Origin of the sequence: Lachnoclostridium sp. An169, from assembly GCF_002160525.1 — a bacterium.
GTDB classification, from domain to species: Bacteria; Bacillota; Clostridia; order Lachnospirales; family Lachnospiraceae; genus Mediterraneibacter; species Mediterraneibacter cottocaccae.
In genome coordinates, this window is sequence record NZ_NFKT01000009.1 from 57,672 (window position 1) to 115,342 (window position 57,671).

General features: G+C 47.1%; 48 protein-coding genes (2 of these 48 cut by a window edge). 41 read left to right on the plus strand and 7 right to left on the minus strand.

The features are described 5' to 3' along the window. The 4 genes in view from B5F07_RS08460 to B5F07_RS08475 are tightly spaced (at most 18 nt apart) and all read left to right on the plus strand, a layout consistent with a single transcriptional unit that may run on beyond the window. Nucleotides 1-501 carry the 3' portion of a response regulator transcription factor gene (locus tag B5F07_RS08460; RefSeq protein ID WP_087160840.1) on the plus strand. It extends 189 nt beyond the left edge of the window, so only the last 501 of its 690 coding nucleotides appear in the window; the start codon falls outside the window, past its left edge; it ends in the stop codon at nt 499-501. Further along, nucleotides 498-1,520 (plus strand): sensor histidine kinase, encoded by a 1,023-nt coding sequence (locus tag B5F07_RS08465; protein ID WP_087160841.1) that lies wholly within the window; start codon nt 498-500, stop codon nt 1,518-1,520. Before B5F07_RS08460 ends, B5F07_RS08465 begins: the two co-directional genes overlap by 4 nt. A gap of 18 nt (nt 1,521-1,538) precedes the next feature. Next, nucleotides 1,539-2,204 (plus strand): ABC transporter ATP-binding protein, encoded by a 666-nt coding sequence (locus B5F07_RS08470; RefSeq protein WP_087160842.1) that lies wholly within the window; start codon nt 1,539-1,541, stop codon nt 2,202-2,204. After that, a complete protein-coding gene (locus B5F07_RS08475) occupies nt 2,201-4,789 on the plus strand; it encodes an ABC transporter permease (protein ID WP_087160843.1) in 2,589 nt (862 codons plus the stop codon). Before B5F07_RS08470 ends, B5F07_RS08475 begins: the two co-directional genes overlap by 4 nt. A gap of 50 nt (nt 4,790-4,839) precedes the next feature. On the opposite strand, the gene hypB is transcribed toward B5F07_RS08475, so the two are convergent. Both hypB and B5F07_RS23555 read right to left on the minus strand, forming a co-directional pair. After that, a complete protein-coding gene (gene hypB / locus B5F07_RS08480) occupies nt 4,840-5,526 on the minus strand; it encodes a hydrogenase nickel incorporation protein HypB (protein WP_087160844.1) in 687 nt (228 codons plus the stop codon). A gap of 32 nt (nt 5,527-5,558) precedes the next feature. Continuing rightward, nucleotides 5,559-5,906: a hydrogenase maturation nickel metallochaperone HypA gene (locus tag B5F07_RS23555; RefSeq protein WP_087160845.1), complete on the minus strand. Its 348-nt coding sequence runs from the start codon at nt 5,904-5,906 to the stop codon at nt 5,559-5,561. A gap of 101 nt (nt 5,907-6,007) precedes the next feature. On the opposite strand from B5F07_RS23555, the gene B5F07_RS08490 reads away from it, so the two are divergent. The 3 genes from B5F07_RS08490 to B5F07_RS08500 all read left to right on the plus strand — a co-directional run bounded on the left by B5F07_RS08490 (nt 6,008) and on the right by B5F07_RS08500 (nt 10,884). Beyond that, nucleotides 6,008-6,547, plus strand: a complete 540-nt coding sequence (locus B5F07_RS08490) for a TetR/AcrR family transcriptional regulator (RefSeq protein ID WP_087160846.1) — start codon at nt 6,008-6,010, stop codon at nt 6,545-6,547. Nucleotides 6,548-6,713: 166 nt separating this feature from the next. Then, nucleotides 6,714-9,485: an FAD-dependent oxidoreductase gene (locus B5F07_RS08495; protein WP_087160847.1), complete on the plus strand. Its 2,772-nt coding sequence runs from the start codon at nt 6,714-6,716 to the stop codon at nt 9,483-9,485. A gap of 112 nt (nt 9,486-9,597) precedes the next feature. Continuing rightward, on the plus strand, nt 9,598-10,884 hold the full coding sequence (locus B5F07_RS08500) for a rhamnogalacturonidase (protein ID WP_087160848.1): 1,287 nt from the start codon (nt 9,598-9,600) through the stop codon (nt 10,882-10,884). Here B5F07_RS08500 and B5F07_RS08505 read toward each other — a convergent pair. Continuing rightward, entirely contained in the window at nt 10,870-12,060 is a 1,191-nt protein-coding gene (locus B5F07_RS08505) for a helix-turn-helix domain-containing protein (protein WP_087160849.1), read from the minus strand. The two genes, B5F07_RS08500 and B5F07_RS08505, sit on opposite strands and share 15 nt — an antisense overlap. Before the next feature lie 201 nt (nt 12,061-12,261). Between B5F07_RS08505 and B5F07_RS08510 the strand changes: the two genes are divergently transcribed. From B5F07_RS08510 to B5F07_RS08560, 12 genes are all read left to right on the plus strand, one after another. Then, nucleotides 12,262-14,703: a hypothetical protein gene (locus tag B5F07_RS08510; protein WP_087160850.1), complete on the plus strand. Its 2,442-nt coding sequence runs from the start codon at nt 12,262-12,264 to the stop codon at nt 14,701-14,703. A gap of 14 nt (nt 14,704-14,717) precedes the next feature. After that, nucleotides 14,718-16,442 carry an MFS transporter gene (locus tag B5F07_RS08515; RefSeq protein ID WP_140397994.1) on the plus strand — a complete coding sequence of 575 codons (1,725 nt, stop codon included), beginning with the start codon at nt 14,718-14,720 and terminating at the stop codon, nt 16,440-16,442. A 21-nt stretch (nt 16,443-16,463) separates the two neighbouring features. Continuing rightward, nucleotides 16,464-18,176: a sensor histidine kinase gene (locus B5F07_RS08520; protein ID WP_087160852.1), complete on the plus strand. Its 1,713-nt coding sequence runs from the start codon at nt 16,464-16,466 to the stop codon at nt 18,174-18,176. After that, nucleotides 18,173-19,744, plus strand: a complete 1,572-nt coding sequence (locus B5F07_RS08525) for a response regulator (RefSeq protein WP_162613079.1) — start codon at nt 18,173-18,175, stop codon at nt 19,742-19,744. Before B5F07_RS08520 ends, B5F07_RS08525 begins: the two co-directional genes overlap by 4 nt. Beyond that, entirely contained in the window at nt 19,744-19,905 is a 162-nt protein-coding gene (locus B5F07_RS22610) for a hypothetical protein (RefSeq protein ID WP_162613080.1), read from the plus strand. Before B5F07_RS08525 ends, B5F07_RS22610 begins: the two co-directional genes overlap by 1 nt. A 27-nt stretch (nt 19,906-19,932) precedes the next feature. Beyond that, on the plus strand, nt 19,933-21,459 hold the full coding sequence (locus B5F07_RS08530) for an ABC transporter substrate-binding protein (RefSeq protein WP_087160854.1): 1,527 nt from the start codon (nt 19,933-19,935) through the stop codon (nt 21,457-21,459). A gap of 75 nt (nt 21,460-21,534) precedes the next feature. After that, nucleotides 21,535-22,458, plus strand: coding sequence for an ABC transporter permease (locus B5F07_RS08535; RefSeq protein ID WP_087160855.1), 924 nt, complete (start codon nt 21,535-21,537; stop codon nt 22,456-22,458). Between the two features lie 12 nt (nt 22,459-22,470). Next, complete coding sequence (locus tag B5F07_RS08540) at nt 22,471-23,370, plus strand: carbohydrate ABC transporter permease (protein WP_087160856.1); 900 nt, start codon at nt 22,471-22,473, stop codon at nt 23,368-23,370. Nucleotides 23,371-23,525: 155 nt separating this feature from the next. Further along, nucleotides 23,526-25,889 (plus strand): GH36-type glycosyl hydrolase domain-containing protein, encoded by a 2,364-nt coding sequence (locus B5F07_RS08545; RefSeq protein ID WP_087160857.1) that lies wholly within the window; start codon nt 23,526-23,528, stop codon nt 25,887-25,889. 128 nt (nt 25,890-26,017) lie between these two features. Further along, nucleotides 26,018-27,439, plus strand: coding sequence for an MFS transporter (locus tag B5F07_RS08550; protein WP_087160858.1), 1,422 nt, complete (start codon nt 26,018-26,020; stop codon nt 27,437-27,439). Nucleotides 27,440-27,460: 21 nt separating this feature from the next. After that, the gene (locus B5F07_RS08555; RefSeq protein ID WP_087160859.1) at nt 27,461-29,905 is read left to right on the plus strand and encodes a glycoside hydrolase family 3 N-terminal domain-containing protein; all 2,445 of its coding nucleotides are present in this window, start codon (nt 27,461-27,463) and stop codon (nt 29,903-29,905) included. 22 nt (nt 29,906-29,927) lie between these two features. Next, on the plus strand, nt 29,928-32,387 hold the full coding sequence (locus tag B5F07_RS08560) for a glycoside hydrolase family 3 protein (RefSeq protein WP_242972472.1): 2,460 nt from the start codon (nt 29,928-29,930) through the stop codon (nt 32,385-32,387). A 257-nt stretch (nt 32,388-32,644) separates the two neighbouring features. Here B5F07_RS08560 and B5F07_RS08565 read toward each other — a convergent pair whose 3' ends face one another. Next, nucleotides 32,645-32,896: a HipA N-terminal domain-containing protein gene (locus B5F07_RS08565; RefSeq protein WP_087160860.1), complete on the minus strand. Its 252-nt coding sequence runs from the start codon at nt 32,894-32,896 to the stop codon at nt 32,645-32,647. Continuing rightward, on the minus strand, nt 32,889-33,110 hold the full coding sequence (locus B5F07_RS23560) for a helix-turn-helix domain-containing protein (RefSeq protein ID WP_087160861.1): 222 nt from the start codon (nt 33,108-33,110) through the stop codon (nt 32,889-32,891). Before B5F07_RS23560 ends, B5F07_RS08565 begins: the two co-directional genes overlap by 8 nt. Before the next feature lie 450 nt (nt 33,111-33,560). Between B5F07_RS23560 and B5F07_RS08575 the strand changes: the two genes are divergently transcribed. From B5F07_RS08575 to ytvI, 6 genes are all read left to right on the plus strand, one after another. Then, the gene (locus B5F07_RS08575; protein WP_087160862.1) at nt 33,561-34,232 is read left to right on the plus strand and encodes a response regulator transcription factor; all 672 of its coding nucleotides are present in this window, start codon (nt 33,561-33,563) and stop codon (nt 34,230-34,232) included. Further along, entirely contained in the window at nt 34,229-35,344 is a 1,116-nt protein-coding gene (locus B5F07_RS08580) for a HAMP domain-containing sensor histidine kinase (protein WP_087160863.1), read from the plus strand. The genes B5F07_RS08575 and B5F07_RS08580 overlap by 4 nt, the downstream gene beginning before the upstream one ends. A gap of 12 nt (nt 35,345-35,356) precedes the next feature. Beyond that, entirely contained in the window at nt 35,357-35,920 is a 564-nt protein-coding gene (locus B5F07_RS08585) for a hypothetical protein (RefSeq protein WP_087160864.1), read from the plus strand. Nucleotides 35,921-35,958: 38 nt separating this feature from the next. Beyond that, complete coding sequence (locus B5F07_RS08590) at nt 35,959-36,858, plus strand: hypothetical protein (RefSeq protein ID WP_087160865.1); 900 nt, start codon at nt 35,959-35,961, stop codon at nt 36,856-36,858. An 82-nt stretch (nt 36,859-36,940) separates the two neighbouring features. Further along, nucleotides 36,941-38,356 carry an MATE family efflux transporter gene (locus tag B5F07_RS08595; protein ID WP_087160907.1) on the plus strand — a complete coding sequence of 472 codons (1,416 nt, stop codon included), beginning with the start codon at nt 36,941-36,943 and terminating at the stop codon, nt 38,354-38,356. Nucleotides 38,357-38,530: 174 nt separating this feature from the next. Next, nucleotides 38,531-39,610: a sporulation integral membrane protein YtvI gene (gene ytvI, locus B5F07_RS08600; RefSeq protein ID WP_087160866.1), complete on the plus strand. Its 1,080-nt coding sequence runs from the start codon at nt 38,531-38,533 to the stop codon at nt 39,608-39,610. 24 nt (nt 39,611-39,634) lie between these two features. Here the strand turns inward: ytvI and B5F07_RS08605 are convergent, their stop codons facing one another. Both B5F07_RS08605 and B5F07_RS08610 read right to left on the minus strand, forming a co-directional pair. Continuing rightward, nucleotides 39,635-40,483: an alpha/beta hydrolase gene (locus B5F07_RS08605; protein WP_087160867.1), complete on the minus strand. Its 849-nt coding sequence runs from the start codon at nt 40,481-40,483 to the stop codon at nt 39,635-39,637. Nucleotides 40,484-40,593: 110 nt separating this feature from the next. After that, nucleotides 40,594-41,016: a hypothetical protein gene (locus B5F07_RS08610; RefSeq protein ID WP_140397995.1), complete on the minus strand. Its 423-nt coding sequence runs from the start codon at nt 41,014-41,016 to the stop codon at nt 40,594-40,596. A gap of 134 nt (nt 41,017-41,150) precedes the next feature. Here B5F07_RS08610 and B5F07_RS08615 point away from each other — a divergent pair, with 134 nt between their 5' ends. From B5F07_RS08615 to B5F07_RS08690, 16 genes are all read left to right on the plus strand, one after another. Further along, nucleotides 41,151-41,537: a hypothetical protein gene (locus tag B5F07_RS08615; RefSeq protein ID WP_087160869.1), complete on the plus strand. Its 387-nt coding sequence runs from the start codon at nt 41,151-41,153 to the stop codon at nt 41,535-41,537. A gap of 301 nt (nt 41,538-41,838) precedes the next feature. Beyond that, nucleotides 41,839-42,441 carry a zinc ribbon domain-containing protein gene (locus tag B5F07_RS08620; protein WP_087160870.1) on the plus strand — a complete coding sequence of 201 codons (603 nt, stop codon included), beginning with the start codon at nt 41,839-41,841 and terminating at the stop codon, nt 42,439-42,441. Nucleotides 42,442-42,589: 148 nt separating this feature from the next. After that, a complete protein-coding gene (locus B5F07_RS08625; RefSeq protein WP_087160871.1) occupies nt 42,590-42,838 on the plus strand; it encodes a hypothetical protein in 249 nt (82 codons plus the stop codon). Between the two features lie 74 nt (nt 42,839-42,912). Then, nucleotides 42,913-43,719, plus strand: a complete 807-nt coding sequence (locus B5F07_RS08630) for a prolipoprotein diacylglyceryl transferase (protein ID WP_087160872.1) — start codon at nt 42,913-42,915, stop codon at nt 43,717-43,719. After that, entirely contained in the window at nt 43,706-44,305 is a 600-nt protein-coding gene (locus B5F07_RS08635) for a zinc ribbon domain-containing protein (RefSeq protein ID WP_087160873.1), read from the plus strand. The genes B5F07_RS08630 and B5F07_RS08635 overlap by 14 nt, the downstream gene beginning before the upstream one ends. Nucleotides 44,306-44,311: 6 nt before the next feature. Further along, a complete protein-coding gene (locus B5F07_RS08640) occupies nt 44,312-45,073 on the plus strand; it encodes a zinc ribbon domain-containing protein (protein WP_087160874.1) in 762 nt (253 codons plus the stop codon). A gap of 19 nt (nt 45,074-45,092) precedes the next feature. Further along, nucleotides 45,093-45,812 carry a YARHG domain-containing protein gene (locus tag B5F07_RS08645; RefSeq protein ID WP_087160875.1) on the plus strand — a complete coding sequence of 240 codons (720 nt, stop codon included), beginning with the start codon at nt 45,093-45,095 and terminating at the stop codon, nt 45,810-45,812. 59 nt (nt 45,813-45,871) lie between these two features. Beyond that, the gene (locus B5F07_RS08650) at nt 45,872-46,684 is read left to right on the plus strand and encodes an N-acetylmuramoyl-L-alanine amidase family protein (RefSeq protein WP_242972474.1); all 813 of its coding nucleotides are present in this window, start codon (nt 45,872-45,874) and stop codon (nt 46,682-46,684) included. Between the two features lie 21 nt (nt 46,685-46,705). Further along, nucleotides 46,706-48,829, plus strand: a complete 2,124-nt coding sequence (locus B5F07_RS08655) for an NADase-type glycan-binding domain-containing protein (protein ID WP_087160877.1) — start codon at nt 46,706-46,708, stop codon at nt 48,827-48,829. 36 nt (nt 48,830-48,865) lie between these two features. Further along, a complete protein-coding gene (locus tag B5F07_RS08660) occupies nt 48,866-49,519 on the plus strand; it encodes a zinc-ribbon domain-containing protein (protein ID WP_162613081.1) in 654 nt (217 codons plus the stop codon). Nucleotides 49,520-49,615: 96 nt separating this feature from the next. Continuing rightward, nucleotides 49,616-49,840, plus strand: a complete 225-nt coding sequence (locus tag B5F07_RS08665; protein WP_087160879.1) for a zinc-ribbon domain-containing protein — start codon at nt 49,616-49,618, stop codon at nt 49,838-49,840. 52 nt (nt 49,841-49,892) lie between these two features. Further along, entirely contained in the window at nt 49,893-50,279 is a 387-nt protein-coding gene (locus B5F07_RS08670) for a hypothetical protein (protein WP_140397996.1), read from the plus strand. A 119-nt stretch (nt 50,280-50,398) separates the two neighbouring features. Then, nucleotides 50,399-50,989, plus strand: coding sequence for a zinc-ribbon domain-containing protein (locus B5F07_RS08675; protein WP_087160881.1), 591 nt, complete (start codon nt 50,399-50,401; stop codon nt 50,987-50,989). Further along, nucleotides 50,986-53,361, plus strand: coding sequence for a hypothetical protein (locus tag B5F07_RS08680; protein ID WP_087160882.1), 2,376 nt, complete (start codon nt 50,986-50,988; stop codon nt 53,359-53,361). Before B5F07_RS08675 ends, B5F07_RS08680 begins: the two co-directional genes overlap by 4 nt. Before the next feature lie 33 nt (nt 53,362-53,394). Continuing rightward, nucleotides 53,395-56,073, plus strand: coding sequence for a hypothetical protein (locus tag B5F07_RS08685; RefSeq protein ID WP_087160883.1), 2,679 nt, complete (start codon nt 53,395-53,397; stop codon nt 56,071-56,073). 10 nt (nt 56,074-56,083) lie between these two features. Continuing rightward, a protein-coding gene (locus B5F07_RS08690) for a zinc ribbon domain-containing protein (RefSeq protein WP_087160884.1) crosses the window boundary here: on the plus strand, nt 56,084-57,671 show its 5' portion. It continues 227 nt past the right edge of the window; the window shows 1,588 of its 1,815 coding nt (coding positions 1-1,588); its start codon is at nt 56,084-56,086; the stop codon falls past the right edge of the window.

Genomic DNA, 57,671 nt, shown 5'->3' on the forward strand with positions numbered 1-57,671 from the left:
TGCCGGGAAATCAAGGAGAAGAAGCCGGAACAGCCTGTCATTTTTCTGACGGCCCGGGACCTGGAGGAGGATGTCTTAAGCGGATTCGATCTGGGGGCAGAGGACTATGTGACGAAACCTTTTAACATGCAGATCCTTCTGCGGCGGGTGGAGGTAGCCCTCCGGCGGAGCGGGAAGAATGCGTCCGCCCGGGAAGAACTTTGGAGCGATGGCTATCTTGTGATCGACTTCGCTGCACTGACGGCAAAGCGCGGCGCGGAGAAGCTTGCCATCACGCCCAATGAATACAAACTGCTCAAGGTTCTGACTGAGAATGCGGGGAATATTCTGACCAGACAGAGCCTGCTGGAGCGGCTGTGGGACAGCGCAGGAAACTATATTGATGACCATACGCTCACGGTGACTATGAACCGCCTCAGGTCAAAGGTGGAAGATGAGGGGCATACTTACATCAAGACTGTGAGAGGGATGGGATATATCTGGACAGGAGGAAAGCGATGAAACATAAAAGTCTGACCGTGATGCGTTCCGGCATGGTACTGGTCTCTATCGGACTCTTTGCCGCTCTTGTACGGCTGATCTGGACCTGTATTCCCTGGGCGGCGGTGCGGGGCGCACTGCTTGCCCTCTGTGTGAGCCTGTATGCGGTGGTTGTTTTCTGGGCGTGGTATCAGAGAAGGCAGGTAATCATCTTTGCGGACGATATCTGCCAGACTCTTGACGCCCTCATGTCAGGCCGGCAGCCGGAAGGATACCGGCCCTATGAGGATTCGGTGACTGCCCGGGTGCAGAGAAAGCTGATCCGGTATTTCGATATTATGAATGAGGGAAAGATCCAGAGCCAGAAGGACAAAGAGACGATCCAGGGACTGGTCAGCGATATTTCCCACCAGGTTAAGACGCCCATCGCCAATCTGCAGCTCTATACATCCATTCTGCAGAATCCCCAGTTCCCCCCGGAAAAGAGGGAGGAATTCATGCGGACTATGGAGGAGCAGATCAATAAGCTGGATTTCCTCCTGCAGTCCCTCATAAAAATGTCCCGCCTGGAGACGGGAACATTTACCATCAACATTGAGGACGCGAGACTGGGGGATACGATCGCCCGGGCGATGAGCACCGTGTGGGCCAGGGCGGAGGAGAAGCAGATCCAGCTCTCGGCGGACTGTGACAGCAGTATTACCGTGCGCCATGATCCCAAGTGGACGGCGGAGGCGCTGGGAAATATTCTGGACAATGCGGTAAAGTACACGCCGGAAGGCGGAAGCGTCACGGTCACGGTGAGACCATGGCAGTTTTATACGAAGATTGATATTACCGATACAGGAATCGGAATTGAGGAAGAGCATTACAACGATATATTTCTCCGTTTCTACCGGGCTCCCGAGGCGGCTGCCTGTGAGGGCGTAGGGCTGGGGCTTTATCTGGCAAACGGCATTATCACCCGGCAGAGGGGATATATCAGTGTGAAGTCGAGACCCGGCGCGGGGACGACGTTTTCCGTGTACCTGTTGAGCTGAAGAAAAGGAGGAGTTCTTATGGATATCGTAACAGTGCATAACCTGAAAAAATATTTCGGAAAGGGTGAAAACCAGGTGAAGGCTCTGGACGGCGTCGATCTCACGGTGGAGAAGGGGAAATTTACCGCGGTCATCGGGGCATCCGGATCCGGGAAGACCACTCTGCTGAATATGATCGGAGGCCTGGATACGCCGGATGAGGGGGAAGTGGTTGTTGACGGGGTGAACCTGTCCGGCCTGAAAGAGAAAGAACTGGCAGTGTTCCGGCGCAGCAAGGTCGGGTTCGTCTACCAGAATTTCAACCTGGTTCCCACGCTGACGGTGAAGGAAAATATTCTTTTCCCCTTAAGTCTTTCCGGGAGCACGCCGGACCCTGTGTTCTGGGAGGAGATCGTGGAACTGCTCCACCTGAAAGAGCGGATGAATGCATTTCCAGGGCAGCTCTCCGGAGGAGGACAGCAGAGAGTAGCCATTGCCCGGGCACTGATCTCAAAACCTGCCATCGTCCTGGCTGACGAGCCCACGGGTAATCTGGACTCCAGGAGCGGGCAGAATGTCCTGGGACTCCTGAAAATGTCTGTGGAGACTTACCACCAGACGCTTGTGATGATCACGCATAATCTGGAACTTGCGCAGATGGCAGACCGGGTAGTGCGCATGGAGGACGGCCGCATCCGCGGATGAAAGGAAGGAATGACGACATGATCTTCAATAACAATCTTAAAATCTGCCACAGACTGGTGCGGCAGGATTTTCATTTTCACCGGGCGAAAAACCTGATCCTGATCCTGGCGGCTGCCCTTGTCACGGGACTGTATACTTTTGTGTTCCTGCTGGGAAATGCTGTGGAGAACGCTTTTCTTCTGAACTATGAATACACGTACGGCTCTACCAGCCATATTCTCTACCATAACCTGAACGAGGCAGAAGCAGATCTGATCCGCCAGAACACGAATATCAGAAGCAGCGTCCGGCTCAGCACTCTGGGGCAGCTTACAGACCCCATGATCGGACAGCGCTCGGTCAAGCTGGCTGTGACGGACCGGGCGTACGCCCAGACGGTGCTGTCTGTGCCGACAACCGGACGTCTGCCGGAGAAGCCGGGAGAGATCGCCATGGATGAATACACCATGGACTCCCTGGGAATTGTCTATGAGGAAGGAACGCCGGTCACGCTGGAGTGGACGGATTTCTCCGGGCAGACGCATACCACGGATTTCACTCTGTGCGGATGGTGGGAAAGTCCCACCAATTTTACCGAGTCATGTGCCTGGGTGACGGCGGAGACCGCGGAGTCTCTGGCGCCCGGGTATAACAGTGAGGATTCCCGCAATATCACGCTGGGGGTGACGCTCTATCAGACAGATGATCTGGAAAATGTGGCGGGACAGATACTGCAGGAGCAGGGCGTTGAGAGTGAGAAAGTGACCTACTCGGTTAGCCTGGCGTGGATGGAGGCCAGGATGGAGAAGGCTTCCAATCAGGCGAAACCCTTCTATTCTCCGGCTGTACTGGTGCTTGTCTGCGGTTTCCTGATGATCTACGGGATCATCCATGTGGCGGCGGAACAGGACGACCGGTTCTTCGCCGGGATCAAGGCACAGGGAATGACGCCCCGGCAGATTCGCCGTTTCCTGTGGGAAAAGGGGCTGGCGGTCACTCTTTTTGGGCTTGTGCCGGGCTGGCTCATCGGTTTTCTGCTCAATCTGGCGATTACCGGGCGGATCGTCACCGGGATGTCGGAGGATCCGGCGATTTATTTCCTTTCCTGGGAGCCCTTTGCCATAGCGGCGGCAGCCACCCTTATCACAGTAGTGCTTGCCTATCTGATTCCCTCTGTACGGCTCTCACGGAAAAATCCGGCGTCCCTTCTGCGCGCTGCCGTGCCCGGCACGCCCTGGAGGTCAAGAGGAACGGATGAAAAACCGGAAGGGGGAAAGATGACGGGCATGCGCCTGGCACTGCGCTCTGTCAGCAGGGGAAAAGCGCGGACGGCCCTTTCCGTAGTGACGATGCTTCTGGCGGTGCTTCTGATTTCCAGTGTGTGGATCCAGTATATCAGCATGAAAGAGGATCTCTACGTGGACGCCATGTCGCCCTGGGACTATACACTGGCGGACGGATCTGCCTATACGACCTATCAGCGTTATAATGAAAACAATAAGGGAATTACCGATGAGACGGTGGAAGAACTGCGTGCCCGTCCGGAGGTGACGGAAGTAAGCGCCCTGAAGAGCCATGAGGTGGAGCTGACAGCGTCGGAGGAACTTCAGCAGCGCCTTGTGGACTACTATAATGACAGCCAGCCGGGAAGCGATATGAGCCGGAGGGAGGAGATGAGCGGACAGCCGGGCTGGACGGCCGGGCTGGAGCGTCTGGAACAGACCGGGACGTATATCGGGCTTATCGTCTCCATTGAGGGGGATTACCTGGATTATCTGACGGAAAATCCGGACAATTTTACGAGCGGAAGCTTTGACGCAGAAAAATTCGCCACGGGAGAATATGTAATCACATACGGGGCGAATGCAGAAGGACTCTCTTCTCTGGCAGCAGGAGAGACGGTCACTCTGGAAGGACAGACTTTTGAAGTGATGGCTTCTGTAAAGGTGGATGGCATGTTCCTGAGCGGAAACAACAGCCCGGATTCCGATTTCTGCCTTTACTATTTCGTAACACCGGAGATCTTTGAAAAAATGTTTCCGGGACAGGGTGTACGGCAGGCAGCGGTAAATATCGACCACAGCCGGCAGGACTCCTTTGAGGAATATCTGGATGGATATGAGCGGAGTTTAAGCCGCGGCGTCGCCATTACGAGAAGGAGCGAATACCAGGAAGTGTTCCGCAACAGCAGACTCAACAGCCTGCTTCCGGATCTGGTCGTCGCCATCGTGCTGATGGGGATCGCCCTGTTAAACTTCCTGAACATGCTGGTGTCAAAGACAATCAGCAGGCGAAAAGAGTTCGCGGTATATGAAAGTCTCGGCATGACCCGGGAACAGCTCCGGCTTCTTCTCCTGAAAGAAGGACTGCTCCACGGGGCAGTGATGGCGGTCTTTGTGGGACCGCTGACTGTTCTGTTCTGCATGTATGTGATGCCCGCTGTCATCAGCAATATGCGATCCTGGGTCTCCGTGTATACATTCAGCCTGGCGCCGCTTGTATTTGTACTTCTGGCGGTGCTGGTGCTCTCCGTCGCAGTGCCGTCAGCGTGCCTGCACTTTGTCACCCGGGGAAGCATCAATGAGCGCATGCATATCATGGAATAAGAGGCGGATATTTACAGGATTGTAAAAGAGGCAGAGTTTAAATATATCTGCTAGGAAGCGCACCATTCTTTTACATTTTTCAGGATCCATTCCGCCAGTTGGGGAATCCCTTCGCCTGTTTTTGCAGAGATAAAGATAACGTCAATGTCGGGATTCCTCATTTTTGCATATTCCACAGCCTTCTCTTTATCAAAGTCAAAATAATCCAGCACATCGATCTTATTTACCACCATCAGATCGCATGTCTCATACATCAGGGGATATTTCAAAGGCTTGTCATGCCCTTCCGGGACAGAAAGGATGGTCATGTTTCTGACTGCTCCTGTGTCAAATTCGGCGGGGCATACAAGATTTCCCACATTTTCCAGAATGACAAGGTCCAGATCTTTTGTGCCGAATTCTGTGAGTCCCTGCCTCGTCATATCCGCATCCAGATGGCACATGCCGCCGGTATGGATCTGAATGGACTTTACCCCTGCTTCGGTCATTGTCTCGGCATCCACTGCCGCATCGATGTCAGCTTCCATCACGCCCATTTTTACTTTCCACGAAAGCTCTTTCGAAAGGGCAAGAAGAGTGGAGGTTTTTTCCGCTCCGGGGGAGGACATGAGATTCAGAAGAAAGGTCTTTTCTTCTTTCAGCTGCTGCCTTAATTTTTCGGCGTCTTTGTTATTATCCTCGAAAATACTTCTTTTTACCTGGATGATTTTGAATTTATCTGTCTGTTCTGTTCCCATTTCTTTTCACTCCTTATATGACCGCTGTACTGTCAGCAGGCTTCAATTTCCCTGATATTGTATTCGTTACCGCTCAGAAGATAAGTATGATCGCTTTTGCAGTAGGGACAAATTTTTGCATACTGCACGGTAGGGTAGGTCTTCCCACAGTTTTCGCAATATGTGACGGCTTCTATCCGCTCGATTCGGAGTTCCGCGTCCTTTAGATAATTCGTTTTTTTCACGGCCCAGTTCCAGCAGTCGGTGATATAGTCCGGCACAATATCACTGACCTCTCCGATTTCCAGTGTGACACTGGCGACAGAGGTAAGATGATTTTCCGCTTCCGAAATGCGGTTTATACAACTCTTTATTGTAATAAGAACGGGATTGCAGGACAATTCACATATTATATCTTTTGTGAATCTGCTTTATATTGTAAACTGTCTGTAAAGATTATATAACACAACTGTGATGTTTTCCGGACAAGAAGGAGGTTCTCATGGTAAAAAGAAAATCAATCAAAGAATATCTTGCGGAATCAGCAATCGAACTGCTTTCCAGACATCCGGTGGAAAAGGTTACGGTGACGCTTATCGCCAGAAACTGCGGCCTGAGCACCCGGACATTTTACAATAATTTTAAGGACAAATATGATCTCTTCCTCTGGATTTATACGCAGAAGCTGGAAGAGTATTACCAGTCTAATCTGGACCATATGAGTTTCCGGACATTTATTTATTATTCCGGGCAGATCCTGGTGGACTATTATGATTTCTTCTTTAACTATCAGCAGTACCGCGGGCAGAACCATTTTCACCAGGCGGTATTCCAGCCTCTTTTTGACTTCTATATCCGGATCATCCGGGAGATATTCCATGATCCGGTTACTCAGGAGATCCGGGAGAGTACTGCCTTTTTTGTCCTCGGTATGCTGGAATATGTGGACCGTTTTTATCACAGGGGACATCTGCCCTCCCTGTCTGACACGGTGGATGTGTTTGCCCGGGCAATTCCGGAAAATCTCAAAAAATATCTGTAAAACAGCATAATATACAGACAATATGAATCTGCTTCACATTTTTGCATATTCATGAATATCAGCCCCCGTAAAGAGTCAGGTATAATAGGAAGAACGGAATAGAAAAATACTGGCCGGCCGGTGTCTGAACACCGTTGCCAGTCTGACAAGGGATGGAGGTATGAGCATGAAATTTGAACAAAAAGATTTTATCCCGACCACGAAAGAGGAAATCGAGGCGTATAAAAATCTGCGCCCGAAGAACATCAAAGTGCCGGAAAAGCCAAGAGAACTGATCATTAAACTGGGAAAACATATCACAGACCGTTCGGTTGATACGATCACTCCTTATGACCCGGAATATTACGGCCTTGATCTTCTCGCCTCGGATGAAATGGCAGAACTTGCGCTGAAGATGAAGGTACATAAATATTATACGGTTGACCAACTGGTGAAAAGGAGCGGAAAATCAAAAGAAAAAGTACAGGAACTGCTTACAGAAGGGTGTATGTCAGGTCTGTTTGAGTATGATACGGTGGATGGCGTGCGGCATTACATGCTGCCCCCGTTCGTGGAGGGCAGCGGAGAGTGGTCCAGTATCCGCATGGATATGCTGCAGAAGGAGCCCGCAAGAGGGTATTTCTTTGAGCGGGAGACTACGCTGGGCTATATGAGTACAGCCGCCATGGTACCACCCGGAGGAGCCGGACTTGGCATGCATGTAATACCTGTAGAAAAGGAAGTAGAGCGAACAGAGGGAGCCATGAGTATTGAGAAAATTTCATACTGGCTCGACAAGTACGACAAATATGCTGTTGCCCCGTGCGTATGCCGTGAGACGGCGACTGTGATGGGGGAAGGCGCGGCGGATGACCCGGAATGGTGTATTTTTGTTGGTCCTATAACGGACTTCATCGTTGAAACAGGCAAGGGAAGATGGAGTACAAGGGAAGAGGTGGATTATATCCTTCAGCGCGCGGAAGAACAGGGATATGTGCATCAGGTGTCCAATCAGGACGGAGACGACAAGGTATTCGTTGTCTGCAACTGCAATGTGAACTCATGCAAGGCCCTGCGCAATGCGGAACTGTTCAACACACCGTATGTTGTGCGTTCGGCATATACGGCGCGGGTGACGCAGGAAAACTGCGTGGCGTGCGGTAAATGTGTGGAGTACTGTCCTGCGGGAGCCGTGAAACTTGGTCAGAAACTCTGTACAAAGAACGGCCCGGTAGTTTATCCGAAACATGACCTCCCGGACGACAACGAATGGGGAGAGGACAGATGGGACGTACATTACCGGGACAATAACAGAATCAACTGTTATGATACCGGTACAGCTCCGTGCAAAACAGCCTGTCCGGCCCATATCGCCGTTCAGGGATATCTGAAAATGGCTGCCCAGGGGAGATACAGGGAAGCGCTGGCGTTAATAAAAAAAGACAATCCTTTCCCTGCGGTCTGCGGCAGAGTGTGCAACAAGCGGTGTGAAGCGGCCTGTACCAGAGGAACCAGGGAGGACGCCGTCTCAATCGATGCTGTAAAACGTTTTATCGCGGAGCAGGATCTCCATGCGGAGACAAGATATATCCCGCCCGTCCATGCCACGAAGATACACGGCACCTTTGACGATAAGATCGCGGTGATAGGCGCCGGACCGGCAGGGCTGTCCTGTGCATTCTATCTGGCGGAAAAAGGTTACCATCCGGTCGTATTTGAAAAGGAGAAACGTCCGGGCGGAATGATGATGAACGCCATTCCTTCTTTCCGGCTGGAAAAGGAGCTGGTAGACGCCGAGATTGATGTGCTCCGTGAAATGGGAGTGGAATTCTGCTGCGGCGTGGAAGTCGGCAGGGACATAACAATCAGCCAGCTCAGAGAACAGGGATATCAGGCCTTTTATATTGCGCTGGGGCTCCAGGGATCGGGAAAACTGGGAGTACCCGGAGATGATGCGAAGGGTGTGATGTCAGGACTTGAATTCAGCAAAAAGACATGTCTTGAGGGAGTACAGAACATAAAAGGAAAATGCGTTGTGATCGGAGGCGGAAATATTGGCGCCGATGTTGCCCGTACAGCGGTCAGAAGCGGGGCTGAGAGTGTGGATCTTTACTGTCTTGAAGGATATGATGAAATGCCTATGGGTGAGGAAGACCGGGGCGAATGTGAAGAAGAGGGAATCAGAATCCATGCGGGATGGGGACAGACGGAGGTCGTTACGGCAGACGGAAAGTGTACTGCCGTCCGTTTCAGAAAATGCGTGAAGGTACGTGACGATGAAGGCAGATTCAATCCCCGGTATGACGATTCGGAGACCTGTGAGGCAGAGTGCGATGTTCTGCCGTACTGCATCGGCCAGCGTGTTGACTGGGGCGGCGTGCTGGATGGCACTGCCGTTGAACTGAACCGCAACAACACGGCGAAGGCAGACGCTCTTACCTTTCAGACAGCGGAAGAAGATATCTTTGTCGGAGGAGACGTATTCTACGGACAGAAATTCGTCATTGACGCCATTGAATCCGGAAAACAGGGAGCAGAATCTATTCACCGGTATGTGAGAAATGCAAGTCTGACGCTTGGAAGAAACCGCAGAAGATTTACAGAGATTGACAAGGAAAACATCGTACTGGATTCTTTCAGACCGTCGGAACGGCAGAATGCAGGATATGATCCGGAGATCAGAAAGCAGTTATCCTTCCGGGATGCAACACTGACGCTGACAGAAGAACAGGTGAGGGCGGAAACAGCAAGATGCCTCGGATGCGGCGCGTCTGTCGTGGATCCGAACAAATGCATCGGCTGCGGCCTGTGTACGACAAAGTGCGAGTTTGACGCTATTCATATCTATCGGGACAAGCCAGAATGTTCCCGGATGGTTCCCAGGGAGGACCGCTTTAAGGAAATCGGCAAATACGCAGTCAAACGCGCGGTGAAGCTGACCCTGAAAAAGCTACATTAACAGCGCCGGAACATAATTTTCCTTTCATGAAACAGCATTTGATGTTTGATAAACGGACTACAATGCGTTATCTTATTATTAGGCTATAAAGTGTTATCATAGGAGGACAATTATGGAAACGGTAAAAAAGGAAAATATTCCAGAAGAATTCTTCCCCGACGGAACACCTGTCGACGGCTGGTTTTATGACACCAGGATTCCCGGGCTGGAGGAGCTGGGCAGGCAGTATGTCCTGACCCGGTACAATATCCTGGATGACGGGAAAATCCATACGGAGGAAATCCAGAAGCTGATTGATACGGCGGCGGAACAGGGAGGCGGTGTCATTGTGGTGCCTGCGGGAACCTATCTGACAGGTTCGCTGTTTTTCAAACAGGGAGTCAATCTCTATGTTGCGGAAGGCGGCACGCTAAAGGGAAGCGATGATATCTCGGATTACAGAATCTGCGAGACCCGTATTGAGGGTGAGACCTGCCGCTATTTCTCCGCGCTGATCAATGCAGACAGTGTGGACGGGTTTACCATGTGCGGTCCGGGAACCGTGGACGGGAACGGCCTGAGGTCATGGAAGGCATTTTGGCTGAGAAGAGAGTGGAATCCCCAGTGTACCAATAAGGATGAGCAGCGTCCCCGGCTTGTTTATATTTCAAATTCCCGGAATGTGCTGATTGCCGGTCTGCACCTGCAGAATTCCCATTTCTGGACCACCCATATATACAAATGCAATCATGTGAAGTATTTAAAATGCCATATTTTCTCACCGGCAGAACCGGTAAAAGCGCCAAGCACAGACGCTGTTGACATTGATGTGTGTTCCGATGTCCTGATCAAGGACTGCTATATGGAAGTCAATGACGATTCGGTGGTTTTAAAAGGCGGAAAGGGACCATGGGCGGATACTGCACCGGAGAATGGCTCCAATGAAAGGATAATTGTGGAGGACTGTACCTACGGATTCTGCCACGGCTGTCTGACCTGCGGCTCGGAATCTGTGCATAACCGCAATATTGTTATCCGCAGGCTGAAAGTATCAGACGGCAAGAATCTGTTATGGATAAAGATGCGTCCTGACACGCCGCAGCTCTACGAGTATATCACGGTGGAACATGTGACTGCAAAGGTACAGAACTTTATTAACATTAATCCGTGGACACAGTTTTTCGACCTGAAGGGCAGGACAGATATTCCACAATCGCGCGTGGAACATATTTCCATGCGCGACTGCGAATGCGAATGCACACACTATTTTAATGTTACGTCCCAGGAAGAACAGTACCATCTGTCGGACTTTGACTTTGAGAATCTGCATATAAGAACAGAAAACAGCGGCTTTGCCCCGGACATTGTGGAAAACATGACGGTGAAAAATGTACGTGTGGAAACGTCACTTGCGGACTGATCCGGAACGGCGGTACTGAAGCGGCGTCATGCCGTACTGTTTCTTGAATACATTCTGAAAATAGGACTGGCTGGAAAAGCAGAGATAACTGCTGATTTCAGCCAGGCTTTTTTCGCTGTAGGTCAGAAGGCTTTTGGCTTCTTCCAGTTTGCAGCGCATGATATATGCCCCCATATGGATCCCAAGTTCGCTTTTGAAGTGCTTCATCATATAGGAAGTGCTGCGGTTTACATGGGCGGCGGCATCCTCGATGGAGATGGGCTCGTTGGTGTGGCTGCGGATGTAATTCATACACCGGTAGACGTCGGCGGATACCCCTTCCGGGATCTGCGACTCTCCGCAGCGCTGACAGAAATCCAGCATCATGATATATTCCAGATGCATGATATCGTCAATGGACTGGAGCTGCTCACACTCTCTGGAATAGTCGTCGATGAGCTGGTATGTCTGCTCAATGTCCACCCCGCCCGGAATTGCGGCGAGCATCCCCACTTTTGTTACTGTGCCGATAAAAAGATTTTTCGCATTGCGCAGAGGACTGCGTGCCATATTCCCTTCTTTCATTCCGCTTAACTGGACAGAGGACAGAAATTTTTTCAGTTTGTCTGTATTGCCGTCTTTGATATACTGGTAAAGTTCCTGCTCAAAAGAATAGGAGTTGTGCAGATTTTCTTTTTCCTGGTTGTCTGCCATGTTGTTGACCTGACGGACTTTCCGGGCATGGCTGTCTGCTTCATTTTCCAGAAAAATCTCGTTCGGTTCCACCACTTTGCCGTTCAGGCACTGATGCAAAAAAGCCAGATATCTGGCAAATTGCAGATGGCTGATTTGGGGCATGGAACATAAGATCTCCGTGAGCAGTTCACGGAAGTTCAAAGGAACTGCCACTTCTTTCATAAACTGCCGCACGAGCTGATCCGTGACGGGCACGCTGAAAGCAGGCCCGACGATCAGGTCATACTCCGTCCCCTCAATAAAAACGCGGCCGAATTCCAGATCCGGAGAGATGGCGCAGAATTCCGGATTCTTCCTGTATGGAAACATGGTCCAGTGAGTGGTCACAGACAGACCGAGCACTTCACCGAGAGCCGAATATACCGGATTCCCGCTTTTTAAAAGGCTGACGGGAATATTTGTAGCGGAAAAGAAATTTTTACAAAATGCAGTATAATCCATATCTTACACTCCTGTTTCTGTTTGAACTTAGTCTGATGAACATTTCAAATTCATGATTATTTCTTTTCAGTATAATTCCCCAAATGAGGAAAAACAAGATGAAATATTACAATCCCGGAAAGTATTCTGCAATATTCTTTTTCCGGACTGTGTTACGATTCCTGCAGTAACAAAAAGAAAGAGCCAAGGAGGAAGAGTGACATGAAACAGCGTATACGGATTCACAAAGCAGAAGCAAATCAGGGAATACTGGATTATTCCCATTTACTGGACGCCCCCGCGGGAAAGCACGGGTTTGTCGAGACGAGGAAGGGACATCTCTATTTTGAGGACGGCACACGGGCGAGATTTCTCGGATTTAACGTAGCGGCGCGCTCCAACACGCCGGATCATGAGACGGCAGATAAGATGGCGGAGCGTTTCGCAAGTATGGGAGTCAACATCATCCGCCTCCATGCGGCAGACGCTCCCATCGGGGAGGAGCCGGGCAGCTGGAGCAGCTGCAAGGAAGCGCCGCTCCTTGACTATGCTTCGGGAACCAGCAGAAAATTCAATCCGGAAGGACTGGACCGGTTCGATTATTTTGCAGCGAAACTGAAAGAAAAGGGCATTTATCTCCACATCGATCTGATTGTGGCAAGGGAGTTTCAGCAGGCTGACGGTATGGATTATCCGGGAGGCGCACCGTCCTGTATCAAGCGTTATCCCATGTACAATGAGCGGATGATCGAGCTTCAGAAGGAGTATGCGAAAGAACTTCTGTGCCATGTCAATCCCTACACCGGTCTTGCCCTGATCGACGACCCGGCTGTGGTGACGATTCAGATCAATAATGAGGAGTCTGCAATCAAGGGAAATATGGGCGGAGACATGTCCGAAGAGATGAAGCCATACCGGGAGGAGGTCCGGAGACGTTTTAATGATTTCCTCCTGATGAAATATTACACCAGAGAGCGCCTGAAAGAGGCGTGGACCCATGATGGATACTGTGCCCTCGGCGAGGAAGAAGATCCGCAGAAGGGAACCGTGGATGTGGTAAGCGGCAGCTTCTATCAGCCGGTCAATGACCCTGCAGGTGCATGGGACGGCGAGGTGAGTCCGGCAAGATATGCGGACTTCATGGAGTTCGGCATATACATGAACCGGAAATTCTACCGGGAGATGAAAGATTATCTCCTTTCCCTGGGCGTGAAAGTGCCGGTTATCACCAGCAACCTGACAGCAGGCGCGGCGGATGTATACGGGCATACAGACGGAGACCTGATTGAGAATAACTGTTATTTCAATCACCCCCTGCTCCCGGTGCAGGGAAATACATACCTGGTGGCGGGACCGGCGGAATACGTATCCGCCAACCCTCTGACCATGCAGAAAGGCATCGGTTCCATGGCAACCACCATCCTGAACCTGGCGTCTGTGGCCATTGTGAAAGGAAAACCGTTTATGATCAGTGAGTGGAATGAATACGGACTCCATCCCTTCCATTCTACGGCGTTTGTCCACACCATCGCCTATGCCTGTCTGAACGACTGGGACGGCCTGATCCTCTACAACCACCATACATCCGAAAACTGGGATGACCAGCCGGCGGATGAGATCCTCAATGTATTTGATGCCTATAATGATCCTGCGCTGATCTGCCAGTGGGGCTTTATGGCTTCCGTATTTTTAAAAGGGCTGGTGTCAGTGGCAAAGCACTGTGTGGATGTGGTGTATACCCGGAACGATCTTAAGACACTGCCGAACTTCCATTCCATGCCCACCACATTCTTCCCCTATGTGACGGCAATGAGAAATGTATTCCTGGACGGGGGAGACACCTACCAGGGCGACGCCGATATCGCAGTGAATGCAGGATTCCTGAATGGCGGAAATCTTTCGGACGCAAAACATGGCGTTTATTATGCATGGTCGGAATACCGGGATGCGATGAGGCGCTACCGGGATGAAAACCGTCTGGAACAGGCTGCCCGTGGAACCATGGAACTGCAGCCGGGAGTGCATCTCGGAAACCGGACACTGGTTTTCGATCACATCGAGGAAACCGCAGACAACGGGGATTACAGGACTTTTGCAAAAATTATGGACAAAGCCATGAAAGAGTGGGGCGTCATGCCGGAGGACGCCGGATACGTGGACGGAAAACTGATCTCGGACACAAAAGAGATTGTGTTTGATCCGGATCATGCGCGCTTTGCAATCCATACGCCGTACTGCGGATATTTCAGCGGGGCGCCGGAGGCGGAGACGGTTCTCTCGGACAAGATAACCGTGGAGGCGAAGAACGACCGGATCACACTGGCATTGATCGCTGAGCATGAGAAACCTCTGGGTGAAGCAAAAGAGTATGTTCTGACAGCCATGGGGACTACGGGGATGGATGAGACGACATTTCAGCCCGGACCGTCCATGATGGGCATGCCCTTTACAGCGGTGGAATTCAAAGGAAAACTGTACGCGGAGACACTGGAAGGGAGCATACGCGTGAAAGCAGATGCAGCAAGACTTGAAGTCCTGAATCCGGTGGGGGAAGTGATCGCGGAACTGGAGGGCGAAAAGTCCGGAGATGAGATAAGGTTTGTACTGGATGGGGCTGTTCCGGGAGTACAGTATCATCTGACGGTCGGGGAGAATATGGAGTGACGGGGGGAAATGCTATGACAAAGAAATCACCGGTAACTCTTTTAAAAGGCGGATTTTTTGACAGACCATTTATGGACTCCAGGGTAAAGACCCGTAGTGTAACAAGAAAAGAACTGATTCTCGGCCATCTGGTCGGTCCGCTGGGGCTGATATTCGTGGTGAATACGATTGCAGCGCTTGTCGAGAAGTTTTTTACCCAGCAGACAAGCGCCATGTATGGTGCAGAGAATGTGGCAATGATTCAGCAGATGGGAGGATATTATGAGATTATTATGACAGTGGCTAAGATCCTGGCTGTCTTTACGGGGCTGTTTACCGGATGGCTGATGCAGCACACGCAGTCCCGCCAGGGACGTATGAGACCCTGGTATCTGATCTTCGGGTTTGTCTCCATTATTATCGGAGCACTGATCTTTCTGTTTCCGGGGACAACCCTGGGGGAGAGCTACTGGTACTATTTCTTTTTCCTGCTCATCTGCTACAATACAGTCGGCGGCTCCTTCTTTTATCTGTTCCGGGATAATATCTGTTCTCTGACTACCCGCAATCCTGTCGAAAAGACGCGGCTGAAGTTTATCAGACAGATGTCCTGGACGCTGATCTCCGGAATTGTGATCGGAATGCTTGTCAATATGGTGGTATTGCCAATGTGGCTGGAACATGATATAACAGGTTATGCAAAGTTTATGATTGTTCTGTGTATACTTGCTATTCCGCTGCTGCTGATAGAATACTTTTATACAAAAGAACGGGTAATTGAGGATATTGCCGTTGAGGTGGGGGTGAGCCGGGAGAATAATATTCCCCTGCGTGAGCAGCTCAAAGCACTGCTGACGAACAGATATTATATGATTTTCATGATCCTTATGACGGCCAGCGGGATTGTGGATAACTTCAAAGGTGGCAATGTCCAGTATTTTTATATCAAATTTCTTCTGGGCGGAGACGAAAATCCGTTTATGTTTACCCTGTACCAGATTATCACCGGTACACCGCTCGGAATTGGCGCAATCATCATCTATCCTTTGGCGAAAAAGTTCGGAATACGGAATATTTCTTTGGCCGGCTATGCCATGGTACTGGCGGGAAGCAGTCTCGGATGGATGTTTCCGGATAATATTCAGATCGCAATGGCGGCGGGATTTGTCCGGCAGCTCGGATATATTCCCAACGCCTACATTACAGCCACTCTGCTGTGCTTTGCGTTTGACAGTGTAGAGTATAAATCCGGGTTCCGCCTGGAAGGCCTTCTCGGGGTGTCGGTTATAGGAATGGTTCAGTCTGTTATATACGCGCCTTTTGCCGGTGGATTTGAGTCGTCGATCCTGAAACTTGGTTTTGTTGATATGGTAGGTGTTACGCCTAACAGCAATGTCCTGCGTTTTATGACAATGGCTTTTTATCTCTTTGATATTATTCTGGCGGCAGCATATCTGATCCTTCTTCCGTTTATGGATGTAGAGAAACATCTGCCGGAGATCAGCAGTACGCTGACAAAACGCAGGAAAGATGCGGTACTTGCCCGCGGCGAGGAATGGATTGAGCCGGAGGAACTGGAGAGGCGTGAAAAAGAGGCAGCAGACCGGGAACATGAAGAAAACAGGATCTTCGACCTGAAGAAGCGCTGTGAGGCAAAAGGACTTGATTTTGATACGGAAAACGCGAAGTATCTGGCGAAGAGGAAAAAGAAACAGCAGAAAAGACTGCAGAAAAACGCGAAAAGGACTGCAGAAAAATAGTGTTGTGAAGGACGGCTTCCTATGAAATACAGATTCCGAAAATCTTTAAGATACAAGATCATCATCCCGGTGCTCGGGCTGAGCCTGCCGGCGATTATTCTGCTCTTTATCATCAATACCTACGCTGTGGAAAGGATTCAGCGTCAGCTTTACAGTACCAATCTGAATATGATGAATGTTCATATCAGCGAACTGGAATCGGAGCTGACGTCTGCCTCCTCGGTGCTGTTAAATCAGAGCATCCAGACAAACTGGATCAATAACTTTGCATCTTTCGACAGCAGGGAGAGATATAATGCAACTATAGAGTATCATACACAAAATGTGAATGAGCTCAGTTCCTACAGGATGATAGAAGGGCAGATTGCCTGTTCACCGGTCAATGGAAATGTAGTGTCGTATTTTAATGACTACGTATCGGATTATCAGAAGAGGGAAGCCGTCCTGGAATATGTGAAATCCCACGCGGCCAAGCTGACAGCTCTCAACGGGCAGTGGCGCACCTGTCAGATTGACGGAGAGTGGATTCTTCTTGCTGCTTCCGGGAACGACAGGGCTGTATTCTGCTTCTGGACCACCTATGATCTGCTGATGGAGCCGGTACAGAACTGGAAACTGACAGGAAGCGGTTCTTTCTGCTTTGCAGGCAGCGACGGGACCCTGTTCACAGATCCGGGCACTGAAGAGCTGCGGGAACTGTCCTATGATGGCGATCTGGACAGTTACTATTTTGACGGTGCCGGAGGCAAATATCTGATCAGCGGTGTGGAGGTTCCCATGGGGGATTTCCGCCTGATGAATGTGGTGGAAAGGCAGGATGCACTGGGCATATTTCCACAGCTTCAGCTTCTGGGAATCCTGATCCTGATCTGCGTACTGTTCGCAGGGATTCCCTGGATTCTTCATATTTTGAATAAAAACGTATTTTCACCTGTGGGCAGACTGGAGGACGGTATCCGGAAAGTGGAGAATGGTGATCTGAACACCCAGATCGGGAATCCGGAGGCAAGCAGGGAAATGGAACATCTGATCCAGTCGTTTAACAAGATGATCCTGCAGATCCGTGATCTGAAGATCCGGACATATGAGGACAGCCTGGAAAGGCAGAAGCTGGAGCTGGATTATCTGAATCTCCAGATGGAGCCCCATTTTTATCTGAATGCCCTGAATGTGATCAATGTGACGGCACAGCTCGGGAATACGGAAATGATTTATCAGATAACAAAAGATCTCTCTGCCTACATGAGATACATCATGGGAAGCAGGAAGGAATCCGTTACGATCGTGGAAGAACTGGAACATGTGGGACACTACCTTGCCATCATGGAGATCCGCCTGGGAGACAATTTTACGTTCAGAAAACAGGTGGAAGACGGTCTGAAAGAGCTTCGCATCCCGCCTCTTACCATTCAGACTCTGGTGGAAAATTCTCTGAAATATGCGTTTGATGTCTATAATGCAACGACGGTAGAGCTAGATGTGGAAGAAAAGGGAATGTCTGCAGTTATCCGAGTGGCGGACAATGGAGACGGGTATCCGGATGAATATCTGGAACGGTTCAACACAGAAGCGACGCCGGAGAAGAATCACATCGGGATTATGAATCTGCGGAGCAGACTGAAGATGATGTATGGAGAGAAAGCGGAAATAAGAATATTCAATCTGACACCCCATGGAGCCTGCACAGAAATTGAGATTACAGGATGGAAAGAAAAAGGGGAGAACGGGATATGAATCTTATAATTGTCGATGATGAGATATTTATTGTACGTGCTTTACAGAAAAATATCGACTGGCAGGCAGTGGGAATCGATGAGACATTTATCGCTTTTAATGCAGAAAAAGCCAGAGAAATTTTTGAAACCCGGGAAATTGATATTATGGTTACGGATATCGAGATGCCCCGGGAATCCGGGCTTGATCTGATCGGCTGGGTCAGAGAACAGGGATATGAATGTAAGATTATCTGTCTTACCTGTCATGGGGAATTCCGGTATGCCCAGAAAGCCATGCGTCTTCAGGTGAGCGATTATATCTTAAAGCCGGTTGATTTCGGAAAACTGAGTGAACTGGTGGGCAGAATGGTGACGGAAATCCGGAAGGAGTGTCTTGAGAAAGAAGAGAGGAAGAAAGGAGAATTATGGCAGTACCATCAGAACCGTCTTGAATCAGCCTTCTGGCTTGATATATTAAAAGGCGCCTGGAATACAGACCCGGATACTCTGATGAAGGAGGCTCAGAAGGTAAATATCGTATGGGACTTTAACCGGCAGTATCAGGTGGTCTTTCTGTCTGTAAAAAGGGTCTATCAGAAAAAACAGGACTGGAATGAAAATCCGGAACTGATGCAATTCATTCTTTATAATATTTCAAGGGATACTTTCCTGACTGAGGAGGACGCAAACCGTGCCGGATGGTTTGGAGAGTCCTGCATGTGGGCGGTTATCTCCGCGGAAAATTCGGAAGGGCTGTACGGCAGGCTCGAACATTTTATCGATGTGTGTCAGGAGGTGTCAGGAGTCGGTATTGTGGCCTATGTGGATGAGATTTGCTACGGGGAAGAACTGCACCGGAGTTTTCAGAGAATGCTGGAATATGACCGGGAAAATGTCTCCCTGGAAAGAGGAATATTCGATATTCTCGGTCAGAGTACAGGGGAGCAGCAGGACAGCAGATTTTATCAGGAGCTGCGGAAATTTCTGAAGAACAGGGAGTGGGAACAGGCAGAACATCTGGCGGATGAGATCTGGGATGAAAACTGCTACATAACGTTCAGAAAACTGGTGCTCCACGAAGGCGCCGGAGAGTATGAAATATACCGGTGTATGGAAGAAAACCAGATAGACAGAGAAGAATTCTGGAATGATGAATTGCTGGAACTTGCAGACAAGATGATTCACTCCGCCGGCATTTATAAGGAATGGCTGAAGAAGTCAGTGAAAAGAATCCGGGATCTGAGCGGTCCGGACAGAACGGAGAAAAAGATGATTCTCCAGATCGAACAGTATGTGATTTCCCATATTGAAGAAAGAATTACACGGGAAAATATTGCCAGGGCGGTCGGTTTTTCAGTAGATTATATCTCCAGGTTTTTTAAGAAAGAGACGGGAAAAGCTCTCAGTGAGTATATTATGGAACAGAAAATAGAGAGGGCAAAAGAACTGATCGACAAAGCAGAGGAGCCGATCGGAAATATAGCTTCACGGCTCGGCTACAGCAATTTCTCGTATTTTTCGGAGATTTTCCGGAGACTTACAGGAGTGCTGCCAAGTGAATACAAGCGGAACAGCAGGACAGAATAGTGGCATTTGATCAGGATACCGGCAGCAGAAATCCGGTGGCAGTCCATGCGCAGACCGGCGGAGACAATTCCGCCGGTTTTTTGGACTTTATAGTGGTGTCGGAGGACAGAATACCGGGAGAATTAAAAAAGAGAATATTCTATACTGAATACATCAAATGAAACAAGCCAAAAAGGAGGAAAAAAGTAATGAAACTGAAACGGGTAACAGCTTTTTGCATGGCGGCGGTTCTGGCAGGCTCTCTGCTGACGGGATGCAGCTCCGGAAATGGAAGTGAGGCTTCACAGGGAAACGGTGAGGACGGAAATCCGGAGGAGATCGTATTTGCTTTCCAACTGGGAAAGACGGTGGATCTGGAGCCCATTGAGGAAGCACTCAATGAAATCCTGATTCCGAAGATCAATGTGAAGGTAAATCTGGAGGGATACAGCTGGTCGAATTATGATACGCAGATCAGTCTGATGCAGTCCGGAGGGGAACAGATCGACGTGATCAGCATGTGCCCGAATTTCAGCACATATCTTACAAACAACCAGCTCATGGCGATGGATGAGCTGCTCGATGAATATGCGCCGGAGACAAAAGAACTGATCGGCGATGAGTTCCTGAAGAGTACTTCAAAAGCCGGTTCCATATATGCCCTTCCGGTCTATGGGGTGAAGACGGATGTAAACGGTGTCCACATCCGCAAGGATCTGGTGGACGAACTGAATCTTCCGGTAGACCAGATCAAAGAGGCGGAGACATTCGAGGAGTATCTTGAGAACATGGATCTGCTGACCCAGATGTTCCAGACGATACACGAGGCCCATCCGGAACTTGTACTGGTGCCCAGTTCCCAGAACCCTTCTTCATTCAGAGTTACGGAGATTCCTTTTACCGATACTCTCGGTGATGATCTGGGCGTACTGATGGACGGGGATGATCAGAACATTGTGAATATGTACGAATCCGAAGAATTTAAGACACTCACGGAATATATGTATCAGTGGAACCAGGATGGCTTTATTCTGGAAGACGCCATGACGACACAGGAAGCAGCAGATACTTACCTGAAAAACGGCAGGGCTTTCGGCTATTTTGAAACCGGATCAGACGAGGCAACAATGGAAGCGAAAGTTCAGCGAACAACAGGGTATGAAGTTGTATGGAAAAAACTGACAAAACCGTTTGTCACCACCAATCTTGTCAATAATTCCGCGTTCGGTATTTCCACCACATCGCAGCATCCGGAGGCTGCCATGAAATTCCTGAACGAAATGTATACCAATGCAGACGTTGTGAATATCCTGGATTTTGGAATCGAGGGAGTGAACTGGGAAGAAAAGAATGACGGATGCATCGGATATCCGGATGGAGTAAGCGCGGATAATTCTACTTATGATATCGGAATGACATGGTATTTCGGCAATACATTTCTTGCAAAAACCTGGGAGGGGGACGTTCCGGTTAATGTGGATGAGGCGATTGCCAATAACAACAGTGCCCGCACTTCACCGGCGCTTGGATTTACCTATGATTCCACTGCGGTTTCCACGGAGATTGCGGCGATCGGAAATGTGACCAGCCAGTATCTTCCGGGTCTGCTGTGCGGTTTCCTGAATCCGGATGAGACGATCCCGGAATTCCTGGATGCCCTGGACAGTGCGGGAATCGGAGAAGTAATTGCGGAAAAGCAGACACAGTATGATTCCTGGCTTGCGGAAAACAAGTAAAAACAGTTCCGGATGAAGAGAAAACCATGGCAGCAAAGGCCGTGGTTTTCTCAGGAGAGGAGGAAAATCAGGAAGATGAATCAAAGAATTAAGACGAAGAAGCGCCTGCAGAAACAGTGGCCGTTCTATATTATGATCATTCCCGGAATGATCTACCTGCTGATTAATAACTACGGTCCCATGGCGGGAATATTTATCGCATTTAAGAAAATAGACTATGGTCTGGGAATTTTCAAAAGTCCCTGGGTGGGACTGGAGAATTTTGAGTATCTTTTCAAGACGGACGCCGCGTTTACCATGACCAGGAATACGATCCTCTACAATGTCGCATTTATTGTTCTTGGCACGGTGCTTGGAATCGCAGTGGGAATTATGCTCAGCGAGCTGCGCAGCAAGGCAAAAACAAAATTTTTCCAGACGGTCATCCTGCTTCCCTATCTGCTGTCCTGGGTGATCTGTGCATACATCGGATATGCTTTCCTGAGCAAGGAATCCGGCCTGCTCAACAGCCTTCTGACTAACCTGGGATTCCAGGCGGTGGACTGGTACAATGATCCCGGGAAATGGCCGGTGATCCTGATTGTTGTAAATATCTGGAAGGGAATCGGATATACATCCATTATCTACATGTCAACAATCATCGGAATCGACAAGTCGCTCTACGAGGCTGCGAGAGTGGACGGGGCAACGAAATGGCAGGAGATCCGTCTGATTACTCTGCCGCTTTTAAAGAGTACGATTATTATGCTGACTATCATGAATATCGGAAGAATTTTTTACTCTGACTTCGGATTGTTCTATCAGATTCCGCTGAATTCAGGAACGCTTTACCCGACGACCCAGACGATTGATACCTATGTGTACCGCGCGCTGATGCAGCAGAATCAGATCGGAATGTCATCGGCGGCAGGTGTTTACCAGTCGCTGGTAGGATTTATCCTGGTTCTGGCGGCGAATATGATTGTCCGGAAGCTCAGCCCGGATGACGCAATGTTTTAGGAGGTGACTGGAATGTCAGGAGTTTACGGACGGGGAGAGAAAATCTTCCAGGTTATTATACATATTTTTCTCGGAATATTCGCAGTGTGCGCGATCCTTCCGCTTATCATTCTGGTGACAGGGTCAATAACAAGCGAGCAGGAACTTATACAGGACGGCTATACATTTTTCCCGAAGAGTATTGATTTCAGTGCTTACAAGTACCTGTTTCAGCAGGCAGGCCAGATCCTGAATTCCTATGGGATCACCCTGTTTATCACGATATTCGGGACGGTGCTGAGCCTTGTCATCACACCGCTCCTCGCATATCCGCTCTCAAGAAAAGATTTCCGGGCAAGAAATATATTCTCGTTCCTCGTATTTTTCACCATGCTTTTCAATGGCGGTATTGTTCCATCTTACATTATGTGGACACAGATCTTTCATCTGAAAAATACGATCTGGTCGCTGATTTTTCCGAATCTGCTCATGAACGGATTCAATGTGGTGCTCATGAAGAATTATTTTGCCCAGAATATTCCTACGGAGCTGATTGAGGCAGCGAAAGTGGACGGGGAAAATGAATTCGGTATCTTTTTCCGGATCGTGCTTCCTCTGGCACTTCCGGTGATGGCGACAATCGGTCTTTTTGTGGGGATCGGTTACTGGAACGACTGGACGAACGGCCTTTACTATGTGAGCGAACCGGAACTTTACAGCCTGCAGAATTTCCTGAACCGTATGATGCAGGATATCCAGTTCCTCATGTCCAATTCGCAGATCCAGTCCGGAGGACAGATGGCGGCGGCATTCCCTTCCACCGGAATCCGCATGGCGATTTCTGTAGTTGGAATCCTTCCGATTGTAGTATTGTATCCCTTCTTCCAGAAATATTTCGTCAAGGGAATAACGGTGGGAGCTGTGAAAGGTTAGGGCAGAGCATGTGGAACAATGTCGGAAAAATGCTGTAATCTGCAATTTCAGACTATTTTCTGCAATATTTAATTTATGAACTTATTTAAAGTATAAGTACGAAAGGCGGCGAAGAGCCGCCGGACGAATCTAAGAGATTGCAGGAGGAAAAAACTATGACGCCTGGTACAAAATCAGAAACCGGAAAATTATATGAATTTACGGATGGGGGAAACAGCTGCAGGATCTGTGATCCGAGAACGCCGAGATACTGGTACAACTATCTCTGGAATGAGGACCGGTACTGTGCCCAGGTCTCCCAGATCGGGCACGGACGCAGTTATTATCTCAGTGAGAAAGCGGACATGTGCATGATCAATCAGAACGACGCCAGATATGTGTATCTGAGGGACGATGCGGACGGCACCTGCTGGAACATCGGAGAAGGACCGCTGAATACGGAAGTGGAGGACTACAGCTGTACCCACAGCATCGGGTATTCCCTGCTTCATTCGGTGAAGAACGGGATTGGGGGATCATGGAGGATCTTTGTGCCGAAAAAAGGGCTCCATGAGGTCTGGACGCTGAAGTTATGCAACAGGGGAAAAGAAGAAAGGCATCTCAGTATGTTTTCAGCGGTCAGTTTTTCACTGGAAGGTTTTTCCTACCCCAGATATTATGAGATGTACCGCTGCATGCACACCTTCTTTGACAGAGAGCTGAACGGCGTCTACTGTGACTCCGCCCACCCCTTTGCACCGCATGAGTACTATCACGGATTCCTGGCCTCCACGGAGCCGGTGTATGCTTACGACGGGGATCTCACTCAGTTCTGCGGTCCCACGGGCACGCTGACTCTGCCGGACGCCTCAGCCTGCGCTCTGTTTCAGAGGCCGGACGTAGTAATGCAGGGACGGGACTGCACCAACTCCGAAGCGTCGCTTTTTATCCTGGGAGGCGTGCTGCAGCATAAGGTCGCGCTGCAGCCGGGAGAAGAAAAAGAGATTCATCTTGTGTTCGGAATCAGCAGTTCCTGCGAGGAAGCCCGCCGGGTGACAGAACAGTATGCAAAAAGCGGGGCAGCAGAGCGGGAATTTCAGGAGGCTCAGAAATATAATTATGAGAAGATCAGCACCCTTTCGGTCCGGACGCCGGATGAGAAGATCAACCACATCATGAACAACTGGGTAAAAAAACAGGCGGATTTCTGCATCGTGGGGAAGAAAGGGGTACGGGATAATCTGCAGATCGCAGCGGCGCTTCTGAACTACCGCCAGGACAAGGCGGAGGAAGAGATCCTGGAGTGCCTGAGGCATCAGTTCCGGGACGGACATGCAGTGCTCACATGGTATCCCTACGATGATACCCGTTATTCCGACCAGCCTTTCTGGATCATATGGGCGGTCTGCGAGCTGATCAGGGAGACAGGCGACTTTGCCCTGCTGGATAAAAAGGTTTTCTGGCAGGACGGCGGGGAGGCGTCTGTGCTGGAGCATGTGAAAGCCGCAGTAAACCGGCTCATTGAAGATAAGGGGAAGAACGGACTTGTGAAGATTTATTTTGCCGACTGGAACGACGCCCTGAATATTACCGATGACCCGGAGGCGGAATCGGTCATGCTGTCCCACCAGTTCTGTCTGGCGCTCCGGGAGCTGAAGCGGCTGATGGAATATGCCGGAAAACAGAAAAATGCAGACAGTCCTGAGCGTGCTGAATATACAGATTATACGGAGTATCTCGGCAAAGAATATGAGACCCTGAAAGCAGATATCAATACAGCGGCATGGGACGGAGCATGGTATGCCCGCGCTCTGAGCGAAAAGGGAAATGTGGGATCCAAAGACAGCAGAGGAAGCAAAATATATCTGAATGCACAGACATGGGCCGTCCTGGCCGGAGTAGCGGATGGAGAGCGGCTGCAGCAGGTGCTTGCGGCGGTGGACAGTATGGAGCAGGATTTCGGTTTCCCGCTGAACATGCCGCCCTATCCGGAGTATGATCCCCATGTGGGCAGGATGTCGGGAATGCTCCCAGGACTGTTTGAAAACGGAGGCGTCTACTGCCATGCGACAGGGTTTAAGATTCTGATGGACTGCTGTACCGGACGGGGCACGAAGGCAGTGGAGACGCTTAAGAAAATCATGCCCGACAGCGGGAAGAATCCTTCCGCCCGGTCCGGCGCCGAACCTTACGTGTTTACCAACTGCTATTCCACAAGTCCGGGGTATTACGGGAAATCCTACCAGTCCTGGACTACCGGGACTTCCGCATGGTGCCTGAAGGGGATCTATGAGGGGATTATGGGAGTGAAGCGGGATTATGACGGGCTTCGGATCCGGCCATGTTTCCCGGCCGCCTGGGAGGAGGCGGAGATGACCAGACGGTTCCGGGGTGCGGACTATCACATTGTAATCAGAAATCCGCAGCATCTGGAAAACGGGAAACCGGTCATCCGTGTGGACGGCGCCGCCTTTGATTCGCAGATTCTTCCTGATTTTCGGGATGGAAGGATGCACGAAATTGAGATAAAATTAATCTGATGCCGGAATTTACAATTTCAGACGTTTTTCTGCAATAAAAGAAGGAAAATTTTATTTATAGTATAGACAAAGAAAGGCGGAAAACAAACCGCCGGAAAAATATAAAAACATTGCAGGAGGAATGAAAAATGGCGAAGGATAAGAATGCACCCCGCTATGACAAAGACGGGGCAAGGCGCGTCATGCGCCCGGGGGATTACTTTTCAGATTTCAGCGGTCAGCTGGCTCTGGGATTAATGTCAAACATTGTAGGTCAGCTGAACTACTTTTACACGGACAAAGTAGGGCTGGCAGTGGGAAGCGTGGGTATCATCCTGGCAGTTTCCAAGGTCATCGATGCTCTGACCGATGTGATCGCGGGAAATATGATCGATCACTCAAAAGGCGGAGACCACAAGTATTTCCGGTGGATCGCTCCGCAGATCGTGCCGGCAGCGGCGATTATGATCCTGATGTTCACGGTGCCGATCCAGGCGGGACAGATACCGGCCATGATCTATGCGCTGGTTACAAACCTGATCCTGTCGGCAGGACTGTACACATTTATCGCAACTCCGTTTTCTGCGGTCATGACCGTGCGCACCCACAGCCTCAGCGAGAGGGGGAGCATGGGACTGTTCCGCGCCATCGGAAATTACGGCGCAGGCATGCTGATCTCCATTCTCACCATACCGCTTACCAACATGCTGGGCGGTACACAGTCTGCATGGATCAAGTACGGTGTTGTTCTTGCAGTCCTTGTACTTGTTCTGTTCGCAATCTGCTACAGGAACGGACATAAGGCAAAATTCGCCTGTGACTATACGGAAGATCTGGAAGCGCGTCCGGATGAAGAAGAGGAGGAGCCGGTTCCGTTTGCAGAAGCAATGCAGATGCTCTTTAAAAACAGATACTGGGTTATCGTGCTCCTGTTTAACCTGATTACCAACATCACCAATGCAGTAACCGCTTCCGGCGGAACCTATTACTGCAAATGGATCTTTGGAAATGACAACCTGGTAGGTGTGATCGGGGCCCTGGGACTTCTGGCAACTATTGTCGGATTCGCTTTTTCCAAGCCGATCATTGCCGGTCTGGGGATCAAGAGAACCATTTCTTTCGGTCTTCTCGGCGCGGCGTTCTTTGCGGGAATCCGCTGTTTTGCCCCGACGAACTTTGTGGTCTACATAATTACGAGCCTTCTGGGAAGTTTCGTGCAGATCCCGATGATGAGTCTGTATGGTGTGCTGACATCCATGACAATCGATTATAACGAATGGAAGTATAATAAAAAGCTGGTTGCCATGTCCGGCGGAGCCATCGGCTTTGGAAGTAAAGTCGGAAACGGACTGGGGGCGGCAGTTCTGTCCCTGTTCCTTGTGCTCGGTGCATATGATGCATCCCTGACCACGGCGACGGCTTCCATGAGATATTCCATCTACGGATTCTCGAACTACTTCCCGGTTGTGATCAACCTGCTCATGTTCGTGCTCTTCCTCGGATTTGATCTGGAGAAGAAACTGCCTCAGATGCGCGAGGAAGTGGCAGCCCGCAAGGCAGCAAAGAAATAAAGAAATGTGGAGAATCTATATATGAAGAAATTATACGAAGACAGCAGCAGAAGCCCGGAAGAGAGGGCAAGAGCCCTTCTGGGGGAACTGAGCCTGGACGAGAAGATGGCCCAGGTGGCCGGTATCTTTCCATTCGGAGAGAGTTATAATGATATGGATAAACTGGCATCGGAGATGCCTTTCGGGATCGGTCAGGTCAGCACGCTGGAAATGCGGAGAATTCAGACGCTGGATGAGGCTGCCGCCTGGCAGAGAAATGTGCAGAAAACCGTAATGGAGAAAAGCCCCCATCACATTCCCGCGATCTTCCATATGGAAGGTCTGTGCGGTCCTTTTATCCAGGAGGGGACCAGCTTCCCCTCCGGTATCTCCAGAGGCTCCGGATGGGATCCGGAGTTGGAGGAGGAGATCGCAAAGGTAGTGTCTGAGCAGGAGGGCGCCTGCGGGATCACTCAGATCCTGGCTCCGGTACTGGATATTTCCAGGGATTCCCGGATGGGAAGGCAGGGGGAGACTTACGGGGAGGACCCGGCGCTGGCTTCTGCCCTGGGAGCCGCCTATACCAGAGGAATCCAGACTACGAAGACCGGCGGCAGGCAGCCGGAGAGCACGGCAAAACATTTCCTTGCATTCCACAATTCCCAGGGAGGAATTCACGGAACCCACAGCGATACGCCGCCGAGGCTTCTGGAAGAGATATACGGAAAGCCTTTCCAGGCAGCAATCGCAGAATCTGATCTGAAGGGGATCATGCCCTGCTACTGTTCCATCGACGGAGAGCCGGCGTCCGTTTCAAAAAGACTGCTGACGGATCTGCTCCGTGATCAGATGGGATTTGACGGACTATGTATCAGTGATTACGGCGCTGTCAATAATGCCCACACTGTCCATCATATCGGGGAGACATCAGAGGAAGCCGGATTCCTGGCGATGGAAGCGGGGATGGATGTGGAACTTCCCCAGGCAGTGGGATACGGGGAAGGCCTGAAAAACATGTTCCGGGAAGGGATAGCAGATATGGCTGTCCTGGACCGGGCGGTTCTGCGCGTACTGGAAGCCAAGTTCCGCATGGGACTTTTTGAGCATCCTTTTGCCCTGGAAGGGGAGGCGCTCCACGCGGTATTTGAAAATAGGAGGGGAAGAGAACTGTCCCTGCGTTCTGCGAGAGAGTCCATGGTACTTCTGAAAAACAACGGCGCCCTTCCTCTTCCGAAAAAGATCAGAAAACTCGCGGTGATCGGCCCTCATGCAGCTTATGCAAGAAAGCTTTTCGGCGGATATACTCATCTGTGCATGATGGAGTCCGTCTATGCCGTGGCAAACTCCATCGCCGGTGTGGAGGGCAGTGAAGAAGGAGAACAGATGGAGCAGTTGGGGAAAGATCCGGTGAAACGGGTTCCCGGAACGCTGATCCAGTCCGACGAGGCAGAACTCTTCGAAGATATCCTGCACCTCCAGAAGCCGGGCTGCAGAAGTATTCTGGAAGAACTGTGTGAGAGACTGCCGGATACGGAGATCCTCTATGCCTACGGGTATCCGATTGCGGGCAGCGATGAGAGCGGTTTTGCGGAGGCTCTAGCAGCAGTGAAGGAAGCAGATGCAGTGATCCTCACCATCGGCGGAAAGCACGGGACCTGTTCCATGGCGTCCATGGGGGAAGGTGTGGACTCAAGTGATATCAATCTGCCGGCATGCCAGGATGCCTTCATCCGCAGGGCTGCCGAGTACGGGAAACCGCTGATCGGCGTGCATTTTAACGGACGTCCGGTTTCCAGCAATACGGCGGACCGGTACCTGGACGCCATCCTGGAGGCGTGGAGCCCTTCAGAGACAGGAGCACAGGCGGTGACCGATGTGCTGCTGGGAGACTATAATCCGGGCGGAAAGCTTCCGGTCTCCGTGGCATACCATGCAGGACAGATCCCGATCTACTACAACCACCCTTACGGATCAGCATGGCATCAGGGAGAGAGCATCGGATTTGTAAATTATGTGGATCTTCCCCACACGCCCCGGTATTTCTTCGGACACGGGCTGTCCTACACCAGGTTTGAGTATTCAGACCTTAGCATTTCTGAAAAGGAGATCCGGCCGGATGGCGAGATACGGATCAGCTGTTCTGTGACGAATACAGGAGAGCGCACCGGTGACGAGGTTGTGCAGCTGTATCTAATCGACCGTTATGCAAGTATGACAAGACCGGTGAAAGAACTGGCGGGATTTAAGCGGGTCACTCTTGAACCGGGAGAAATGGTTCAGGTTGTATTTACCGTGAAGGCAGACCAGATGGCATTTCTTGACCGGGATATGCGCTGGAAGGTGGAAAAGGGGGATATGGATGTGGAAATCGGAAGTTCCTCGGAAGATATCCGGCTGAAAGGGGAGTACAGGATCACGGAGGACGCATGGATCGACGGCAGAGATCGGACTTTCTATGCCGGGACAGAAGTGATCCGTCAGAAATAAGGAAAACATAGAGGAGAAGAGCATGGAGAAGAATATGGACAGAAAACTTCTTGCCGGACAAATCGCGGAAGAATCTATTGTACTGCTGAAAAACGAAGAAAATCTTCTGCCATTTCCCGGACAGAAGAAAGCAGCTTTCTTCGGAAGAGCACAGATCGGGACACTCTATTCCGGAAACGGCTCCGGCGGAGCCAACGTTACGGGATGCAGCACGATTCTGGAAGAATGCGAGAAAAACGGGATCATTCCTGAGGCACGGCTGAAAGAGTTTTACGAGGAGTCTCTCGCAAAGGAACCCATATCCGAGGCAGATGCCTTCGACTGGACGAAGGCCGGTGAGCTGGTAAACAGCGGGATCATGTACGAGATATTCGGAAAATACCGGGCTCCCCTGGAAGAGTTCGAGGTGCCGGAGGATCTGGCAGCCCGGGCCGCAGAAGAGACGGATACCGCACTGCTCGTTATCGGGAGAAATTCCGGCGGAGAAGAATGCGACCGCCATCTGGATGAGGACTATTATCTGACCGGGTCAGAGAGAAAGCTGGTCGCCACAGTCTGCAGTCATTTTGACAGGGTGGCTGTGGTTCTCAATGTGAACGGACTGATCGACCTGTCCTGGATCCGGGAATACAGCAGTATCAAAAGCCTTCTCTTTCTCGGTATTCCCGGAGAGAAGGGAGCCGCCGCGCTTGCAAGGATCCTTTCCGGAAAGGGAAATCCTTCCGGAAAGATGGCCGTCACTGTCGCAGAACATTATGAGGACTATCCTTCCTCGCGGCATTTCTCGTGGGATAAAGAGAATCCGGACAAGATTCTTACCTATGAGGATTACGGTCTCTCGTCAGAAGCAAACGGAAGCAGAGGATTCGTGAAAAGCCCGGTGAATGTGTACTGGGAGAATATATATGCCGGATACCGGTATTTTGACACGTTCCATAAGAAGGTGCTTTTCCCGTTCGGATATGGCCTGTCCTACACAAGTTTCCGGATCACCGGAGGAAAAGCGGAGAAGGCAGCGGATGGAATCTGTGTATCTGCCGTTGTGGAAAATACCGGTTCCAGGAGCGGAAAAGAAGTAGTCCAGGTCTATCTGTCGAAGACGGATGAGGGGCGAGGACTGGAACGCCCCTGCCAGGAGCTGAAAGGGTTTGGGAAAACGGCACTGCTGGCGCCGGGAGAGAAAGCGGAAGTTCAGATCTGTATACCATGGCGGGAGATGGCAGTCTATGATGAGGCGAAAGCAGCCTGGGTCATTGAAGCGGGAGAATATATCCTTCGTGTGGGCAATTCATCCGCAGATACAGAGGAAGCAGGCAGGATCTTTATCGAGAGGGACGTTCTGAAAGAGCAGTGCCGGAACCGGCTGGGCATAGCTCCATGCAATCAGGGAAAGATTGATTTTCTGTCACAGATGCCGGACCGCCGGAGAGAAAAGAATTCACCCCAGAGCGGCGATACCGGTGCAGAGAGCCCGAAACTTACTGTGAAAAAAGGAGACGTTACCGTGAAAAAAGGAGTCGTTCTTTCGGAATTTTCGGACGAAGAACTTGCGGCTCTCTGCGTGGGATACGGGCCGGGGACGCCTTTTGCCGCGGTAGGAGACAGGAGCGATCCGTCTACGATTTTTGACGATAATGGAAAACCGCTGACAACAAACAGCCATCCCGCAGGATTTCCGGGATATGTCTCCCCGGCAATCGAGGAAAAGGGGATCTTCTCGGTGTTTTACAAGGATGGTCCTGCCGGAATCGGAGGGATTGCCTGGCCTACGGAAATGCTTGTGGCATGTTCCTTTGACCGGGAACTGTGGCGCAGGTTCGGAGACGCTGTGGGGGAAGAATGTGAGGAACAGCAGGTGGATATCTGGCTTGCCCCTGCGGTGAACCTTCACAGGAATCCTCTGTGCGGAAGAAACTTTGAATACTTTTCCGAGGATCCTTATCTGACGGGAGTGTGTGCCTGCCAGATCGCCCGGGGCGTGCAGGAGAATCATGCGGTCCTCGTGTGCCCGAAGCATTTTGCTGCCAACGAGCAGGAGACATTCCGCCGGGGCAGCGCAAGGAAGAATTATGATGCGGCGGACTCGATTCTTACGGAACGGACTGCCAGGGAGCTGTATCTGAAACCTTTTGAGATGCTGGTAAAAGAGGCGCATATTGCATGTATCATGACCTCCTTTAACAAGATCAACGGAGTCTTTGCCGGAGGAAACAAGGATCTCTGCACGCACATTCTCCGGGAAGAATGGGGATTCGAAGGTGCTGTTGTGACGGACTGGGGCGATATGGATGTTGTCGTGGACGGAGCGGACGCTGTGGCGGCGGGCAATGATATCGTCATGCCGGGCGGACCGCCGGTGATCCGGCAGATTCTGAAGGGTCTGAAAGAAGGAAGAGTGACAAGAGAGGAGATGGAGCGGGCGGTATCCCATCTGTTATCAATGATTCGGAAAATAAATTCAGATCGGCTGCTCTGTATGTAGGAAAAGAGAGTCTGGTGTGGAGCGGATACGGTATCAGGAATAGCCGGGGGCAGATGATGATATCCTCGTTGGAAAAAAGTGCATCGTACGAAAACGGTGCACTTTTCTGAAGCGCCTGCTGTTCGTCTGTGGTGAATCTTATCGTATAGAGTATCCTGTTCCCGTATATCAGAAGATATGATAACGGATGCCCCCTCTGGAGAGTATTTTTTCTTTCAGGTTATGCGCATGGACAAAACCCTGCAGTTCAAGATCAATCACTGCTTTGTTGCTACACAGCGCCGGGTAAAGCCTTCTGGAAGAAGACCGTCAAAAAATGCTTTTGTCTGTTCCGGAGAAAAGGATGCTCCGGTTAGTGGCAAACTTATAGAAATGGGACGGTTTTCCGAATTTGACAGATATTCAGGAGAATATGTGAAACTCGCGCTTGCCGGAGTATCCCCAATGATATCCCCGACATAAACGCTCGTCCCGTTGATTTCGATAAATACAGTTAATTTATTATTCATATTGGCCTCGCTTTTCTATCAGTATGTCTAATCCGAGCATATTAATGATTTTTAGTGTTTTCTCTAATTCGACCGTAGGTTTTCCGCGTTCCAGATCAGAAATAAAGCTGACACTGAATCCCGTGAATTCGGATAAATATGTTTGAGTATAGTGGAGTTCTTTTCTGCGGTCGCGTATTGCTTTGCCAAGCGATTTTGTGTCAATTATTTTCATTTCAATTTCCCTTTTTAGCCGAACGGCTAAATTTAGATATAGTATACTTTAAATTTATCTTTTTTGCAATAAAGAAGTATCGATTGACTATCCGACGAGCTCGGTCTTGCTATATGCGCGCGCCGTGTGATAATATAATCTGAAACAGAACAAATTTTTCTAAAACAGTGAGGCGTTCGAAAGTTACCCTTGTGGTACGGTATTTGCCGTATGGTAGCTTTACGGACGCCTTTTGCCGTGTTACAGGCATAAAATTCATAATTAGGGTTTCGGGAAAAGCCGGAGCGGGCGAAGCAGGTTTTCCGGGCGGAAATCACCTGGTCTCTCTTTTTTAATAATTCAGAAACAAAACAGAAACATTCATACAATATAATCATCTTATTCTATAATACAAAATAAGGGGCAGAATGCCAGGATTACAGATATTATTTTTGCAGGGAGGAAAACGTGATGATCCATATTCTTGTTGTGGAAGATGATGAAAAACTGAACAGGGTGATCTGTACTTATCTGAATGACTGCGGATTCGCGACAAAGGGCTGCCTCAATGCCCGTGATGCATACGATGAGATGTACAATCAGCTTTATGATCTGATCATTTCCGATATTATGATGCCGGAGATCGACGGGTTTGAATTTGCGGAATCTGTGCGGAAAGTCAACAGGACGATTCCCATTCTTTTTATGTCTGCAAAAGATGACCTGCCCTCCAAGCAGAGAGGATTCCGCCTGGGAATCGATGATTATATGGTCAAGCCTGTGGAACTGGCGGAACTGGAACTGCGGGTCCGGGCGCTTTTAAGGCGGGCCAATATCGAGACGGAGCGGAAGATCACGATGGGGAATCTCACCCTCGATGCGGACGGGATGAGCGCGGAAGTGGATGGAGAGGAGATCGGGCTGACTGCGCGGGAATTCAACATTATCTATAAGCTTTTGTCCTACCCGAAAAAGACCTTTTCCCGGGCGCAGCTTATGGACGAGTTCTGGGACGCGGAGAGTGACTCGGGGCTGCGGGCTGTGGATGTCTACATGACGAAGCTGCGGAACAAGCTGTCAGCTTGTGACGGATTTAAGATCGTAACTGTAAGAGGAATCGGATATAAGGCGGTGCTGCAATGAAAAAGTCAGACAGAAACCAGGAGTTTAAGGTAAAGGAAGAGCTGTTCCCCCTGTCGCTGCTCGGCATCTGTTTCGGAGTGCTTCTTCTGATGTCCGGCCTGCATATGAATGTGATTGTTATTATCAATACACTGAACATAGCAACGTGGCTTCAGCCGGTATTCCCGATTCTGTACTGGCTTGCTGTGGCGGCGGGTCTTACGCTTTTCATTCGGAAGAAGATGAAGCAGACTTATGAGGAACCGCTTCACCGGCTTGCCGAGGCAACTCAGAAAGTGGCGGGAGGAGACTTTTCCGTCTATGTTCCCACTATACACACTTCGGATAAACTGGATTATCTGGACGTGATGATTCTGGATTTTGACCGGATGGTGGAAGAGCTTGGAAGCGTGGAAACGCTGAAAACGGACTTTGTGTCCAATGTATCCCATGAGATGAAGACTCCCATTGCCATTATCAGGAATTATGCGGAACTTCTTGAAGGGAAAAATGTCACGGATGCAGAACGGGTGGAGTACGCGCAAAATATCGGGCAGGCAGCATCCCGTCTTTCCGATCTGATTACCAATATTCTGCGGCTTAATAAGCTGGAAAACCAGACGATCGATCCGGAGATCGAAGTTTACGATCTCTGCGGGCAGCTGGAAGAATGTATCCTGAATTACGAAAATGCACTGGATGAAAAAGAACTGGAACTGGAAGTCGATATGGATGACCGGGCATATATACAGGCGGACAGAAGCCTGATGGAGCTGGTGTGGAACAACCTGATTTCAAATGCAGTGAAGTTCACGGAGAAAGGCGGTACGATTGCGGTACGGCAGACCGCATCGACGGATTATATCGAGGTGTCCGTATCTGACAGCGGATGCGGAATGAGTGAGGCCAGTATGCGTCACATTTTTGACAAATTCTATCAGGGAGATTCCTCCCATGCAAAGGAAGGAAACGGCCTCGGCCTTGCCCTCGTCAGAAGAGTGCTGGAACTGATGAACGGAGATATCACAGTGATGAGCGAGGAGGGCAGAGGCAGCAATTTTACGGTAAAGCTGCCGCTGCCGGATCCGGGCGGGCAGAATCAGACGGACAGCATCCGGGAAAATCTGCAGTAGGAGGAGAAGAAAATGGCAGAGAAGAAAAAAAGGTTTATCGGCTATGATTATAAAGAAGTAACGGCAGAACCCGTCAGGCTTTCGCTGCTTCTGGACGGTTATGAAAGCTTTGGGTGGGAAGTGATTGAAAATGCAGGGACAACGGCCGGGAACGGCATATACAATCCGGGTGTCCCCGCAAAACAGCAGGGAAAGCAGACAGTACGGCTCAGGAGGGAGCGGAAGATCATCAATAAGGCAGAACTGACCCGCCTGCAGTCGAATTTTGAAGCCTGCATATCTGAAATCGACGCGCTGGAACGGGCAAAGACGACGAGACCGACCTTGACCTCAATTACGGTGGGAATTATCGGAACCGCATTTATGGCGGGGTCTGTTTTCGCGGTGACTGCCCAACCCCCTTTGATTATATTGAGCATTATTCTAGCGGTACCCGGATTTTTCGGGTGGCTTGTGCCTTATTTCCTGTACAGAGAAATGGCGGCGAAACAGGCGGACAAGATACGTCCTCTGATTGAGAAGAAGTATGACGAGATCTATGAACTCTGTGAGAAAGGCAGCGGCCTGCTCCACTGAGAATATTTTCGGCAGAACGGACAGGAGAGAACAGAAGAATGAAAAGAAAGAAGAGGAAAAATCAGAGATGGAAACTGCCGGTCTTCCCGCTGTATGTCAGGATAATTTTGTATCTTGCCTGTGTCATTGCAGCGGCAGGCGCCATGGCAGAGACTGTATATGATGTTTTGCCGCCTGCAGCGGAAAATGGCTTGTATGTCTGTGCCGCGGTGCTGCTGGTACTGGCCGGGATCTGTGCCTGTTACGACCTCAGAGCCCGGGTCTGGAAAAACCTGTTGGCGCGGATTGACTCCAACGCTGTGACAAGCCGGATCTACCGGGATTACAGCTACCGGACTCTGGTGACGACACTCCCCTCCCTGGCCGTAAATCTGGCGTATACGGTTTACAACGGTGTATTCGGGATACTGAACCGGTCTGCCTGGTTTATCACAATGGCGGTTTATTACGCACTTCTGTGCGGCATGAGGTTCCTTGCAGTCAGGGAAAAGAACAGGGCAGACCGGCTGGAGAACCGGGAGAGGGCGCTTAACCTGGAGCGCTCTGTGCTGAAAAAAGACGGCATCCTGCTGCTGTGTATGACAGTGGCACTGAGCGGAATGATCAGACTGACGATCTCCGACAACACAATTTCCGCAAGTACGGATATTATGGCGATTACAATCGCGGCCTATACGTTCTATAAGTTTATCCAGGCGGGCATTAACATGATCCGGGTCCGGAAGATGAAGTCGCCCATTCTCATATCCATTCGGAACATCGGTTTTACAGATGCTCTGGTGTCCGTGATTTCCCTGCAGAATGTGCTGATCCTTTCCTTTGAAAAAGAGGATAAGGGGCAGTTTCTTGAAATAATGAATGCCGGTGTGGGACTGGTGGTATGCGTGATCATCGTGGTGATGGGAATACGGATGATATTGATGGCGAGAGACTATTGACATTTTGAATCAGCACGCTATAATGTTTATTGAAAAACGGTTTCTTAAAAAACTAATTGGCGAGCTGAAAAGGGTGAAGATTATGGACAGAAATACACAGCCTGCAAATGGCGCAGCAGGAGAAAAACAAAATGAGGATAAAGAATTCCTGCGGACGGAACCGCTTGGCAAACTGCTTCTGAAGCTTGCGCTCCCCACGGTGGCGGCACAGCTGATCAACATGCTCTACAATATCGTCGACCGTATCTATATCGGACATATTCCGGATATCGGGGCAACAGCGCTGACAGGAGTGGGTGTCTGTATGCCCCTGATCATGATTGTCTCCGCCTTTGCGGCACTGGTAGGCTACGGCGGCGCACCGCGGGCATCCATATTCATGGGAAAACATGACAGGGAATCGGCAGAGAAGATCCTGGGAAACTGCTTTGTGCTCCAGATTATTATCTCTGTGATACTTACTGCTGTACTGCTGATCTGGAACCGGGATTTTCTTATGGCATTCGGAGCCAGCGAGAATACCATTGAATACGGAGTCAGCTATATGAATATTTACGCCCTGGGAACGATTTTCGTGGAACTGACTCTTGGCATGAATGCATTTATCACGGCACAGGGATTTGCGAAGACAGGGATGCTCTCCGTTCTGATCGGTGCGGTTGCCAATATTATTCTGGATCCGATCTTCATATTCGGGTTTAACATGGATGTGCGGGGAGCGGCGCTTGCAACCATTATCTCCCAGGCACTTTCCTGTATCTGGGTAGTCGGTTTCCTGTGCGGAAAGAAGACGTTCCTGAAAATAAAAAGAAAGAATCTGGGGCTTACACCGAATATCATTCTTCCCTGCCTGGCTCTTGGCGTTGCCACATTTATCATGCAGGCAAGCGAGAGTGTGATTTCCGTATGCTTCAACAGTTCGCTTCAGAATTACGGCGGAGATATCGCTGTCGGAGCCATGACTATTCTGACCAGCGTCATGCAGTTCGCCATGCTTCCCCTTCAGGGGCTCGGACAGGGGGCGCAGCCGATCATCAGCTACTGTTACGGCGCCGGGGATGCAAAGAGGGTGCGGGCGGCGTTCAGACTTCTGCTCAGGGTCAGCCTGGGATATTCGATTCTCCTGTGGATTCTGGTGATGCTCTTCCCGGGAGGATTCGCAGCCATGTTCACATCTGACGCCCAACTGATGGAATACACGAAGACAGCACTGCGCATTTATATGGGCTCCATGTTCCTCTTCGGTATACAGATGGCGTGCCAGATGACATTTAATGCACTGGGAAAAGCGGCGGAGTCTATCATCGTGGCTGTTATGCGAAAATTTATCCTTCTGATTCCGCTGATCTATATCATGCCGCATATTATCCGCTCCAGCCAGACGATGGCCGTGTATATGGCAGAGCCCATCGCGGATCTCCTGGCGGTGACATTTACGGCGGTACTGTTTGCCGTACAGTTTAAGAAAACGCTGAAAAAAACAGAAAAAGCAGCATAATTATGAAGTTTATCGGCGACGGAATGAAACACGGAAGACAAAAGAAAATATGATGAAAGACCATGGAACCGTATCCGGCTTCATGGTTTCTTTCTGCCTTTTTTATAGAAATGATAGAAGATTTTACCGCGGGGAGTTATAATGTATTATATGTCGTAAAATACGGGGGATTTTATGGAGAAAAAAAGAGCGTTTTTGATTAATATCGGATATTATGGATTTTTCATCATCCTGCTGTTTCTGGCGGGAAAATATGTGCTTCCCGTGATCATGCCCTTTGTGGTGGCATTTGTGATCGCTTTTGTGATCCACGGACCGGCGGGATGGCTGTCGGGGAAACTCAAAGTGCCTAAGAAATATGTTTCACTTCTGATACTGATTCTGCTTTACGTGCTGGTTTTCGGCGGTCTGTCGCTGGGCGGCGGAAAAACATTTGCCATGATCAGGGACTTCGTCATTCGCATCCCGCAGAGGTATCAGACAGATATCGCGCCGTTTCTGAACTATGTACTGGAGGAGATCGGGGATACCCTTTCCGAGACAGATCCTTTCGTGGCGGGACAGATCGAGGAGAGTCTGCAGCAGTTTGTACAGAGTATCGGACAGACGATTTCTACATTTTCCGTGAATCTTTTAAGCGATGTGTCGGGAATACTCACCGGGATTCCGTCGCTGCTAATCCGCGTTGTGATTACAGTTGTAACTTCTTTCTATATTTGCGCGGACTACGATAAAATTGTGGGGACTGTGTGGAAACATCTGCCTGAGAAAGCGAGAACCACGTGTATGGATGTTAAAAAGTACGGAATTAACATCCTGAAAATTTACATCAAATCATATACACTGCTGTTTCTTATGACATTTACAGAGCTGCTCATCGGATTCCTGATTCTGCGGATCCCCTATCCGGTGGCGATTGCACTGGCTATCGCGGTATTCGACATTCTCCCGGTGCTGGGGACGGGAGGAATCCTGATCCCGTGGGCTGTCGTGCTGGCAGTGATCGGAAACTATTCCATGGCTGCAGAGATCATGCTGCTGTATATTGTAATTACAATTGTAAGGAATTTTGCGGAGCCGAGAATCGTAGGAAAACAGATCGGTCTGCATCCGCTGATCACCCTGATCGCCATGTTTACCGGCGTGAGCCTTTTCGGGCTGCCCGGGCTGATCCTCTTCCCAATGGCGGTGGTGATCCTTGTAAATATGGAGAAAAACGGGGCACTGCACATCTTTGACAGGGAGGAGAAATGAGCGGTCAGTCCGCAAACGCGGGATTCAGCAAGACTGAGGGGCATAATATTGTTCACGGGCTTTCTCGAAAGCGGCAAGAAAACGCTGTGCTGCCTTTCTTCCTAAAGCACTGTCCGGCTCCATCATGTCGAAAGCGTGATACATGCCGGGGTACACGTCCACTGCTGCAGGAATCCCGGCTTTTCTGAGATTCTCTATGTAGGTCAGAGTTTCGCAGTAAAATGGCTCTGCGTCTCCGACAAAAGTGTATGCCGGCGGAAGTCCCCGGTAGTCCCTGCATCTGGAAGGAGAGGCGTAGGCGGGAACATGTTTATGCTTTATGGAGCGGAGATATAATTTCCAGGCTATGTGATTGCGCCTGGTGTTCCAGATTTTGGCATGGTTATTTACAGAGGATGGCGTATCCTCGCAGTCGATCATGGGATACAGAGGCATTTGAAAAGCAATGTTGACATCGCCTCTGTCTCTTGCCAGAATACAGAGAGCAGCAGCCAGACCACCGCCTGCGCTTTCCCCGCCCACCATAATCTGATCCGGGCGTATGTTAAGCTCCGCAGCATGTCTTTTCATATAAAGTAGGGCCCGGTAACTGTCTTCAAGCGCGGCCGGATAAGGAGCTTTCAAGGTCAGACAGTAGGCGGGACTGAGAAGAACAGCACCACAGTGTCTGACCAGATCCGCTGCCCGGGAGATAAATGCCATTTCCGGAAATCCGGTCAGGTATCCTCCGCCATGAAGCCACAGGACGCCCGTGGCAGGAGAGGGATGAGCAGAAATTTCCGGCCGGACGATCATCAGTTTCAGAATCCGGTTGTGCGGACCGGGGATTTTCCTGTATTCAGTTATACAGCCTTTTTTACTATATCGGATCATGATATTCCTCCCGGAAAGATATCCCGCTCAATGCAGAGCAGAGAGAAACATTACAGTAAGTGACAGTGCAAAAAGGGCGGAAACAGAACCGCCCTTAAAAACTTCAGTGATCAAAATGATTCATTAGATGAAGCACTGTTGGAAGAGAGACTGGCAAGCTGAGCCTTTAATGCAGCAATCTCCCTGTCTTTTTCCGAAATGGTGGCCTCTTTTTCCGAAATGGTGGCCTCTTTTTCCAAAATGGTGGCCTCCTTTTCCGCAATGATAGTCTCTTTCTCCATTGTTTCTTTTAACGCATCATCCTTTTCCATTTTTAACGCATCAATCTCATCCTGCATCTCATCGATCATATACTGTACGGTATTCCGGTCCAGTTCCTGCAGTTCCTTGGAAAACATATTCATCACCTTCTCCATGTTCTGGCACAGTGTATAGATTTCCTCATAATATTTCTTAAACTGCGGATACTCCCCGATCAGCTTTACAATCACTTCCGGCTCATCCACACTGAGGAAAGCAAGCCATGCCTCCAACTCGTTTCTGATACCTTTATTGTGCAGAATCTTCCGGAAGATGTCAAGCGGGATGAAATATATACAAAACGTATATATAAAAATGTTATTGCGCAGCTTCATTTATCGGAATAATCGTATTTCTAGTTACGCAAATGTTTGTCGGAGAAGAATCGAATCTGGAAAAACTGGAAGGCACCTGGAGTGATGATGAAGGGAATGGGGTGACCTTTTACGCTCTGCATGATGATGCAGGTATTAATGGCGATGCGGAGGTTATGGAAGATGGAGAAACAACACCTGCCACATATGAATGGCATGAGTCCAGTAAAAGAATTATTCTGAAATATCTATATCGGTGGGGAGAGGTTGAAGTGATATACAGATACGAAATAGGAGATATAGGAGAGAAGACGCTCTACGCAGAAGAACTCGGATTTGACGATACATTGATTTTAAGGCTGATACCGGTGGGAGTATCTACTTCGACAGGAACCTATTCGCCTGATGAAGAGGACGTGGTAGAATTTTATAAAAATTGATTTGTAAGCAGAATTTTTGTTTTATGTTGGGACAGAAAGTCTTTGGTGCCCTGTGGGTATCTGTGTGAAGAGCAGGCAAGTACCTGTAAAAATCATTTTATAATTATCGGTTTGGCAAAGAAAAGGCTGACAAAGGAAGAAAGATGATATAACAGATTTCTTCCTTGTCAGTCTTTTATATTTTGGACATAAGATGTAAATGTGCGGCGTCTGTCTGAAAATGTAAAATATTATTGCAAAAGAGTGCACATAATCGTATAATAATTACGTTAATACATATTAGTGGACGGAGGAAAAGAAGATGGCTTTTTTAGATGATATTGATAGAAAAATATCGCATTTCGGAAAGAATGCAATTAAAAAAACAAAGGATGTGACTGAATCGATGAAAATTTCCAGTGCAATTCAGGCCGAGTCAGATAAGCAGCAGGAATTGTTCAGAAAAATAGGTCAGTACATATTCGAAAATTATGCGGATAAAGCAGACGAGCAGGTTCGGGAATGGTGCAGTGCCATTCAGGCAAGTAAAGCCCAGGAAATGCAGTATAAAGAACAGTTGGAACTTCTGAAAGGGGCAGTTACATGTCCAAACTGCGGTGCTTCTGTACAGGCAGGGTCCAGATTTTGTAACGTATGTGGAAAAGAGATCAATGCACCTGCAAGGCAAACAGTTTCATCTGCAGGACAGAAAAGAACTTGTCCGTCGTGTGGGATGGAAGTGGAAGATGAAGCGATGTTCTGCACAAATTGTGGAACCAGAATAGAAGCAGATGTTCCGGTGAAAAAAGAGCCGGATGAAACAGCTGCCGATCAGAAAAAAATATGCCCCGGATGCGGAAGAGAGACCAGACCCGGTGAAGTCTTCTGTATTAAATGCGGAACTCCGCTTAATCCGCTTAAATAATATTTTGGGGTTATAGATTGATTTTGAAATTAGCCGGGTAAAGCAATATGAATTTAGAGAGGGTAATTCGCTATAAGCTTAATTTATAAAATCTGGAGGAAGGAGTTAGAAAAACAGCGGATTATAAAATGTTACGGAGGAGAAAGAAATGGGAGTAGGATCACTTGTTTTAGGAATTATTTCAATCGTTATAGGTTTATTTGGCGGAGGTCTTGGATGGCTTGGAGCAATTCTTGGAATCATAGGAATAATTTTAGGCTCGCAGGGAAAGAAGATACCGGAACAGAAGGGGCTGGCATCAGCAGGATTTGTCTGCTCAATAATCGGAACGGTTCTGTGTCTGTTGATGTATATTGCATGTATAGCATGTGTAGGCGGATTGGCTGCATTATCATAATAGGATCAGGAATCAGGGGATGTGTCTGCATCCCCTTTTGTTAAATTTGAAGTGAATCAAAGGAACGTTGCGGGATGGGAATAGAGATTGGAACTGTGACAATTCCTTATTACGGATTGTGTATCGTATTGGGAATTCTGTTGGGAGGATTTGCAGGATATATACAGTGCAGAATATTCAGGCTGGATTTTAATGATTTTGTGGCGCTTGCGGGCGGCGCGGGGATTGGTGCGGCAGTAGGCGCCAAACTCCTTTACATAATTGTGAGCATGCCCCACATCGACATTTTGAGAATCATGGAACCGGAATATCTGAACAGCCTGATGAGTGGTGGATTTGTATTTTACGGCGGTTTGGCAGGAGGATTTGCAGGAGTTTTTGTCTGTGGGAAAATATTTCATATTGATACACTTGGGTATGTGGAAAAAGGAATTCCACTGATTCCGTTAGCACATGCATTTGGTCGGATTGGCTGCCTGTTGGTGGGCTGCTGTTATGGTATCCCATACAGCGGACCGGGAGCTGTAATATATGAACATTCTCCTGTTGCACCAAATGGAACAGAACTTTTCCCGGTGCAGGGAGCAGAAGCTATACTGGATTTCTGTATTTCAGCGGCTCTTTTTTTGTATATATACAAAAAGCAGGGAGAAAAAATTGAGAGCATGGAAATTTATCTGATTATGTATGCAACAGTCCGTTTTATTCTGGAATATTTGCGATATGATGATGCGGAACGTGGAATATTAGCCGGATTATCGGTGTCTCAGTGGATAAGTATTTTAATCATAATCATAGTAACAGGGTGGATGTGCAGAAAAAGATTTGTACAGGATGGTTATATGAAAAAGGGTAAAGGAGAAAAAGATGTATTGCGGTAATTGTGGAAAAGAGAATAAAGAGGGTGTCAGGTTCTGCGCTTTCTGCGGAGCAAAAATGCCGGAAATGAAACAGAGTGTTCCGGAAGAAAATGAGAATATCATTCGTCAGGAACAGCAAGTGCATTTTAAGGGAAATTGTGAAAACGTACAGAAAACGGGAATTGGGGCAACAGATATTATTTTAGTAATTATTTATATTTTACTTGCTGTGCCGTGGACAGATCTATTTGTTTCAAATTTCATGCTGACAAAAACAGCGTTTACGTTTATAGATGAACAAAATATTGCTATGGGATTTTATACTCTGCCATACTTGCTGATTCTTGCTGTAGTAGTGATTGGAATAGTGAATGTTTTCCAACAGAAGTACCATATTAGTCTTGGCGTAGCAGTGATTATATTATCTGTTATTCTTCTGATTGGGAAAACTGTCTATTCTGAAATATCTTTTGATACAGTAAAACTTGTTGCATTCAGAGTGTTCTATGTATATGGAAGGCTCTGGATCATTACTTTGTTTTTTGGAATTATACTTACCATATTTCTTTATGCAAAAAACGCACAGAAAAATGGACAAGGAGCGTGATGGAAAATGAAAAGGATACTGAAATATTTTATCGGTCTGCTTTTCTGTTGCTCTTTATACCTGACGGTCTTGCCGGTTCTTGAATATCAGGAGCATGAAATATCGGTACTGGATCTTCTTCAGTTTGCCGCAACGGGAAGCCTGGCTTATATGCCGGACGATGCCGCGGAAGTGTTGGAAATACTGATGGGACCGTTTCTGGTAATGGGAGCAGTATTACTGATAACGATTCTGATAACAGCTGTATACACATTTATAACGGGATGGAAGAACTCTTACATTATTTCGGCTTTCGGAACGATTATTATAAATGCTGAAATGGTTTTGTTGGTGTGGATGCTACGCAGGTATGTCTATTCTGAAACATCGGCTCTATTTATGGGAATGTATGAAGAGATAACGTGGAAAATTCTTCCGGTATGCCTGTGGTGTCTGATTTATGTGCTGATCTTGCTTGGAAGTATATGGGGAATCGCACAGGTAATAATTGCAGGACTGGAAAGAACAGAAATACAGACGGAGGAAGAGAATGTAACGGAATGGTCCGACGTGGAATGGACAGATTATTCTCTGGAAAATACCGGGAACTCAGATGTAGAGACAGAAATCGATACAAATATAGAGCAGCGGATACTGCCGGAAGAAGATATTTTGACGGAAATCGCAGGAGATGAGTTGACGGAGGAAATATCGCGATGTCCGAGATGTGGCAGAGAACTGGAGCCGGAGGCGGTATTCTGTGGTAAATGTGGATTCAAAGTAAGATAGTCAGGTTGGGAGGAGCAAGATGAGATGCCCGAAATGTAATCATACGATCGAGGATGATGCTCTGTTTTGTACAGAGTGCGGTTGCAATATCAGTGAGTTTGAACAAGAGGAAACAGTCAGTGGGAAGGTCAGCGGCGCAGCAGGGGAAAAAAGAAATGGAAAATTTAAGCGACGCGAAAAGATCTCTGTAAAAGCACTGATCAGCTTTTTGACCATATGCCTTATACTTTTTGCTGCGGGAGCAGGTTACTGGTTCCTTACATATGACAGGGAGCCAGTAACTGAATGGGTACAGGAACAGACAGTAAAAATCAACGAAGAGGAACAGCAGAAGAGGATGAATGAAATTGATGAGATGATCGGAGATGACGAATCAGAAGAAGAGGAACAGGTTACGGAACCTGCGACAGATTCTCAACTGTATGATCCCGCGCTCGTTGTACGGCCAATACACGGCAATGAAGAGGATGATACGATGCAGGAATATATCCTTCCGGACAGCAGTACAAGAAGACTGTCAGACAGTGAAGTGCAGGGATTGTCTCAGGAAGAACTGCGGCTTGCAAGAAACGAAATCTATGCTCGGCATGGCAGGCTTTTTGACGATGCACAACTGCAGAACTATTTTAATGCAAAATCATGGTACAGCGGGACGGTAAGTCCGGAAAATTTCAGTGAAGAAATGCTTTCGGACATTGAGAAAGCTAACATTGATCTGATAAAGAAATATGAACAGTGAAAACAGAGTGAGGGAATATGAGTAGTAAAAAGATGCTTTTGGGAGTTGTATGCTTCTGTATGATAATACTTTGCGCGTGTGGGGAAGAACAGGAAGCTGATGAGGAAAAACAGACCGGGCAGAATGCAGAAAAACCGGAGATTGTAATAGAGCTTCCGGTTCCGGAAAATGAAAGTGAAGAAACTTTGGAAGAAGCGAACCAGACCGGACCAGATGAATCGGAAAAGAAAGAATTTCTGATTTCCATTGATCCGGGACATCAGTCGCCGGAGGTTGATATGAGTGCAAAAGAGCCGAATGCCCCAGGAAGCAGCAATATGAAAACAAAAGCAACCGGCGGTACGACAGGCCGTTACTCAGGAATCCCGGAATATCAGCTGAATCTTGATATTTCATTAATGCTGCGGGATGAACTTGAAGCACAGGGATATGACGTTATCATGACGAGAGAAAATAATGATACCGCAATCAGTAATGCGGAAAGGGCAACTCTGGCAAATGAAGCTGGTGCAGATATTGCTGTAAGAATCCATGCAAACGGAAGTGAAAGCACCAGTGCAAACGGAGCATTGGTGCTGATCGGATCTTCGGATAATCCTTATGTCGGAAGCCTTTATGAAGAAAGTCTTAGCCTGGGGGAGAAAGTTCTTGATGCATACTGCAGTGCGACCGGAATGAAAAATCTTGGTGTGCAGACAAATGATACGATGACCGGAATTAACTGGAGCCAGATACCGGTCATCATCCTGGAAATGGGATTTATGACTAATGAACAGGACGATTTGAATATGGCGGATAGCGGCTATCGGGAGAAAATGGTAGAAGGTATTGTGACGGGAATAAATGCTTACTACGAATCAGTGAGAGGATGAAAAGCGGAGGAATGAGAAGGAATGTTTTGCAGAAGATGCGGATATAAACTGGAGGGACAGGAAAAATTCTGTCCGAGATGCGGAGAACCGGTTAGGGAAGAGTATATAGTGCAGGTTTACCGGGAAAAGCCGGGGGTGAAAAGTACACTTTTAAAAATAACAGGCATATTTTTGCTTATAGTAGCTTTTCTTCTTCTTCTGATAATTTCATACCGCGATGCTATCATGGTGTCAAAGGAACTTTTGCCTTATACTTCCGGTGAAAAATGGGGATTTATTAATCAGAAAACAGGAGAAGTTGAGATTGGTCAGCAGTATGACAATGTTACTGCTTTTAGAGGAACAGAGGCTCTTGCAAATAAAAACGGAGAGTGGATCCTGATCAACAGCCTTGGTGAAGAAAAAGGCAGTTTAGGAAAATTTGATTTTGCAGAACATTATTCCCAGGGAGTTTTTGTTGTATGGAAAGATGGGAAACAGGGTTTGATTGACAGAAAAGGGGAAATTATAGAACCGCTTCACTGTGATTCGATTGCTGTTGAGCAAATGGATGATCTGACCTTGTATACCTGCAGTGCTGACGATGGAGATGACAGGGAAATCTATCTGTTTCGTGGAGAAAAGCTTATATATGAAAAGTATACTGATATAGTGGTTTTAGACTGTGGAGGAACCCCATATATAATATTTGATAAAAATGGCACACGGGGTATCGGTACAACAGATGAAAAGGTAATCATTCAAAGCCAAAGGGAAGATTATATTATCTGTCCTTTTGGAATAAACGGCGGTTTTGTCTTTATGGAGATGAAGCAAGGCGAAGACGGAGGATATCATCCTGTAAGATGTCATGATGAAAACGGAGAATCATGTGATATACCGGCTGTTTTTTCTTTGAGAAATGTTCGCATGGAAGGTGAACAACATATGAGTTCCAATTTATTTCCGATAGAAGAAAACGGTATGAGAGGATATGCAGATGCAGATGGAAATATTGTAATCCAACCGCAGTTTGACGACGTGACAGGATTTTGGAATTCAGATTATGCTTTAGTCTATAAAGATAACGTACGGTATATTATCGATACAAAAGGCGGAATTTGTTTGAAATTAAATGACTACTGGGAGCTTGATACTTTAGCTGTCAATGGAATTATGCAACAAAAAGAATGGGCTGTGTATACAGATTATAGTTTGGGAGATAACTTGTTGATCAGAGCAGATGGTAAAATAATGATTCGCAGCTCTCAAATTATAGATTTTGGGAACAATTACTGTGTTCTTGTTGTAAATTCAGATGGGACGACTGACTTATATAATGCGGAGACTGGAGAAAAGGCAGTAGATGATGAGTGGGATGGACATGCTGTGCTGACGGGAACAAATTGGATGTATTTTTATAATCTGAATGAGGAAGGTTTGAGTATTCAATATTACTATAATATGTCAAGTGGAACAGGAATTACGGTAGAAGCTGATAAAGAAAAAAACAATTATGCATTCACGCAAAAAAGTGAGCTTGAAGATGATGTGGAGGGCGGTATGGAACAGTCGGAAACAGAAAAAGAAGAGGCTGAAGATTCTGAAGAACTGCCAGAAAAAACGAATGTTGATCCTTCCAAGCACGAACAGTTTATAGAAGAAAACAAGTTCACAGGAATTCCTACAGGACTATATCATGATGGCAAAGAGATTCACAGGGCCGATTTTTATATATCGGCGTCTTCTGTATTGGAACAAACGGGTTACAATTACGAAGAAGATAAGCTTGAAGATCTGGATGCATCGACTTGTTGGTCAGAGGGAGTCCCGGGAGATGGGACGAATGAAACGATTCTCTATACAAGTTCAGAACAGCAGAAAGTACGGGGGCTTGCAATTCTTCCGGGATTTACAAAGAGCGAAAAGCTATATGACTACAACAATATGCCTAGTGAAATAAGGATCGAATGCGGCGAAAAGATAATTTACTATGAGTTTTCCAGGAAGAGTGTGGATTTTTCCAGAGCAGATATGTTGGAAAATATGATCTACATAGATTTCGGCGAGGAAGTTGAGACAGATGAATGTAAGGTTACAATTACAGATGTGATAGAAGGAAAATGGGCGGACTGCTGTATCAGTGAGATGTTTCTGTATACGTAATGGAGTATGAAAAAGGAAAATAGGGAGGAAAGAAGTATGTTTTGCAAATGGTGTGGCGCAGAGGTAAAAAATACGGATATTTATTGCCCGAAATGTGGTAGAAAGTTAAATAATCCATCTGCAACTGACGAAAATAATATGTCGCCTGTGGTTCGGGCGGATAAGAAAACTCACAGGACAGGGATCATCGCAGCAGGAGTTCTGATACTGGCTGCAGTGATTGCCGCAGTTTTTTTGCTAGGAGGAAGAAGTTACAGGGAGACAGTGGATCAGTTTTTTGAGGCAACGTTTACAGCAGATGTGAACGCCATCGTTAAGTTGATACCGGATGCAGTTATTGAAAATGCAATGGAAGAAAATGGATATGACAGGGATGAAATGAGCGAGTTCCTTCAAGAAGGCGCTGAGACATTGCAGGAACAGATCAACAGGCTTGCGTCTTATCTGGGAGAGGACTGGGAAGTGTCGCATGATATTCTTGGAGCTGAAGATATTACAGGAGAAGAATTTGAAGAAATAAAAACGGCATATGACGATATGGATGCTGAAGTATCTTCCGCTAAAAGTGTGGAAGTAAAAATGACAGTTAAAAGCGGTGAAACAGAGAACAGCGTTCAGCTTAATATTCCGGTAATTAAAGTCGGACGGTCATGGTATCTGGATATTATGAATCTGGAAGATATTTTTTAACGACAAAGTGAGAAAAATGATATGCAATATGCGAATGATATTAAAATTAAAGATTTTTGGTTAGTCAGATAGCAAACAATAAAGGCGAAACAGAATATGTATTGTAAATGGTGTGGTGCAGAAGTACAAAATACGGATATCTATTGCTCGAAATGCGGCGGAAAAGTAGAGGATTATAAACCGTCTGGAGATTGGAGGAACGGGAAAAGGTTTAAGGTAGGAGTAATTGTAATAGGAGTACTGCTGATCGTGTTTGTGATTGCAGCAACTTTTGGGGTGGCAGGAAATGGTTGGAGAATAGCAGTGAACCAATTTTTTTGATGGAGTGCTTAAGTCAGATATGAATGCCGCCGTCAAGGTGATTCCAGAAGCTGTGCTTAAAAAAGCAATGAAAGAAAATGGATATAATAGCCTACAAATAAATGAGTTTCTTCAGGATACCCAGGAAATAATGGAGGAACAGCACGACTATATGATATCGCATTTGAATAACATCTGGGGAGAATGGGATGGTTGGTGGAGTCAATCCCATGATATTCTTGAAGACGAAAATATTACAGGAGAAGAATTAGAGAAAATAAAAGCTGCTTATGACGATATGGGGATTGAGGTATCTAAGGCTAAAAATGTAGAGGTAAAACTAACAGTCAGTCGTAGTGATAATACCGTAATGAGCACAACGATAAATATTCGAGTTATTAAGGTGGGATTTTCTTGGTATATAGATATTATGAATATGCAGGATATATTGCAAGAGTAAGGGAAATATCCGGGTAGATATGAAAAAGCAATGAAGTACGATATTTAGGTAAGTGAATGTAATTCATAAACGTACCTGACAAAAAGTTTATTTTTATACGGAGTGGAGTGTAAAGAGCAATGTATTGTGACAAATGCGGTATGCAACTAACTGACAAAGAAAAATTCTGTCCCAGATGTGGAAATAATATGCAAAAAAAGCAACAAGTAGGAGAAGCTACAAACAAGAAAAAAGGTAATAAGGATCAAAGAAAGCAAAAATCTGGAAAAACGCTTGTTATAGTTATTATCATTTTAACTAGTATCGTGGGGATAATTGCTGTACTGTATTACAACGGTTGGTTTAATAACTTTTTTAGAACTGATAAAGATGTGGAAGACAACAGTTTGGCAGAGATTAACAGAAGCTGTATTACAGTAGAAGAGAAGAATATAGTTATGGAAAATGATTCCGAGGGAACAGCAGAAATCATCGTAAAAATGCCGGATTATGCCACTTTGTTCAAAGATGCTTACAAAGCAGAAGATTCAGAAATGTATTTGTATGAGGCACTCAGCAAAAGCGAATATGAGATCAGAGAAATCCAGGCTGTCGCAGAAGTAACCCGCCAAAAAGGAATTACACAGGTTCATACAGATGAGGTCGTGGATGAACTATTAGAAAATGCTTTGTTAGAAGCGGCAAATGAGCTTGCGGAGGAAAATGAATGAAGGTAATGAGAAGAATAGTACCGATACTGTTGGCTGCTGCGTTATGTCTGGGGGACGTTCCGTTACTGCTATCCGCAGAGGAAAAGGCAATCCAATATACAGAAGAGGAGCAAAAAATAATTTATACGAGATACAAGGACCTGGAGCCCGCTCTCGAAGCAGTATTTTGCAGCGACGAGACAGTAGGATACTGGTCACTTGTAAACAATATTGAAAAAAATTCTGCATTTAACTGGGCATTAGATATCGCTGCAAAGATTATAGAACAGGATCTGGACAAAAAAGGATATGTGGAAATATTGACTAACCTCATGACAATGCAGGAAGGCGACCTGGCGGAATCCATATCACAGCAGAGCCAGTTCGATGATCTCAAAGACGCAGAGGATTATATTAAAGATGTGATTGACATTGCGGGCTCGTTTATAGGAAACAGTAAAATTTCAATGGTTTTTGATACTGCTACGGATGGGTGGGATGTGATAACAGAAGACATTGAACAGGCAAAATATTTCCAGGCATCGATCCAGGAATATACTCAGTTCCGGCAGTTCCTCAGCGCAATTGAAAATTATGCGGAAGATGAAGAACTGAGAAATGCGGCGGATTCTCTCATGGGGGTAAATGATACTTTATTAGAAAAGCGGCTGGAATACATGTCTGACAATGCAGAGACACTCGCAGAATATGACGCAAAATTTTTTCTTGAAGAACTTACTTTTCCGCTGTTAAAGAGTACAGACTTGTATCAGACGGATGAAACGCTTAAATGGTTTGTCGATGGAGGGGCAAAAATACAAGAAGCGCTTTTGTCCAATATTGGTCTAGGCGAATTTGTTTTCAAATCAGTGATGTTGGTGGGAGATATTGGATTTGGAACAGCGGATACTTTTTACCGTTATCAGGAAATGAAAGTCCTTGCCGATATAGCGGAAGCGATTACAGAAGCAAACAGCAAAATTTCTATTCCGGATAAATTTGCGTCTGGAGAAATTGGGAATATACAAGTTAAGTGTGATTATTATAAATCATTGTTAGTTACCCATGCAAGAGGGGAATATCTGATCTATCAACTCCTTATTAATGATGCTGGTCTTCTGTCACAGTTTCGTGTCTTATTTGAAATGTTTAACACGGATGGAGATACAACAGATGCCTGGTACAACGGGCAGGTTGACACTTTGGTTGAATATTATAATATTCTGTCAAATGTTTTTAATGTGGAGAACCGCAACAATATATCCGAAGGGAAAGAAGAAACTGCTTATCTTGAACTTTTGAATAATAAGGAATATCTGAATTATATTCCGGAATGGGAAGAACTCCTGGCAGAGCCGGAAAAATATGTGATTATCGATATCGATGGAGATGGGGGAAAAGAGCTGATTATTTCAGGAGATGATGGATGGGGATTTTATCTTTTTAGTGTCTTTGGCTATGACGATACATCTGGTGAAATATATGCTTTAGCATTTCCTGTGGAAGGTGGTTCCTTGGGTGGAGGGTATGTTTCTCAGTATTATGGAGACTTAATGTATTCGGAGCAATATCGGGCATTGGTTTATACAGAGTTGAACAATGGAATTTACTTTGGTGGTCGGGAATACGGGACGATTGAAGACCGCACGTTTGTGTTTGATTTTTCCACATGGTTCGAGACGGATGAAACGCAGGAGAAAATATATGGAATTACAAGATCAGGAAATACGGAACAAATAAGTGAAGCGGAATACCGCGCTTATCAGAATGAGTTAGTTGATCTGTCATGGAAACAGATAGGAGAAAAAGGTATTGAAAACTGGAAAACAGAATATTTAAATTATATTGAAGAACATGGAAAGAAATATGATTCTTTAACGGGATCCTATAGGGAACTTTACAAGTTAGTCAATATTAATAATGATAATATACCAGAGCTGTATATTTGCTATGGTTCAATAGCAGATGGGGATGTTATATGCAGTTATCATGAAGGAAAAGTAATAGAACAGTCGATGTATGTTTCGGGATTCTCTTATTTGGAAGGGCGGAATCTTTTTTGTGATTCTGGAGGACATATGGATGCTTATCACGATATTGTTTACTGTATGGAAAATGGAGAATTTAGACGAATATGCTATGGGGATTATGGAGCAGAAGATAACTCCAATGTTCAGTACGATTCAAACGGTTATCCAATTTACAAATATTACTGGAATGGAACAGAGGTGTCATCAGAAGAGGAATATATGAGGCTCCTGAATGAAGTTTATGATATTGAACAGGCGAGCAGTCCATTTGATAATACTGTATATGACAGCGAACTTGGACGTTATGTAGGAAATGGCTTGTGCGACTACGAAGAAATTAAGCAGGCAATAAACGAATATTAATTAATTTTCAGAAAAGGAAAATACAAGAGATAAATGAGGAGAAGAATAATCTTAATCGTACTTCTTATCCTTTTACTTCTTGGTGCAGGGGCAGCATGGTTTTTCTTCTTTTATCAGCCATCACCGATCATATCAGATGAAACGGAAGGTGGACAAGCTTACTTTGGGGACGGCGGTGATGAAAGGGAAAATGAAGGAGTATTGAATAAGAATGTACATGTCTTTATGGATGAAGATGCGGACGATGTAAATGCCGCAGTTAAGTCGGTAGAATATGGGGATGATGAGCTGATCTTAAAATTTGCAGAAAATACAGAAAATGGTTTGACCGGGCTTGGTACCGGAGACATTTTCTGGTTGGAAGGAGGAGACTCTACCCCACTGCAGGATACTTATATCGGAAAAGTCGTATCGAATACAATAGTGGGAGAAGAGCGCTTTGTATCGATAGAATCTCCGATGATCGATGAAGTGTTTGATCAGCTTTATCTGGATAATGAATTTCAGATCAGTGCAGCCGATATTGAAAATATATACACGGTTGAGGGTGTGACAATCACACCGGTTGCTGCGATCCAGGCTGACTTTATGGAGGATGCTGACACTGAACCGTCGGAAAATGCAACAGAAGTACAGAATATGTCGGCTGAAATTAGTAAAAAATATGTCGGGAGCGACAGTACGGTAAGTGCTGATCTTGGCAGTATCATTCTGAATATTAATGCAGATCTGACAGAACTGCTGGATGCTTTGGAAGACGGAAAACAGAAATCATCCGAAGAAGATGAAGAAAACGATAAGAAAAAAATCAGTGCTGAAGCCGGTACAAAATGTAAAGTTACAGGCAAGTTGGGACTGGAAGATTTAAAATTGAAGTTTACATTTGATTTTGATAAGGAACAGTATGGAATAAGAGAACTGTCTGCCGGAGTGAGTGGAAAGCAGGTGTTAAGTGCAGGAATTGAACTTGGACTTTCGGGAGAAGTGTCAGGAAAAACAACCCAGGAACAAATTCTGAGTTTTATAAAATTGCAGGGACTGAAACAAAAAGTATTCCCGATCGCTTATTTTGACTGCTCCTATAATGCCCCGGTTTACGTTTCAGGTATAGGAAATACCCTGAATAAAAATATTGAAAAACGTCACGAGTTTATGCCGCTTTCCTGTGGTTTTATGGTATATATTGATATTTATGGAAATCTTTCACTGGAAATGACTGCAGAATATGAATATACAAATAAATTTGAAAATAAGTTCGTGTTGGTAAAAGATGGAAATTTCATACATACCTTTGAAGGAAATGAAGATGAGCCGACAGTGGATTACCGGGTAGAGGTTAAAGCTGCTGCAGACGCTGACGTACATCTGGGGACATCCGCATTACTGTATTTTTTTAATATCAATCTCGTAGATGTGGGAATTGTAAAAGCAGGCGGAGAAATTCAGGGAAACGGAAGTCTGAAAGTGTCGGCACAGGAGGAGACGGATGAAGGATTAAATGCGTCGTTTTACGCCAGAATATATGCAAAAATACTGGATATAAAAGCATGCCTGAAGTTAAGCGCAAAGCTGTGGGGATTTCATGTGGATGCAGCTCTTGAGTGGGAAGGAACTCTGCTTGATTTGACGGTATTTGAGACCGGACAGAAAAGAGACACTCATTTTAATGAACAGACCATGTCATGGGAGAAGATGACGGCAGAGGATGAAGAGGCATTCTATTATAAAGGAACAAATGGCAAACTGTTGCGGGAATCGAAAAATCTTCTGAGCAGAGATGTGATCTATGAAGGGGACTTTTTTTCAATATGTGGGCTTGACCAGTCGTATATCTATGTGTTAGAGCCGGTTGAAGATGAATCCTATAATGTAAGAAGAATCAGTAAAGACGGAACAGTTACGAAAGTAATTCTGGAAGATGTGAAATATATTCTTCGAATGGAAGAAGATGTATTTTATTATGTGCCATCATTTACAGATACTCAGATTTATAAACTTGATCGTTCTACTTTGAAAAAAGAAAAATTTATGGAGTTTGATGAAAACGTGGAGATCATGGCGGAAGAGGAAGAAAACTTTCTTATTGCTACTCAGGAGGAGGATGCCTTTTCATGGCTGGTTGGACCAGATATCCGCTATTATTTGGTAACAGTCGATGGCGTGGAAATTGCAATGTATGAAGATGATCTGACACCGCAACAGTGTGTAAAGGATGATCTGGGAGAATATTATGTTGCTTTTGAAATTATTTCAAACGGCTATCTGCGCGAGACTGCTTCGAGAGGATACTGGCTGTCAGCGGATGAGAATTTTTATGTGGAAGCAGAGGGAATCTCTGGATGGCATCCTACAGAAGTTGGAATCTTAACAGAATTAGATAACGAAAATGGCGATTATAATGTGATACTCTATCAGGCTTCTGACGGTAACCCAAGAATAATCACGACAGTAAACAGTCGTACGGCATTCTTTACCTTTGTACAGGACAAGTCGGGGAACTGGTATTACATGGACCAGACAGATACTGAACTTGAGTTGTACAGGATGGATCCTTCATTCACATCAAAGACGAAGATTGCTACAGTAAGTTTAGAAGAGATTCCCTGCAATATGGAAGCCTGTTCTATGGAAATCGTGGAGAATAGGATCTTTTTTTATACAATGCCGTCCTGGTCAGAATCGGAAGTGCTGTATCGTTATAACTTGTATTGAGGAAATGAAAATGAAGAGAGGAAAAGCAGTTCTTATAGGTGCGTTGCTGGCTGTTCTGATAACAGGACATGCCAAAGCACAGGAAAATGCGTCTGAAACAGTGCCGAAAGAATTTTCTGGAACAAGGACTACGATTTGCCGGATAGCGCAATCGGATCTGGATAATTTTGTGTCTGGAGGCAGAGCATCACTGGAGATGGTACTTGTTCAAAATCAGCAGGAATGGTTTACATGTATGACAAAGTCGCAGGGGAGAAATCTATATCTGGTCCTGACATTTTCTTTTGAGTCTTATGATGATTATGAAGAAAAAGTGACTTATCTTCTGGGACAGGACCCGGTTACAACGTATAGAAGTGAAGACCAGCCTTACATGGAAAATTTTTCTCCAGAAGAGTTGTTTAATTATCTTGAACTGGCAATGGAGCAGAAGTATATGACAGAGGAAGATGGGCTCACAGAATTTATGCGGGTTCAGGCAGATACAGTAGAACTGAATGGAACGGAATATACTGGTTCAAGAGCTCTGAATACAGGAAAAGCAGAAAACATCTCGTTTGAAAATGTCCATGTTATTACATATCTGGAAGAAAACGGAGACTGGACAAGAAAGATTGAGTGTAGTACAGATGAAAAAAATTCTGACAGGATATTTTCGGTAATGAAAGAGCGGAGCAATTCGTGTAATGCTTCCTTTGAAAATGATACACGAACCTGCAGCATTACTTTTACAGCTGGGACAGAAGAAGAACTCGTTAAAAAAACGATGATGGTCTTAGAAACTTCAGTAAATATCAGACACCGGAAATATTATAAAGATGATAGTACTGTAAGGATGGAAACAGAGGAAAGCATAGATGCGGAAGCACTGTTAACAAAGGAAGGTGGATTCAGCTGGCAGATGGAACTTACGGAGGATTATATTAATCTGTCGGGGCAACTGCTGACGAATGAAGAAGAATCAGGTTCGCAAAATAAGGAAGCGACAACAACTGTAAGAGAGAATACAGTCATTTATGAAGGACGGGAAGGAGAAGTGAAATTTTATTATGATGAAGCAGTAATGTGTGACTGTATCTTGATACAGACCGATTTGTCAGACGAACTGAGCAAATTAAAGAGGACGATTACGTTTTGTATGGATGGAAGAATTGCGGATGATTATCACGAGCAGATCAAAGAAGAAATAAGCAGCAGAATGCAGGACGGAGACAGTCTTCGTATTTATGATGATAGGGGAAAACGCTTTTATGAAGTGAGTTTTCAGTCGTGGTTTGTCAAAGATATAGAAAGTTTTACGGAAGAGATGCTCGGAGTAGAAAAAGTTTCTTTTGAAGTAGAAAGAAAAGTATTTCCAGTGATGGAGAGCAGTATAGAGGAAAGTTTTTCTTTACCTGTCGGTAAGGCAAATACGTATTCCGGGAAGATTGAACTGCTGTATATCCTGCCGGATCACGCAGAAAGCTCTGGAATAGAGAATACTGGTTCACAGGTGATGTATACATGTAATGATAATGGGAGATATTCAGAGAAAATTGAATTTACCTGTTTTCATTATAAAAAGTTGGTACTGTATATTATCGCCGTATTCCTTCTTG

Coding starts and splice junctions, on each gene's coding strand:
- B5F07_RS08555 (WP_087160859.1), top strand. CDS start 27,461: ATGAAGAAATTATACGAAGACAGCAGCAGAAGCCCGGAAGAGAGGGCA.
- hypB (WP_087160844.1), bottom strand. CDS start 5,526: ATGGGAACAGAACAGACAGATAAATTCAAAATCATCCAGGTAAAAAGA.
- B5F07_RS08615 (WP_087160869.1), top strand. CDS start 41,151: ATGTTTGTCGGAGAAGAATCGAATCTGGAAAAACTGGAAGGCACCTGG.
- B5F07_RS08595 (WP_087160907.1), top strand. CDS start 36,941: ATGGACAGAAATACACAGCCTGCAAATGGCGCAGCAGGAGAAAAACAA.
- B5F07_RS08640 (WP_087160874.1), top strand. CDS start 44,312: ATGAAAAGGATACTGAAATATTTTATCGGTCTGCTTTTCTGTTGCTCT.
- B5F07_RS08545 (WP_087160857.1), top strand. CDS start 23,526: ATGACGCCTGGTACAAAATCAGAAACCGGAAAATTATATGAATTTACG.
- B5F07_RS08550 (WP_087160858.1), top strand. CDS start 26,018: ATGGCGAAGGATAAGAATGCACCCCGCTATGACAAAGACGGGGCAAGG.
- B5F07_RS08525 (WP_162613079.1), top strand. CDS start 18,173: ATGAATCTTATAATTGTCGATGATGAGATATTTATTGTACGTGCTTTA.
- B5F07_RS08470 (WP_087160842.1), top strand. CDS start 1,539: ATGGATATCGTAACAGTGCATAACCTGAAAAAATATTTCGGAAAGGGT.
- B5F07_RS08530 (WP_087160854.1), top strand. CDS start 19,933: ATGAAACTGAAACGGGTAACAGCTTTTTGCATGGCGGCGGTTCTGGCA.
- B5F07_RS08540 (WP_087160856.1), top strand. CDS start 22,471: ATGTCAGGAGTTTACGGACGGGGAGAGAAAATCTTCCAGGTTATTATA.
- B5F07_RS08660 (WP_162613081.1), top strand. CDS start 48,866: ATGTTTTGCAAATGGTGTGGCGCAGAGGTAAAAAATACGGATATTTAT.
- ytvI (WP_087160866.1), top strand. CDS start 38,531: ATGGAGAAAAAAAGAGCGTTTTTGATTAATATCGGATATTATGGATTT.
- B5F07_RS08515 (WP_140397994.1), top strand. CDS start 14,718: ATGACAAAGAAATCACCGGTAACTCTTTTAAAAGGCGGATTTTTTGAC.
- B5F07_RS08590 (WP_087160865.1), top strand. CDS start 35,959: ATGAAAAGAAAGAAGAGGAAAAATCAGAGATGGAAACTGCCGGTCTTC.
- B5F07_RS08500 (WP_087160848.1), top strand. CDS start 9,598: ATGGAAACGGTAAAAAAGGAAAATATTCCAGAAGAATTCTTCCCCGAC.
- B5F07_RS08475 (WP_087160843.1), top strand. CDS start 2,201: ATGAAAGGAAGGAATGACGACATGATCTTCAATAACAATCTTAAAATC.
- B5F07_RS08580 (WP_087160863.1), top strand. CDS start 34,229: ATGAAAAAGTCAGACAGAAACCAGGAGTTTAAGGTAAAGGAAGAGCTG.
- B5F07_RS08495 (WP_087160847.1), top strand. CDS start 6,714: ATGAAATTTGAACAAAAAGATTTTATCCCGACCACGAAAGAGGAAATC.
- B5F07_RS08605 (WP_087160867.1), bottom strand. CDS start 40,483: ATGATCCGATATAGTAAAAAAGGCTGTATAACTGAATACAGGAAAATC.
- B5F07_RS23560 (WP_087160861.1), bottom strand. CDS start 33,110: ATGAAAATAATTGACACAAAATCGCTTGGCAAAGCAATACGCGACCGC.
- B5F07_RS08675 (WP_087160881.1), top strand. CDS start 50,399: ATGTATTGTGACAAATGCGGTATGCAACTAACTGACAAAGAAAAATTC.
- B5F07_RS08665 (WP_087160879.1), top strand. CDS start 49,616: ATGTATTGTAAATGGTGTGGTGCAGAAGTACAAAATACGGATATCTAT.
- B5F07_RS08510 (WP_087160850.1), top strand. CDS start 12,262: ATGAAACAGCGTATACGGATTCACAAAGCAGAAGCAAATCAGGGAATA.
- B5F07_RS08535 (WP_087160855.1), top strand. CDS start 21,535: ATGAATCAAAGAATTAAGACGAAGAAGCGCCTGCAGAAACAGTGGCCG.
- B5F07_RS08565 (WP_087160860.1), bottom strand. CDS start 32,896: ATGAATAATAAATTAACTGTATTTATCGAAATCAACGGGACGAGCGTT.
- B5F07_RS08575 (WP_087160862.1), top strand. CDS start 33,561: ATGATCCATATTCTTGTTGTGGAAGATGATGAAAAACTGAACAGGGTG.
- B5F07_RS08635 (WP_087160873.1), top strand. CDS start 43,706: ATGTATTGCGGTAATTGTGGAAAAGAGAATAAAGAGGGTGTCAGGTTC.
- B5F07_RS08520 (WP_087160852.1), top strand. CDS start 16,464: ATGAAATACAGATTCCGAAAATCTTTAAGATACAAGATCATCATCCCG.
- B5F07_RS08650 (WP_242972474.1), top strand. CDS start 45,872: ATGATAATACTTTGCGCGTGTGGGGAAGAACAGGAAGCTGATGAGGAA.
- B5F07_RS08465 (WP_087160841.1), top strand. CDS start 498: ATGAAACATAAAAGTCTGACCGTGATGCGTTCCGGCATGGTACTGGTC.
- B5F07_RS08685 (WP_087160883.1), top strand. CDS start 53,395: ATGAGGAGAAGAATAATCTTAATCGTACTTCTTATCCTTTTACTTCTT.
- B5F07_RS08490 (WP_087160846.1), top strand. CDS start 6,008: ATGGTAAAAAGAAAATCAATCAAAGAATATCTTGCGGAATCAGCAATC.
- B5F07_RS08585 (WP_087160864.1), top strand. CDS start 35,357: ATGGCAGAGAAGAAAAAAAGGTTTATCGGCTATGATTATAAAGAAGTA.
- B5F07_RS08680 (WP_087160882.1), top strand. CDS start 50,986: ATGAAGGTAATGAGAAGAATAGTACCGATACTGTTGGCTGCTGCGTTA.
- B5F07_RS08655 (WP_087160877.1), top strand. CDS start 46,706: ATGTTTTGCAGAAGATGCGGATATAAACTGGAGGGACAGGAAAAATTC.
- B5F07_RS08620 (WP_087160870.1), top strand. CDS start 41,839: ATGGCTTTTTTAGATGATATTGATAGAAAAATATCGCATTTCGGAAAG.
- B5F07_RS08645 (WP_087160875.1), top strand. CDS start 45,093: ATGAGATGCCCGAAATGTAATCATACGATCGAGGATGATGCTCTGTTT.
- B5F07_RS08625 (WP_087160871.1), top strand. CDS start 42,590: ATGGGAGTAGGATCACTTGTTTTAGGAATTATTTCAATCGTTATAGGT.
- B5F07_RS08560 (WP_242972472.1), top strand. CDS start 29,928: ATGGAGAAGAATATGGACAGAAAACTTCTTGCCGGACAAATCGCGGAA.
- B5F07_RS08505 (WP_087160849.1), bottom strand. CDS start 12,060: ATGGATTATACTGCATTTTGTAAAAATTTCTTTTCCGCTACAAATATT.
- B5F07_RS08630 (WP_087160872.1), top strand. CDS start 42,913: ATGGGAATAGAGATTGGAACTGTGACAATTCCTTATTACGGATTGTGT.